This window comes from Pseudomonas citronellolis (assembly GCF_001586155.1).
Classification (GTDB): Bacteria; Pseudomonadota; Gammaproteobacteria; order Pseudomonadales; family Pseudomonadaceae; genus Pseudomonas; species Pseudomonas citronellolis.
Map to the genome: position 1 here is coordinate 113,364 of NZ_CP014158.1, position 55,102 is coordinate 168,465.

Genomic DNA, 55,102 nt, shown 5'->3' on the forward strand with positions numbered 1-55,102 from the left:
GGCTACGCCTGACGCGGGTGTCGAGCCCAGCCGCTCGACCGCGAGCCGCGCTTCCAGTGTCTGCTCGGAGAGCTCCACGCAACGGGTGAACTGCCTGTCGCTCATGCCTGGATAAGGCGAGTCGTACTGGCGCAGCACTTCCACCAGCCGGGTCACGCCGGCGATCAATACCAGCGAGGCGAACATCAGCGCGATGACCCCGGCGGCGGCAAGCACCAGGCCGAGGTTCAGTGTCTGGGTACGTTGGCGAGGGGACAGCTGGTTCCAGACATCCAGCCAGGTCGGTCTTGGCATGACATTCCTTGTCCAGGGATTTGGCACAATGCGCAGACTAGCCATTCCCTTTCAGCGTTTCCAGGAGCCTTTGCTTGTCCACCCTTGTCCCCCGTGAGCTACCTCTCACCCAAGCCCCCTGGCCCCTGCTCCTGCTCGCCGACCCCAGCCGCGAGCAGGTCGAACGCTACCTCCCGCAATCCCGCCTGCTGGCGCTGGTCGAAGGCGAGACAGTCCGCGGAGTCCTGGCGCTGACGCCGGTGAGCTGGGGTGTGCTGGAAGTCACCAACCTCGCCGTGGACGAGGCCTGGCAGGGGCGTGGGCTGGGCAAGCGCCTGCTGGCCGCGGCCATCGACGCGGCGCGGGCGGCCGGGGCGCTGCGGCTGGACATCGCCACCGGCAATTCCAGCCTGGCGCAGCTGGGGCTCTACCAGCGCATGGGCTTTCGCATCTGCGCCGTGGAGAGCGACTACTTCAGCCTCAACTACCCCGAGCCCATCGTCGAGAACGGCATCCCCTGCCGCGACCGCCTGCGCCTGAGCCTGGTGCTCTAGTCGGCCAGCGCCTGGTAGAGGGTGTCGACGTTGCTGCGGTACAGGCCCAGGTAGGTGCTGGCCGGGCCTTCGCTGGCCAGGGCGTCGGAGTGCAGGGTGCCGCCGATCTTCGCGCCGCTTTCCTCGGCGATCCGCTGCATCAGCCGCGGGTCCTTGATGTTCTCCACGAAGACCGCGCGGATGTGCTGCTCGCGGATCTGCCGGATCAGCTCGGCGACTTCCGTGGCCGAGGCCTCGCGCTCGGTGGACAGGCCCTGGGGCGCCAGCAGCTTCAGGCCGTAGGCCTGGCCGAGGTAGCCGAAGGCGTCATGGGAGGTGACCAGGGTGCGGCGGTCGGCGGGCAGGTTGCCGAGTTTGTCCTTGGCGTAGGCGAGCAACGCGTGGGCCTGCTTCAGGTAGGCCTCGGCGTTGCGCCGGTAGTCGGCGGCATTGGCCGGGTCGAGCTTCTCCAGCGCCTTGGCGATGTTGTCGACGTAGATGTCGGCGTTGGCCAGGTTGTTCCAGGCGTGCGGGTCGGGGATGGTCTGGCCGTCCTCCTCCAGGCTGCGCGGGATCACGCCGTGGCTGGCCTGGATCACCTGCGCGCGGGTCTCGGTGCTCTTCACCAGGCGGTCGAGCCAGGGTTCGAAGCCCAGGCCGTTCTCCACCACCAGCTGCGCCTGGCGCACGGCGCGGGCGTCGTCCGGGGTGGTCTCGTAGGTGTGGGCGTCGCTGTCGGGGCCGACCAGGTTGTTCAGCTGGATGTGCTCGCCGCCGACCGCGCGGGTCATGTCGGCGAGGATGCTGAAGCTGGTCACCACGCGCGGCTTCTCGGCGGCGGGCAGCGACAGGGGCAGGCAGAACGCGAACAGCAGCAAAAGGGCGCGCATGGCGGGTTTCCTTGGGTGGAGGGTCATTGGGGGATGGGCAGCAGGCCGCGGCGCAACAGGCCGTGCACCGGGCCGAACAGCACGGAGAACAGGTAGAACAGGCCGGCGAGCAGGACGATGGCCGGCCCGCTGGGCAGCGACCAGGCGTAGGACGCCGCCAGGCCCAGCCACACCGAGAGCGCGCCGATGCCCGCGGCCAGGGCCAGCAGCGCCGGCAGGCGGCGGCTCCAGAAGCGCGCGGCGGCGGCCGGCAGCATCATCAGGCCGACCATCATCAGCGCGCCCAGGGCCTGGAAGCCGATCACCAGGTTGAGCACCACCAGGCCGAGGAACAGCCCGTGGGCGAAGGGCCCGAGGCGGCTGACGCTGCGCAGGAACAGCGGGTCGAGGCTATCCAGCAGCAGGCTGCGGTAGATCAGCGCGAGCACGCCGAGGCTGAGCACGGCCACGCCGAGCATGCCCAGCAGGGTCGTGCGGTCCACCGCCAGGGCCGAGCCGAACAACAGCTCCAGCAGGTTCAGGCGCTTGCCGGCCAGGCCCAGCAGCAGCACGCCGCTGGCCAGGGAGATGGGGTAGACCGCGGCCAGGCTGGCGTCCTCGCGCAACCCGGTGTGGCGCGTCACCCAGGCCGCCAAGCCGGCCACCGCCAGGCCCGCGCCGAGGCCGCCGAGGGTCAGCGCCGGCAGCGACAGCCCGGCCAGCCAGAAGCCGATGGCGGCGCCGGGGAGGATGCCGTGGGCGATGGCATCGCCGATCAGGCTCATGCGCCGCAGGATCAGGAACACCCCCAGGGGCGCCGCGCTCGACGCCAGGACCACGCCGCCCAGCAGCGCGCGGCGCATGAAGGCGAATTCGACGAAGGGCTGCCAGAGCGCGTGCAGGACCATCACGCCACCCGCGCCAGGCAGCGGCTGGCGAGCAGCTCGCGGCTGCTGCCGTGGCGGCAACCCTCGGCGGCCACGCGCAGGCAGTCGGGGACGCGCTCGCGCACCGCGCCCAGGTCGTGGCAGACCAATAGCAGGGTGCGGCCTTCGCGGTGCCAGGCGTCGATGTGCTGCCAGAGCAGCGCCTGGCCGGCTTCGTCGAGGCAGGCGTCGGGCTCGTCGAGCAGCAACAGCGGGCTGTCCAGCAGGCTCAGGCGGGCCAGCAACGCGCGCTGCAGCTGGCCGCCGGAGAGCGCCGCCAGCGGGCGCTGCTCCAGGCCCTCCAGCTGCCAGTCGGCCAGCGCCCGGCGCAGCTTCTCGCGGCGCTCGGCGGTGCTCAGGCGGCTGTTCCAGAAGCCGGCGCCGACCAGCTCGCCGAGGCCGATGGGGAACTGCCGGTCGAGGGCCTGCTGCTGCACCAGGTAGCCGATCTCCCGCGGCCGCAGCTGGACGCGCACGCGCCCGGCCAGGGGCTTCTGCAGCCCGGCGATGACCTTCAGCAGGCTGCTCTTGCCGCAGCCGTTGGCGCCGACGATGGCGGTCAGGCTGCCGGCGCCCAGGTCCAGGTTCAGCGGCGGCGTCAGCGGCAGGCGCGGCGGGCCCCACTGCAGGGCCTGGCAATGGATCATGGGGCCTCCCTGCGCCACTGGCTGCGGGCCACGGCGTCGTGGGCGTGGAGGCTTTCGGCGTGAACCACGCTCAGCGCGAAGGCCTCCAGTTCCCCGCGTTGCGCCAGGGCGCGGTGCAGGCGGCGGGCGGCGTCTTCGCAGAACATCAGGTTCTGCCCGTTGGCCAGGGCGAAGGCCTGCTCGTCGGCGCGCTTCACCGCGGTCTGCACGGCGGTGCCCAAGGCGGCCTCGGCGCAGTCGAGCAGCTCGCGCAGCGGCAGGCCGTCCAGGCCCGCGCGCAGGTGCAGGTGCAGGTCGGCGAAGCTGCGCTGGCTGTGGGGCGTGGCGACTATGCCGGCGCTGCTGCCGAGCCAGGTGTGGACTTCCTGGTGGCTGGGCGAGCGGTCGGCGAAATCCTCGGCGAAGCGCTGCTGGATCAGCTGGCGCGCCAGGGCCGCCGAGCAGGGGCAGGTGGAGGAATAGGCCAGGCGCAGGCGCAGCTCCAGGCGCAGGCCCTGGTCGTCCAGGCGCGCGTGGACCTCGCAGGGGTACTGCTTCCAGCCGCTGAGCGGGCTGACCAGCGCCGGGCGGCTGAGCAGGGCGTCGAAGGCCAGGCGCAGGCTGGCGCGGCGCGACAGGCCGGCGTGGCTGGCGAGGAAGTCGTCGAGCACTTCGCGCAACAGCTGCGGGCCCAGCTCGGCCTGCTCCAGGCGGGCCAGGGCCAGGTACAGGCGCGACATGTAGATGCCGCGGGCGGCGGCCGCGTCCAGGCTGACGCCGGCGTCGGCCAGCGCGTTCAGGCGTTCGCCGTGCAGGCGCAGCGGCAGGGCGATGCCCTGCATGCCGACCCAGTCCAGGGCGAGGGTGTCGGACGCGGCCTGGCTGGCGACGTCGGGGAGAAAGGCGGTCATGGGAATGGCTGGCACTGTCGGATGTTATAATATAACATATTGTTTCCCCAACCTTCCTGCAAGCGCCATGAATCGACGCCGCCTGCTGCAAAGTCTGCTCGCCAGTGCCGCCTGGCTACCCGCCCTGGACGTCTTCGCCAATTCGCGCCTGCTCGGTGCGCGCACCGAGGCCACGGCCGGGGGCCTGCGCCTGGTCCTCGACCTCGACGGGCCCTTCCACTACCGCACCTTCACCCTCTCCGCGCCGGAGCGCCTGGTGGTCGACCTGGACGGCGCCAGCCTGGGCACGCCCCTGGCCTCCCCTGCCCCGTCCGGCCCGCTGCGCGGCCTGCGCAGCGGGCGCCTGGCCGACGGCGGCACGCGGCTGGTGCTGGACCTGGCCGAGCCGGTGCAATTGCAGGCCTTCGCCCTGGGGCCCCAGGCCGGCAAGGGCCATCGGCTGGTGCTCGACCTGCATCCGGCAGGGGCGCCTGCCCCGGTAGCCACGGCGAAGGCTGCCGGCAAGGGCCGCGACATCCTTGTGGTGGTGGACGCCGGCCACGGCGGCAAGGACCCCGGCGCCCTCGGTTCGCGCGGCGAGCGGGAGAAGGACGTGGCGCTGCTGATCGCGCAAAACCTGGCGCGGCGCATCGACCGCCAGAACGGCTTCAAGGCGCGCCTGGTGCGCAACGTCGACGTGTTCATCCCGCTGCGCCAGCGCGTGGAAGTGGCGCGGCGCTGCAACGCCGACATGTTCGTCTCGGTACACGCCGACGCCGCGCCCCGCCGCACGGCCTCCGGCGCCTCGGTGTTCGCCCTCTCCGAGCACGGCGCTACCTCGACCCTGGCGCGCTTCATGGCCGAGCGCGAGAACGGCGCCGACCTGATCGGCGCCGCCGGCAACCTGCCGCTGCAGGGCAAGGACCCGGCGCTGGCCAAGGTCATCCTCGACATGTCGCTGAGCTCCACCATCGCCTCCAGCCTGGACCTGGGCCACAGCGTGCTGCGTAGCCTCGGAGGCATCACCCGGCTGCACCAGGAACGCGTCGACCAGGCCGGCTTCGCCGTGCTCAAGTCGCCGGACATCCCCTCGATCCTGGTGGAGACCGGCTTCATCTCCAACGACGCCGACTGCCGCCGCCTGCATGACGCGCGGCACCAGCAGGAGCTGGCCGGAGCGATCTTCGATGGATTGCACGGCTACTTCCGCCAGCGCCCGCCGGCGGGGAGCCTGTTGGCGGCGTTGCGGGAGCAGGGCAAGGCGTAGGGCGAGGAGCGGATTCATCTGCGATTTCGCGGCGGGGCTCGCCCTATCGCGGACGGAGTCCGCTCCTACGAGGAAACTCCGTGCTTCACGACAATTGTAGGAGCGGGCCCTGCCCGCGATTCGCGCGCAGGGCGCGCTCCTACAGGGGAATGGCGTGGGTGGCGCAGCGTAGCGGATCTCATCCGCGAATCGCGCCGGAATGTGGAATACCGTGCTGCCCCGCGAACCGTAGGAGCGGACTCCGTCCGCGATTCCCCATGCGTCCGGCAGTGGCGTGGCCGGGCGCCTACCGCACCTGCTGGCTGCACCCGCTGACGCGCCCGCAGGTCAGCTTCGCCTGGCCGCCGCTGGAGCTGCTGAAGCGGCTGATGTGCGTCCAGCCGATGCCGCGGCTGGTGCCCAGCCACACCTGGCCGTCGCTGCTCACGCCGCTGAAGAAGGTGAGGCGCCCGTAGCGCGTGCCGGTCTGCGCCCAGCGCTGGCCGCTGGCGGCGTCGAAACCGCGCAGGTAGGTGTCGTGGCCCTGGGTGGCGACGCTGTAGTGGCTGCCGTCGCGGTCCATGCAGGCCAGCACGTTGGCCAGCCAGGCGCAGGCCGCCGGCGGCAGGCCGGGGAACGCCAGCGGCGGCTCCCCCGCGGCCCGCGCCAGGGGCGCCAGGAGCAGCAGGCAGAGCGTCAGGGCGGCGGCGTTCATCGGGACCTCGGGGCGGGCTGGGCGGGCCTCCATGGTACGCCGGCGGATTGTCGAATACGAAATGTTATATTATAACAATTCGATCAAGTCCTTCCGGAGACCGCCATGTCCCTGCAAGCCGAACCGGTCCTCAGCGAACGGCAACTGCTGGCGCAACCCGCCAGCGCCTACATGAACGAGGCCCAGCAGGCCTTCTTCCGCGACCTGCTGCTGCGCCAGCGCGCCGAGCTGCAGGCGCGCATCGACGGCGAATTCGACGCGCTGCGCGAGGTGGAACGGCCCGGCGACGAGGCCGACGTCGCCAGCCGCGAGGAGCAGCGCCAGTGGCAACTGCGCCTGCTGGAGCGCGAGAAGAAGCTGCTGGACAAGATCGACCAGGCCCTGGAGCGCCTGGCCCGCGGCGAGTACGGCTGGTGCGCCGAGACCGGCGAGCCCATCGGCCTGCGCCGCCTGCTGCTGCGCCCCACCGCCAGCCTCAGCGTCGAGGCCAAGGAACGCCAGGAGCGTCGCGAACTGCACCTGCGCGACGCCTGAAGAATCCATAACAGAGAGCCACCACCGTGAAGCAACGCCTACCCGTCACCGTCCTTTCCGGCTTCCTCGGCGCCGGCAAGAGCACCCTGCTCAACCAGGTGCTGAAGAACCGCGAGCACCGCCGCGTCGCAGTGATCGTCAACGACATGAGCGATATCAACATCGACGGCAGCGAGGTGCAGCGCGACGTCAGCCTCAACCGCGCCGAAGAGAAGCTGGTGGAGATGAGCAACGGCTGCATCTGCTGCACCCTGCGCGAAGACCTGCTGCAGGAAGTGGCGAAGCTGGCCGCCGAAGGCCGCTTCGACTACCTGCTGATCGAGTCCACCGGCATCTCCGAGCCGCTGCCGGTGGCCGAGACCTTCACCTTCCGCGACGAGCAGGGCCGCAGCCTGTCCGACCTGGCGCGGCTGGACACCCTGGTCACCGTGGTCGACGGCCTGAACTTCCTGCGCGACTACCAGGGCAGCGACAGCCTGGCCAGCCGCGGCGAGAGCCTGGGCGAGGAAGACCAGCGCTCCATCGCCGACCTGTTGATCGACCAGGTGGAGTTCGCCGACGTCATCCTGCTCAGCAAGGTCGACCTGATCTCCAGCGCCGAGCGCGAAGAGCTGCTGGCGATCCTCCGCGGCCTCAACCCCGACGCCGAGATCCGCCCCATGGTCATGGGCCAGGTGCCGCTGGAATGGATCCTCGACACCGGCCGCTTCGACTTCGAGCGCGCCGCCCAGGCCCCCGGCTGGCTCAAGGAACTGCGCGGCGAACACGTGCCGGAGACCGAGGAGTACGGCATCGCCTCCCGCGCCTATCGCGCGCGCCGGCCCTTCCACCCGCAGCGCTTCCACGACTTCCTTGCCACGCCCTGGAGCAACGGCCGCCTGCTGCGCTCCAAGGGCTTCTTCTGGCTGGCCAGCCGCTACCGCGAGGCCGGCAGCTGGTCCCAGGCCGGCGGCCTGATGCGCCATGGCCTGGCCGGGCGCTGGTGGCGCTTCGTGCCGAAGGAACGCTGGCCACAGGACGAGGATGGCCTGCGCCAGGTGATGCGCCACTGGAGCGCGGAGACCGGCGATTGCCGCCAGGAACTGGTGTTCATCGGCCAGGGCATCGACTTCGCCCGCCTGGAGGACGAGCTGGACGCCTGCCTGCTGGACGACGCCGAATTCGCCGCCGGGCCCCAGGCCTGGGCGCGGCTGGCCGACCCCTTCGAGTCCTGGACGGAGGACGCCTGATGCTCGCCCGGCCATTGCAGCCCATGCCGCGCCAGGTGCTCGGCGACGACCCGCAGGTGCTCGCCGAGGTGCTGCACGACGGCGTCAACCTGGCGGTCTGGCGCCGCCGCCTGTTCCCCGAGCTGGCGGCCTATGCCGAGGCCCTGGTGCAGGGCGAGGCGCTTTACGCCCGCCACGCGACCCTGGAACTGGACGAGACCGGGCGCAGCGACCAGCTGCGCGGCCTGTTCGACGAGAGCCCGGGCGCCACGCTCTTCGCCAACGACCTGGCCTGGCTGGTGGAGGCCTTCGCCTGCCTGACCGGCGCGCGCCGCGTGGGCCTGCGCCTGCGCAGCCTGGAGCGGGCCATGTGCCCGCGCTTCCACGTCGACCACGTGGCGCTGCGCCTGGTCACCAGCTATGCCGGCTGCGCCAGCGAATGGCTGGAGGAAGGCGCCCTGCCCCGCGACCGTCTCGGCGAGGCCGAGCCGGCGAGCATCCAGCGCCTGGAAGTGGGCGACGTGGGCCTGTTCAAGGGCGAGAAATGGATCGGCAACGAGGGCGCCGGCATCGTCCACCGCTCGCCCGCCCCGGCGCCGGGCACGCGGCGCCTGCTGCTGACCCTGGACTGGCTCTAGGCTGGGCGACGCATGTCGATGTGCGGGATGTCGTCTTCCAGGTACACCTCGCCCTCGGCGACGAAGCCGTAGCGGCCGTAGTAGCCCTGCAGGTGCGCCTGGGCGGAGAGGTACACCGGGCTGCCCGGCCAGCGCCGCGCCGCTTCGTCCAGGGCGCGTTGCATCAACTGGTGGCCGAGGCCGCGACCGCGCCCGGCAGCAGCGGTGATGACGCGGCCGATGACCACCTCGCCGTCGTGCGTCGCCGGGTCGAGCAGGCGCAGGTAGGCCAGCAGCTGGCCGTCCTCGTGGGCCATCAGGTGGCAGGTGTCGCCGGACAGGTCCTGGTTGTCGATGTCCTGGTAGGGGCAGTTCTGCTCCACCACGAAGACCTCGCAGCGCAGGCGCAGGAGGGCGTACAGCGTCTCCTTGCTCAGTTCGCTGTGGTGTTGGCAGCTCCAGGTGAGGTCCATGGCGTGAGGCTCCGGCGGCAGGTGGAAAAGGCCGCCCATCCTCTCACGCCCGGGCCTTTCACACAGCCACCCGCGGCCCGGTCGGCGACAGCCCGCCGAGGTGCCGACGCAGCGCCTCGATGGCTACCCGCACCTTGGCCGGCTGGGCGTCGCGCCGTGGCGTCACGGCGTAGATGCCGTAGGTGGGCAGGCGCCATTGCGGCAGCAGGCGCAGCAGCCTGCCCTCCTCCAGCGCCTCGCGCACTTCCGGCTCCGGCTGCAGCGACACGCCCAGGCCGTCGAGGGTGAACTGGCGCAGGGCGAGCATGCTGTTGGCTGCCACCCGCGGTTCCAGGCGCAGGCGGCAGCTCTCCCCGCCCGGCCCGTCGAACTGTAGCGCCTGGCCGTGGCCGCGGGTGTTCAGCGCCAGCCAGTCGACCTGCAGCAATTGCTCGGGATGGTCGATTGCCCCGCAGCGGCGCAGGTAGGCCGGGGCCGCGCAGACCAGGTTCTGCCAGTCGCCCAGGTGGCGCGCCACCTGGCTGGAATCGGCCAGGTTGCCGACGCGGATGGCCAGGTCGATGCGCTGCTCGATCAGGTCGATCTGCTCGTCGTGGAAGAACAGCTGCAGGCGCAGCTGGCGGTGGTTCTCCAGCAGCGGACGCAGCGCCTCGGTGATCAGCCGCCCGGAAAAACCCACCGGCGCCGCCAGGCGCAGTTCGCCCACCGGCGCTTCGCGCCACTCGCCCAGGCGCTGCTCGGCCTCCTCGGCGATGGCCAGCATCTGCGCGCAACTGCGGTAGAAGGCCTCGCCGGCCTCGGTCAGCGTCAGCCGGCGGGTGGTGCGGTGCAGCAGGCTCACCTGGGCCTGCGCCTCCAGCTTGCGGATCTGCTGGCTGACCGCCGAGGGGCTCATGCCCAGGGCCTCGGCGGCGGCGGCCATGGAGCCGCGGGCGACCACGGTGGCGAACACGGCCATGCCTCGGAGGTTGTCCATTATGAAGCTCCGCTTAAGAGTGAAAGGCACGATAGCCGGTTTTTCCCGGGCTTTCTCCCGCCTAGCATGCGAAGCCTCTGAAAGAAGAGGATGAACGATGCCGACTTCCCGTGCCGACGTGCCCACCCCCGATGGCGCCCGCTACCTCAAGCGCCTGTGCAACCACTTCGCCCACAAGCTGCCGGTGGAACTGAGCGAGGACAGCGGCGTGCTGAACTTCGAGTTCGGCACCTGCCGGCTCGAGGCCGACGCCGCCGCGCTGCACCTGCAGGCCGAAGCCGAGGACGCCGAGCGCTTGGCCCGCGTACAACAGGTGGTGGTCAGCCACCTCGACCGCTTCGCCTGGAAGGAAGGCCAGCTGCCGGTGAACTGGAGCTGAGCCCCCTGCCCTTTTCCCTTGCCGCCGTGGCCGCCGCGGTTCAGCGCTGGCTGCTGAGAATCTGCTGGATCAGGCCGCTGGCCAGTTCGATCAGCAGATAGTCGCCGTCCACTTCCTGCCACTGGTAGCCGTAGGCCGGCGGCGGTAGCTGGCGGCTGCGCCAGTCCTCCACGTAGTAGCGCCGCGCGCGGTATTCCGGCGGCAGGTACTGGCCGGTCTGCCAGTGCCGGCGCTCGGCCTCCTGGCGGCGCATGGCGTCTTCCCATTCGCGTTGCCGCTGTTCCTGCTGGCGGCGTTGCGCCTCTTCCCACTGACGCTGGCGCTCATCGGCCTGGCGGCGCTGCTCGTCCTGCCACTGGCGGTCGCGCTCGGCCTGCTGGCGTTGTTCTTCCTGCCAGCGCCGCTGCTGTTCCTGCTGGCGGCGCTGGGCCTCCTGGCGCTGCTGCTGCTCGGCCTGGCGGCGCTGTTCGTCGCGCTGGCGCTGGAACTCTTGTTGCTGGCGCTGCCGGTCCTCCATCTGCCGACGTTGTTGCTCGGCCATCTGCCGCTGCTGTTCCTGCTGCTGGCGTTGCTGCTCCTGCTGGCGGCGCTGCTGTTCCTCGTTCTGCCGGCGCTGCTGCTCGGCCATCTGGCGCTGTTGCTCCTGCCATTGCTGCTGTTGCTGGGCGTCGTTGGCGTTCCAGGCGAAGGCCGCGCCGGCGGGCAGCAGCAGGCCCAGGCAGAGGGCGCGGAGGGAGGCGGTGTTGGGCATGGTCGGGTCGTCGGGCAGGGCGGCGAAATGGCCGGGAAAGTCAGGAAAGTGGACAGGGAAATGCCGGGAAAAGTTCCGATCTCGGAAAAACGCGTCGCCGAATGAAAAGACGATTTGTCATCATTTGGTCGTAACTAGATCGATATTTCAATTTATAGTCGCAAATAGACCAAACTACCTTTAATGATGTATTTGATCTATTTTTGTACAAAATAAATAAGTCAATACTTTGAAATATTTTGTAACCGTGTGGCCACTTTTACCCCGGGTTATCCACAGAATCGATGCGCAAAATTTGTACATCGCGGCCTTTTACCCGGTAGGCGGCCTGGTAGGGCCAGCGTTCCAGCGGCAATTCGCGCACGCCGGGCACCTCGCTGGGCCGGCCGACGCTGCTCAGGCTGAGGTCGGCCAGCGCCTTCACCTGGCCGACCACGTCCTGGATGGCCTTCAGCGCCTTCTCCGGGCCGATCAGCACCACGTAGTGGTCGTACAGGCCGTCCAGGTCGGCGGCCGCCTTGTGCGTCCACTGCAGGCTCATGCCAGCCCCCACTTGGCTTCTATCTCGGCGTGCGGCAGCAGGTGCCCGGCGTTGGCGTCGGCCAGGCCCTCGTCGATGGCCGCCACGTGCCAGCTCTGGCGCTCCAGGTACTGCGCCAGGGCCTGGCGCAGGTGGTAGGGGCGGTCCCGGTGGGTGGCTCGGGCCAGTTGGTCCAGGGCCTTGGCCAGGGCGTCATCGGCGCGGAAGGAGATTACGGTGGTCAATTTCTGAGCAGTCCGTTTACGCTGTATACAGTGTTTACAACGATAACATAAGTATACGAATCAGGCACTTGGCGTTGGCGAGAAGGGCAGTCGGAAGGAGAGGGCGCGAATGCGGCCGGGCACTGGCGCGGAGCTGGCCGGGCGGGCGGAAAGGCCCGGCTGGCGCGGCTTGCAGGGCACTTTTGCGGTGGCGCAAGTTGGCTTGCCGCTTTCGGGATTTGCCGCCGCCGCGGGGCGGTCCAGGCTGGCGGAGCAGCCCCTTTCCCGCCAGGAGACGCCCATGCCCCATGACTTCCCGCAACCGGTGGACGCCGCCGAGGTCCCGCGCTTCGCCGGCATCCCCAGCTTCATGCGCCTGCCGATCTTCGAGGACCCGGCCCAGGTGGACATCGCCCTGGTCGGCGTGCCCTGGGACGGCGGCACCACCAACCGCGCCGGCGCCCGCCACGGCCCGCGCGAGGTACGCAACCAGTCCAGCCTGATGCGCAAGGTGCACCACGTCAGCCGCATCGCGCCCTACGACCTGGCGCGCGTCGGCGACCTGGGCGACGCCCCGGTGAACCCCATCGACCTGCTCGATTCGCTCAAGCGCATCGAGGGCTTCTACCGGCGCATCCACGCCGCCGGCGCGGTGCCGCTGTCGGTGGGCGGCGACCACCTGGTGACGCTGCCGATCTTCCGCGCCCTGGCCGCCGGGCGGCCCATCGGCATGGTCCACTTCGACGCCCATTCGGACACCAACGACCGCTACTTCGGCGACAACCCCTACACCCACGGCACGCCGTTCCGCCGCGCCATCGAGGAAGGCCTACTGGACCCGCGGCGCACCGTGCAGATCGGCATCCGCGGCTCGGTGTATTCGGCGGACGACGAGGCCTTCGCCAGGGAGTGCGGCATCCGCGTCATCCACATGGAGGAGTTCGTCGCGCTGGGCGTCGAGGCGACCCTCGCCGAGGCGCGGCGGGTGGTGGGCGAGGGGCCGACCTACGTCAGCTTCGACGTCGACGTGCTCGACCCGGCCTTCGCTCCCGGCACCGGCACCCCGGAGATCGGCGGCATGACCACGCTGCAGGCGCAGCACCTGGTCCGCGGCCTGCAGGGCCTGGACCTGATAGGCGCGGACGTGGTGGAGGTATCGCCGCCGTTCGACCTGGGCGGCGCCACGGCGCTGGTCGGCGCGACCATGATGTTCGAGCTGCTGTGCATCCTCGCCGACGCCCGGGCCCGGCGCCGCTGACCGCCGCGGGGGTTCACGGGGCGGCGCCCGCGGGGCTATAACGAAGGCCTGTGCCCGCCGCCGCGAGAACCCCCATGCTGGGCAACCTTTCCGACATCGACCTGCGCCTGCTGCGCACCTTCTGCGCCATAGCCGAGGCCGGCGGCTTCACCGCCGCCCAGGTGCGCCTGAACACCAGCCTGTCGCGCCTGAGCGTGCTGGTGCGCGACCTCGAACTGCGCCTGGGCTACTCGCTGTGCCGGCGCGGCAGCAGCGGCTTCCAGCTCACCGAGGAAGGCCAGCAGCTGTACGACGCGGCCCAGGGCCTGTTCGTCGACATCGAGCGCTTCCGCGAGCAGGTCACCGGCCTGGGCGGACGCGATCGCGAAACCCTGCACCTGGGCTGCGTCGACGGCGTGGTCGGGCAGCACTGCTGGGCGCTGCCGCTGGCCATCCGCCTGTTCCGCCAGGGCAACCCCGGCGTGCGCCTGAACCTGCACACCCAGCGCCCGGACGAGCTGGAGAACGCCGTGCTGGAAGAGCGCCTGCAACTGGCCATCGGCGCCTTCCACCATCGCCTGTCCGGGCTGCGCTACCAGTTGCTGTTCAGCGAGGAACAGAACCTCTACTGCGCCCCCGGCCACCCGTTCTTCGCCCGCGCCGACGACGAGCCGGGCCTGGAGGCGATCTGCGCCGCCGATTACGTCGGCCGCGGCTACATGGCCGAGAGCCGGCGCCCCCACGGCCTGGTGTTCAACCGCACGACCACCGCCTACAGCATGGAGGCCATCGCCAACCTGGTGTTCAGCGGCACCTTCATCGGCTACCTGCCCACGCCCTACGCCGCGGCCTGGGTCGCCGAGGGGCGGCTGCGGGCGATCCGCCCGGCGCAGCTGGCCTACCACTCGGAATTCCACTGCGTGACGCGCCAGGGCGCCGAGCCGGGCGAAGCCCTGGGCGCCTTCCTCGGCGCGCTGGAGCAGGCCCAGGCGCAACTGGGCCGGGGAGGGCTGGACTCATGAACGCACTGCACGCATTGCACGAGGACGGCTTCGTGCTGCTGCCCGGCCTGCTGGATGCAGCGCAGGTCGCGGAAGTGCGCGGGCTGATCGACGCCCTGCGGCCGATCCACTGGGACTACGAGGGCCTGGTGGACCACTACAAGTGCGTGTTCAACCGCTCGCCGCGCTGGCTGCCCTACCTCGACCCGCCGGGGCTGATCGAGGTGGCCGAGGCGGCCCTGGGCGAGGACTGCCACGTCATCGGCCAGACCGCCTGGCGCTGCCACCCCGGCTTCATCGGCGGCGACATGCACCAGGACTACCTGCCGCTGCGCCTGCCGGAAGCCTTGCTGCTGGGCGGCTTCGAGCTGCCGATGTTCATCTGCACGGCGCAGGTCTACCTCGACGACATCGACCACGAACTCTGCCCGACCTGGGTGATCCCCGGCAGCCACCGCGCCGGCCGCGCGCCGCACCCGGACGAGCGCAGCTGGCGGGGCAGGGCGGCCGAACCGGTGCTGTGCCGCGCCGGCGACTGCCTGCTGTTCCGCAGCGACCTGTGGCATTCCGGCAGCCGCAACCTGAGCCAGCGCACGCGCTACCTGTTGCAGGTGCACTACGGCCGGCGCATGGTGGCGCAGAAGTTCTCGCCCTATCTCGACTGGCGTTTCGACCCCGAAGTGCTGGCCGCCTGCACGCCCCGCCAGCGCCGCCTGCTGGGCGACCACGAGGCGGCGGAATACGACTGAGGAGCCCGGCCATGAGCCAGACCCACCAAGGGGGCTGCCATTGTGGTGCCCTGCGTTATGAGTTCACTGCGGAGCTGGACGATGTCGGCCACTGCCATTGCTCGATCTGTCGGCGTAGCAGTGGGGGCATGGTGGTGACTTGGGCGACGGTGCCGCGCAGTAGTTTCCGTTGGTTGAAGGGGACGCCGGCCTGCTATGTGTCGAGTCCGGGCAATCGTCGGTTGTTCTGTGGCAACTGTGGGGCGCAGGTGGTGTTCGAGACGGAGCGGACGCCGGAGACGTTGGATGTGACTGTTGCGACCTTCGATCACCCGGAGGTGGCGCCGCCGCAAAGGCATGTTTGGGTGAAGAGCCGGGTTGCTTGGCTGCATCTGGATGAGCAGTTGCCGGGGGAGGATGAGGAGGTTTTGTAGGAGCGAGCTAGCCGGCGGTTCTTGTGCGCTGGATCGGTTCCGTACCCTCTCCCCAGCCCTCTCCCTGAAGGGAGAGGGGGCTTGTCCGTGCCGAGAGGAGGAATGGTTTCAGCCGGTAGTCACGGTGCTAGCCGGCTGACTCCAGAACATCAGTGCCTGCCCAACGGTCCCCTCTCCCTTCAGGGAGAGGGTTAGGGAGAGGGCGCTCTTCAGGCCACACACCGAACCTCGCCGGCTGACTGCTGTTCGCGAGCAAGCTCGCTCCTACGAAAAGCATCCTCCGGACTTGTGGGCCGGGCGTAGGGCGCATAACGCCTACGGCGTTATCCGCCGTTTGACCTTGATCCCAGGCACGCTTCGAGGGCGGTCGCGGAGTGCCTGTTTCCGGGCGCTCCGGCCTTGACCACCAAGCCGGGCATGGGCCGGGTGAAGCGGCGGATAACCGCGAACGGTTATTCGCCCTACGTCGAGGGTGGGCCGGGCGTAGGGCGCATAACGCCTACGGCGTTATCCGCCGTTTGACCTTGATCCCAGGCGCGCTTCGGGTTCGGTCACGGAGCGCCTGTTTCCGGGCGCTCCGGCCTTGACCACCAAGCCGGACATGGGCCGGGTGAAGCGGCGTATAACCGCGAACGGTTATACGCCCTACGCGGCGTTTCAGAACGCCATCTGCCACTGCGCGATCAGCGCATGGTTCTGCGCCTGGCTGCCTTTCTCACCGCTGTAGGCCAGGCCGATGCTGTGGCGGGCCGACAGGCCCAGGTCGAGGCCCAGGTCCAGCAGCAGGCTGTTGCGGTCCAGCGCCGTGCCCTGGACGCTGAAGGCGCCGCCGCCGGCGAGGAAGGCCTGGCGGGTGCTGCTGTCCAGGTCGCCGTAGGTGTGGCGCCAGCCCAGGCCCAGGCGCGGGGTCAGGCTCATGCCGTTGTCCAGGCTGGCGAGCCAGGCCGTGCGCACGCCCAGGGTGCTGCTGACGTTGTGCTGGCTTTGCTCGTCCACGTGCAGGGCCGCGGCGCCGCCTTTTTCGTCGTAGGCGTCGCGCTTGTAGTACTGGTAGCCGAGGTTGGCGTAGGGCTCGGCGCTCAGGCGACCGTCGCCGAGCTGGTAGCCGGCTTCGGCGAAGGCCTGCCAGCTGTGGGCGTCGTAGTCGCCCTTGGGGCGGTCGCTGAAGCCGTCGAACTCGACGCGGCGTTTGCTTTCGCCGTCGTGGCTGCTGTAGGCCGCGCCCAGGCGCAGGGCCAGCGGGCCGTCCTGGCGCAGGGCGTAGGTGCCCAGGTGCCAGCTGTCGATGTCGCCGGAGGTGCCGCCCTGGCCGTCGAGGTCGGTGTGCGAGTAGCCGCCCAGCACGCCCAGGCGCCATTGGCCGTCCAGCGCCCAGTCGGCGCCCAGCAGGGTGCCGCCGGTGTTCTGGTCGAGGTCGCCGCTGCCGTGCTCGCCGTCCAGTTGGCCGTGGCTGCCGATGCCTTGCAGCCAGAGGCGGCCGGCGGCGTTCGGGTCGTTCAGGTTGCGTGCCTCGCTGGGTACGCCGAGGGCGGCCAGTTGCGGGGTGTCGCGCTCGTCGCTGGCCACCAGCAGGCCGCCGCCGAACTGGCGCAGCGCGCCGAGCATGGCGCCGCCCACCGCCTGGCTGCCGGCCAGGGTGGCGGCGGCCAGGTTGGCGTTGCTGGCGCCGGCCAGCTGCTCCACGGCGCGGCCGGCGTTGCCGGCGTCGCTGGTGATCAGCGCGTTGTACAGCTGGCCCATGCCCTGGCCCTGCAGGGCGCTGGCGGCGTTGCGGCCGTTGCCGCTGCTGGCCAGGTCGGCGAACTGCACGTCGTTGCGCGTCAGTTGCAGGTCCACGCTGTTGGCGCCGTAGCCGAGGCTCGGGGTGAGGAAGGCGAAGTTGCTGCTGACCTCGGCGAACCGGCCGCTGACGCCGCCGCTGGCGTTCAGCACCTGGTAGCTGCTCTGCCAGGGATAGTTGCCGGGCCCGGCCTGCAGGGCCAGGCGCGCGCCGTCCAGGGTCGCGCTGCCATCCACTTGCAGGGTGGCGTGGCTGCCGTCGGCCTCCACGCCGTAGGCCAGGGTCGAGCCGCTGCGCAGGGCCAGGTCGCCGGTCACGTGGGTGGCGCCCTGTTGCGGGTTGGCCAGCAGGGTGCCGCTGACGTCCAGGCCGCCGACGCTGCCGCTGCCGGCGTAGCTGGCGCCGCTGTCCACCAGCAGGCTGCCGGCGATGCCGCCCTGGTTGATCAGCTGGGCGCCGGCGAAGACTTCGCCGCCTTCGCTGAAGTCGCCGCTGCCGCTGAGAGTCCAGGCGCCCTGGCGCACCTCCAGGCGCTCGAAGTTGCGGCTCTGGCCGAAGCTGCCGCCGCGGGCGTCGTCGAAGCTCACCCGGTCATGGCCGTCGCCGCCGTCCACCAGGCCTTCGAAGCGGCTGCCGGCGAGCAGCGTCAGGCTGTCGTCGCCGCCGCCCAGTTCCAGGGCGATGCCGTTGCCGCCGTGGATCAGGCCGTCGTTGATCACGCTGTCGGCGAAGTCGCCGACCAGAGTCACGCCGCTGGAAGCCAGGCCCTCGATGGTGCCGTGGTTCTCCAGGGTGGTGGCACCGTAGCCGCTGCCGGCCGAGCCGTCGTCCACCAGGATGCCGCGGCTGGCGCCGCTGACCAGCGCGCCGGCGGCGTTGTAGACGCTGCCGCCGCCCATGGCGATGCCTTCGCTGCCGTTGGGCTGGCCGCCCTTGTCGACGCCGGCCGCGCCTATGCCTTCGATGATCCCGTGGTTCTCGATGTGGCCGATCAGGTCGATGTCCACGCCATCGCCGTCGCCATCGGGCACCAGGCCGTTGTAGGCGCCGGTGATGCGCCCGTAGTTGCTGACCGTGCCGTTGCCGTCGGAGCCGTAGCCCGAGCCGTTGCGGCCGATGATCACGCCGTCGGCGTAGTTGACCAGGGTGGCGCCGACGTCGGTGGTGATGCCGTGGCGGCCGCCGGAGATCAGCCCGTGGTTGTAGACGCTGCCGCCCTCGGCGTCCTGGAAGTCGATGCCGTCGTTCTTGGCGTCGGCGTCGACCATGTCGCCGCTGCTGATCTCGCCGTAGTTGGTGATGCTGGCGTTGGCGCCGGGGCGGATGCCGTCGTTGCCGTCGCCGTGGATGACGCCGGTCTCGCGGTTGATGATGGTTACCGGCACGCCGCTGCGCAGGTCGTCGAAGTCCAGCGCCTGGCCGCTGGTCGAGCGGATGCTGCCGGCGTTGTCCAGCAGCAGGCTACCGCTGTCGAAGCCGTCCTTCACCCGCACGGCGTCGTCGCTGGCGCTGATGCTGGCGCCGGCGCGGTTGTAGATCCGGTAGTCGCGGGTGGTCGCGGTGCTGCCCGAGCTTTCGATGGCGCGGCCGCTGGTGGCGGTGATCTGCCCGCTGTTGTCGACCACCACGCCGGCGCCGCTGGTGGCGTCCTTCAGGGCGACGGTCTTGTCGCTGGCGGTGATGCTGCCGCTTGCGGTGACCTGCAGGCTGGCCTCGCCGGAGAGCGTCTGCTTGCTGGTGCTGGGCGTGCTGATGACGATGGGGCCGGCGGGCGCGGCGTGGGCACCGGCGCTGAAGACGAGGGCGATGCTGAACGCCAGCGGGGAAGGCTTGAACGACATGGCGACGACCTTTTTTCTTCTGGAAGTGGCCGTCGTTTATAGCGATGCAATCTTACGTTTTTGTAACCATGCTGGCTTTTTGCCAAGGCCGGGCGCGGGGCGCCCGGCCCTGCCGTCACTGCTTGTAGTAGACGATCTGGTTGCTGGTGGCGAGCAGCTCGCCGGCCTCGCTCCACAGCTCCGCGGCCTGGTCGAAGTAGCCGTTGCGGAAGGCCTGGCCGCGGGCCTCGCCGAGCAGGTAGCCGCTGCCGACTTCGGCCAGCTGCGCGGCGTCGGTGTGGAAGTAGGTGGTGATCGACACGGTGCCGGCCGGCACCGGGGTGGCGCGGCGCAGCCAGACGCGCGGGTAGAAGATGTCGCTCATCGCCGCCAGCGCCGGGAAGTCCAGCGCCCGCGGCTGGGCGTCGCGCAGCCAGAGGCGGGTGCGGCTGTGCTCGCCGCTGCCGTCCCAGGTGCTGGGGAAGGCGCCGTCGATGGCGCGCATCTCATACTGCTGCGCCCAGGCCACGCCCTTGCCGCTGGTGTTCAGCGGCGGCGTTTGCGCCGGCGCCGTGGCCTGCGGGCGCGCCAGGTCGAGTTCGCTCCAGGTCTCGCGGCGCAGGGCGGTGACCGCGGTGCCGGTGGTGGAGACCTGCTCCACGCCGTCGCCGTCCACCTGGCTCAGCTGCAGCAGCCAGTGCTGGGTGGAGCGGTTGGTGCGGATCGGCGTGGCGCGCACGGCGAAGGCGCCGGCCTCGATGGCGGCGGCGAAGTTCACCGTCAGCGCGACGGGCGCGCCGAGCAGCCGCGGGTGGCGCAGCACGGCCTGCAGCAGGGTGGCGGCGGTGATGCCGCCGAAGGGCCCGACCATGTTCCAGTAGTCGGCGCTGGTGTGGCCGTGGAACAGGTCGGCGTCGCGGGCGTCGGCTTCCAGGGCCAGGGCGCGGTCGAAGGGGTGCAGGGCGGAGTCGGTCATGCTCGGTGCTCTCGGCGCGGGTATCCGGTCCTTTTAGGGGAGCGGCCCGGGCGCGGTCAAGCGAACCGGGCGGTCAGGGCGTGACCTCGAAGCGCAGGGTGCCGATCACCTGGCCGACCTCGGTGATCACCTGCACCTGCCAGCGCCCGGTCGGGTCGGCGGGGAAGTTCTGCTTGTGCGTCCAGGCGCGGTAGCCGGCCTCGCGGCCGCCGTGGATGTCCAGGGCGATGCGGTCGACTTCCTGGCCGTTGTGCAGCCACACGTGGAAGATGCGCTCGTCCAGGCCGCGCGGGGCGCTGATGGCGGTGTAGGCGTAGAGGCCCTGGGCGCGGATCTGCGCGGCGCCGACCTGCTCGACGCTGTCGCCGGGGGTGCGCTGGCTATTGTCGAACTGCTCGGTGACCGCCATTTCCGCCAGCCACAGGGTGGACGGCGGCACCCAGGCGCGGCCGAACCAGCCGACCACGCCGATGCACAGGGTCAGGCCGAGCAGGGCGAACCAGCGCCACCACTTGTGGATGCCCACCGACACCACCAGGCTGGGGAAGGACAGCGCCACGGCGATGCCCAGGGCCCAGCGGTAGCTTTCCGGGGTGCTCAGCTGGAGGATCAGCGGCAGCGCGGTGAGCAGCACGGCGAACAGCGTCAGGGTGTGGTAGCCGAGGAAGGTCCAGCGCCGCGGCGCCAGCCACTTGTAGTAGACCGGGTCGGTGATGGCGATCAGCCCGGCCAGCCCCAGCACGCCGGTGAACAGGGCCTGGCCGCTGTTCCAGGTGGTGGTGACGAAGAAGAACGGCAGGACGAAGAACAGGCTTTCCTGGTGGATCAGCTGGGTCGCGTAGCGCAGCAGCCCCGGCGGCACCGACCAGCCGAAGCGCTCCTTGAAGCGCTGGGTGAGCAGGTTCTCGAGCATCAGCCAGAGCCAGCTGACCAGCATGACGATGGCCATGGCGCGGGCGAAGCCGGCGCGGTGGCGGTCGACCATCATGAAGCTGAACAGCCCCGAGCAGAAGCCGAACAGGGCGACCAGCCGCGGGTAGCGTTCCAGGAGCGAGAGGGCCAGCGCGATCAGGCGCTGCACGCGGGATTTCAACACAAGCATGACGAAGGGCCGAAGCCGGACAACCGGAAGGCCGGGGATTGTAGCGCTTGTGCCGGGCGCGGGGCAGCGGCGCTGGACGGAGGGTAGGGTGGCCGGCGGCTCTTCGTAGGAGCGGACCTTGTCCGCGATAGTCGGCGGTTCCGGCGCGATTCGCGGATGAGATCCGCTACGCTGCGCCACCTGCACCGTCCCCATGTAGGAGCGCGCCCTGCGCGCGATTCGCGGGCAGGGCCCGCTCCTACAAGGGTTGGCATTCAGCCCCGTAGGATGGGTATCGCTCCGTTCAACCCATCCTACGAAGGCTTGTGTGCGGGTTCTGACGCCACCCCGCCGCTCAACTCCTCGCGGGCATAGTCGACGAACAGCCGCGCCGGCTTGGTCAGCTGCGCGCGCTTGAGCCAGGCGGCCACCAGGCCGGAGGCGCTGACGTCTTCGGCGATGTTCACCATCACCACCTTCTTGCCGTCGTAGGTGCACTCCGAATGCGGCCGGGTGACCAGCACCGAGAAGCCGAAGCCCTGGCCGACCATGCCGCGTACCATCTCGATGGAGGGCGAGCTGAAGGCGATGTTCGGCGTCAGCCCCAGTTCCTCGAAGATGCTCACGAAGTAGGTGCGGCTGGGCTGCACGTCGAGCAGGATCATCGGCTCCAGCGCCAGGTCGCGCAGCGACACCTGGGCCTGGCGGGCGAAGCGGTGGTCGGCCGGGAGCAGGGCGTAGGGCCGCTGCGCCGGCATCAGCGGCTCGGTCTCGATGGTGCCGTCGAGGTCGTGGCGGTACAGCAGGGCCAGGTCGAAGCGCCCGGAGGTCAGGCCCTGCACCAGTTCCTGCTGCTCGCCGTCGCGGATGCGGATCTCCACCCCCGGGTAGCGCTCGCGGAAGCCGGCGATCAGCCGCGGCAGGTACAGCGGCGCCACCGTCTCGAAGCAGGCCAGGTCGATCTGCCCGGCCACCACGTCGTTGTCGGCCAGGGCGTTCTGCTCGAACTCGTGGGCCATGCGCAGCAGTTCCTGGGCCTTGCGGTAGAAACGCGCGCCGCTGGGGGTGAGGGACACGCCCTGGGCGTGGTGGCGGATGAACAGCTGCACGCCGAAGCTCTCTTCCAGGCCCTTGATCGCCGTGGAGATCGACGGCTGGGCGATGTAGAGCTTGCGCGAGGCCTCGGCCACGCTGCCGCATTCCACTGTGGTCACGAAATACTTCAATTGCCGCAAGGTATAGGAAGCCACTGCAAGACCTCTATGGCGCGGCTTCGCCGGTGGCGTGCGCGCTCTCGTTGTGTCATCGGTTCATCGGAAAGCAAGGATCGGGCCCGCCGGCCTGCGCCGGGGAGCGTCGAGCCGCCTCCAGGTGCCGCACCATAACCCAGCATGGCGCACTTTGCCGGTGCGCGCCTGCCCAGCTTTTTCATATACCCCGAAGACATATTTAATATTTTTCCTCCGCCGGGGCATGCGCGACCATCAGGGGTACCACAGAACAAAACAATAATTGCTCGTGAGCAGGAGTGCCCTGGTGTATCAACTCAGCGACTGGCAGCAGCGTGCAGCCCGCCAGACCTTCATCGACGCCGCCCTGATCGAGGGCCGCCGCGTGGCCGCCTCCGACGGCGCCACCTTCGCATCCATCGACCCGGCCACCAACCGCCTGCTGGCCAACGTCGCCGCCTGTGGCGCGACCGAAGTCGACGCCGCCGTGCGCAGCGCCCGCCGTGCCTTCGAGCAGGGCCCCTGGGCGCGCATGGCGCCGCGCGAGCGCAAGGCCGTGCTGCTGAAGCTGGCCGAGCTGATGCTGGCCCACCGCGACGAGCTGGCCCTGCTGGACTCGCTGAACATGGGCAAGCCGGTGATGGACGCCTGGAACATCGACGTGCCCGGTGCCGCCGGCGTCTTCTCCTGGTACGCCGAGGCCCTGGACAAGCTCTACGACCAGGTCGCCCCGACCGCGCCCAACGCCCTGGCCACTATTACCCGCGCGCCCCTGGGCGTGATCGGCGCCGTGGTGCCGTGGAACTTCCCCCTCGACATGGCCGCCTGGAAACTGGCCCCGGCCCTGGCCGCCGGCAACTCGGTGGTGCTCAAGCCGGCCGAGCAGTCGCCGTTCTCGGCCCTGCGCCTGGCCGAGCTGGCCCTGGAGGCCGGCCTGCCCGAAGGCGTGCTGAACGTGGTGCCGGGCCTCGGCGAGCACGCCGGCAAGGCCTTGGGCCTGCACCCGGACGTGGACTGCCTGGTGTTCACCGGCTCCACCGAAGTGGGCAAGTACTTCATGCAGTATTCCGCCCAATCCAACCTCAAGCAGGTGTGGCTGGAGTGTGGCGGCAAGAGCCCGAACCTCGTGTTCGCCGATTGCCGCGACCTCGATCTTGCGGCTGAAAAAGCGGCATTCGGCATTTTCTTCAACCAGGGCGAGGTCTGCTCGGCCAACTCGCGGCTGCTGGTGGAGCGTTCCATCCACGACGAATTCGTCGAGCGCCTGATCGCCAAGGCCCGCGACTGGGCCCCGGGCGACCCGCTGGACCCGGCCAGCCGCGCCGGCGCCATCGTCGACGCCAAGCAGACCGCCGGCATCCTGCGCTTCATCGAGGAAACCCGCGGCAGCGCCGCGACCCTGGCCTGCGGCGGCCGCCAGCTGAGCTTCAATGGTTCGGGCAACTTCATCGAGCCGACCATCTTCACCAACGTCGACCCGCAGCAGCGCCTGGCTCGCGAGGAAGTCTTCGGCCCGGTGCTGGCGGTGACCGCCTTCGACAGCGAGGACGAGGCCCTGCGGCTGGCCAACGACAGCCCCTTCGGCCTGGCCGCCTCGGTGTGGAGCGACGACCTCAACCGCGCCCACCGCGTGGCCGGCCGGCTGAACGTCGGCACCGTGTCGGTGAACACCGTGGACGCCCTGGACCCGGCCATCCCCTTCGGCGGCGGCAAGCAGTCCGGCTTCGGCCGCGACCTGTCGCTGCATTCGTTCGACAAGTACACCCAGCTGAAAACCACCTGGTTCCAGCTGCGCTGAGGGCAGGCCCGGGGCCGGCGCACCGCCGGCCCGTGCTGCCCCGGCGAACCGCTCGAGACGGCCGGTGAGACTGCCCAGGTAAGTCCGTCGCCCTCGATCCCCTGCAAACCCCTCAGGCCGGCTGCCGGAGCACCGCCGAGGGAACTAGGAGAAAGTCGATGACCGACAACACCAAAGCGCAACGCGAAACCCGTGACTACCAGGCGGCCGACGCGGCCCACCACATCCACGCCTTCCTCGACCAGAAGGCGCTGAACGCCGAAGGCCCGCGGGTGATGGTGCGCGGCGAGGGCCTGTACCTGTGGGACAACGACGGCAACCGCTACCTGGACGGCATGTCCGGCCTGTGGTGCACCCAACTGGGCTACGGGCGCAAGGACCTGACCGCCGCGGCGAGCGCGCAGATGGACCAGCTGCCGTACTACAACATGTTCTTCCACACCACCCACCCGGCGGTGATCGAGCTGTCCGAGCTGCTCTTCAGCCTGGTGCCGGGCCACTACAGCCACGCCATCTACACCAACTCCGGCTCCGAATCCAACGAGGTGCTGATCCGCACCGTGCGCCGCTACTGGCAGATCCTCGGCAAGCCGCAGAAGAAGATCATGATCGGCCGCTGGAACGGCTACCACGGCTCGACCCTGGCGGCCACCGCGCTGGGCGGCATGAAGTTCATGCACGAGATGGGCGGCATGATCCCGGACATCGCCCACATCGACGAACCCTACTGGTTCGCCAACGGCGGCGACCTCACCCCCGAGGAATTCGGCCGCCGCTGCGCGCAGCAGCTGGAGGACAAGATCCTCGAACTGGGCGCCGAGAACGTCGCCGGCTTCATCGCCGAGCCGTTCCAGGGCGCCGGCGGCATGATCTTCCCGCCGGAGAGCTACTGGCCGGAAATCCAGCGCATCTGCCGCAAGTACGACGTGCTGCTGTGCGCCGACGAAGTGATCGGCGGCTTCGGCCGCACCGGCGAATGGTTCGCCCACCAGCACTTCGGCTTCGAGCCGGACACCCTGTCCATCGCCAAGGGCCTGACCAGCGGCTACATCCCCATGGGCGGCCTGGTGCTGAGCAAGCGCATCGCCGAGGTGCTGGTGGAGCAGGGCGGCGTGTTCGCCCACGGCCTGACCTACTCCGGCCACCCGGTGGCGGCGGCGGTGGCCGTGGCCAACCTCAAGGCGCTGCGCGACGAGGGCATCGTCACCCAGGTCAAGAACGACACCGGCCCCTACCTGCAGCAGTGCCTGCGCGAGGTGTTCGGCAACCACCCGCTGATCGGCGAGATCCAGGGCGCCGGCCTGGTGGCGGCGCTGCAGTTCGTGCAGGACAAGGCCACCCGCAAGCGCTTCGACAACGAGAACGACCTGGCCTGGCGCTGCCGCACCATCGGCTTCGAGGAGGGCGTGATCATCCGTTCCACCCTCGGCCGCATGATCATGGCCCCGGCCCTGGTTGCCGGCCGCGCCGAGCTGGACGAACTGGTGGACAAGACGCGCATTGCGGTGGACCGCACCGCGAAAGAGATCGGCGTGCTCTGACGCCAGTCTCGCAGGCGCTGCTTTCCGTAGGATGGCGTTGAGCGCAGCGATACCCATCGATGGGTATCGCCGCGCACATCCCCTCCTGCGAGCAGCGCCCTTCGCCACAACCGAACAACAACGCCGCGGGCCCACGCAGGCCCGCGCCGTGGAACCTTTTTGCCGCCCGTTCGGCAACTGCCCAGCAATCCAAACCAACAACGCCAACCGGCTGTGGGAGTTCGTTCCATGAAATCGTCCTTGCATTGCATCCTCGCCTGCGCGGTCCTCGCCGCCACCGGCGCCGCCCAGGCGCAGGATCTCACGGTGATCTCCTTCGGCGGCGCCACCAAGGCCGCCCAGGACCTGGCCTACTTCAAACCCTTCGATGCCAGCGGCGCCGGCAAGGTGATCGCCGGCGAGTACAACGGCGAGATGGCCAAGGTGAAGGCCATGGTCAACGTCGGCAAGGTCACCTGGGACGTGGTCGAGGTGGAAAGCCCCGAGCTGCTGCGCGGCTGCGACGAGGGCCTGTTCGAGCGCATCGACCCGGCCGCCATCGGCGACGAGTCGCAGTTCGTTCCCGGCACCTTCAGCGAGTGCGGTGTGGCCACCTACGTCTGGTCGATGGTCATGGCCTACGACAGCAAGCGCCTGGCCAAGGCGCCGACCTCCTGGGCGGACTTCTGGAACGTCAAGGACTACCCGGGCAAGCGCGGCCTGCGCAAGGGCGCCAAGTACACCCTGGAAGTGGCCCTGCTGGCCGACGGCGTGAAGCCCGAGGACCTGTACAAGGTGCTGGGCACCCCCGAGGGCGTCAGCCGCGCCTTCAAGAAGCTCGACGAGATCAAGCCCTACATCCAGTGGTGGGAAGCCGGCGCGCAACCGCCGCAGTGGCTGGCCGCCGGCGACGTGGTGATGAGCGCCGCCTACAACGGCCGCATCGCCGCCGCGCAGAAGGAAGGCGTGCCGCTGGCCATCGTCTGGCCGGGCAGCCTCTACGACCCGGAATACTGGGCGGTGGTCAAGGGCACGCCGAACAAGGCCCTGGCCGAGAAGTTCATCGCCTTCGCCAGCCAGCCGCAGACGCAGAAGGTGTTCTCCGAGAACATCCCCTACGGCCCGGTGCACAAGGGCACCCTGGAACTGCTGCCGGCCGACGTGCAGGCCGCGCTGCCCACCGCCCCGGCCAACCTGCAGGGCGCCCGCTCGGTGGACTCGGCCTTCTGGGTCGACCACGGCGAGGAACTGGAACTGCGCTTCAACGCCTGGGCGGCCCGCTGAGGCCCCCGGCCAACCCGAGTGCCCGGCGCGCCGGGCACCGCTTTGCCTTGCGAGAACCACAATGACAACGACGCAAACCCCGGCGGCGACCCTGGAGCTGAGCACCATCCAGCCCATCGCCCGGCACGAACGCCACGGCCGCGCCCGCGACCTCTTCACCATCTGGTTCGGCAGCAACATCATGCTGCTCACCGTGGTCACGGGGGCGCTGGCCGTCACCGTGTTCCAGCTGTCCTTCGTCGCCGCGCTGCTGGCGCTGGTGCTGGGCAACCTGGTCGGCGGGGTGTTCATGGCCCTGCACTCGGCCCAGGGCCCGCAGCTGGGCGTGCCGCAGATGGTGCAGACGCGCGGCCAGTTCGGCTCCTTCGGCTCGCTGCTGGTGGTGGCCCTGGTGGTGATCATGTACCTGGGCTTCTTCGCCTCCAACCTGGTGCTCGGCGGCCAGACGCTGCACGCGCGCTTCCCGGCCGTGGCCACCAACGCCGGCATCCTGCTGGTGGGCCTGGTCAGCGTCGTCGCCACCGTCTTCGGCTACCGCCTGATCCACGGCTACACCCGGCTGATGTCCTGGCTGTCCGGCGCGGTGCTGCTGGTCAGCTTCGCCTGGGTGCTGTTCATCCACGGCCTGCCGGCGGACTTCCTGCAGCGCAACGGCTTCAACCTGCCGGGCTTCCTCGGCGCGCTGTCGATCGCCGCGCTCTGGCAGCTGGCCTATGCCCCCTACGTTTCCGACTACTCGCGCTACATGCCGCAGGACACCGGCGCGCGCACCGCGTTCTGGTCCAGCTACTGGGGCTGCTGCCTGGGCTCGATCCTGCCCATGGTCCTGGGTGTGATCGTCGGCCTGTGCCTGGACGGCGGCGACGTGGTCGCCGGGCTGATTGGCATGACCGGCGGCTTCAGCGCCGTGCTGGTGGCGGTGTTCTCCATCGGCATCGCCGCCACCAACGCCATGAACCTGTACTGCGGCACGCTCTCGGCGATCACCGTCGGCCAGACGCTGATCCCGGCCTGGGCGGCCGGCGCCGGCTGGCGCGCGCTGATCGCCCTGAGCCTGTTCGGCGGCTCGCTGGCCATCGCCCTGCTCGGCCAGGACGACTTCATGGCCAACTACACCAACTTCATCCTGCTGCTGCTCTACGTGCTGGTGCCCTGGAGCGCGATCAACCTGGTCGACTACTACCTGGTCGCCCACGGCCAGTACGACGTGCTGTCGTTCTTCCGCCGCGACGGCGGCATCTACGGCACCTTCAACTGGACCGCGGTGAACTGCTACGTGCTGGGCATCCTGGTGCAGGTGCCGTTCATGTCCACCGAGCTGTACACCGGGGTGGTGGCGCGCGCCATGAACGGCGCCGACATCTCCTGGATCGTCGGCCTGGGCGTGGTCTCGCCGGTCTACTGGCTGTTCAGTCGCAAGCGCCAGCGCGCCCTGGCGGAGGCCCGCGCATGAGCCGGCGCAGCGGGTTCTTCTTCGACGAACGCTGCTTCTGGCACGCCGCCGGGCTGCACGCGCTGATCCTCCCGGTGGGCGGCTGGCTGCAGCCGCCGGCCGGCAGCGGCCACGCCGAATCGGCGGAGAGCAAACGGCGGCTGAAGAGCCTGATGGATGTCTCGGGCCTGAGCGCCAAGCTCAAGCTTTCCAGCGCGCCGCTGGCCAGCGAGGAGGACCTGCTGCGCGTCCACCCGCTGGACTACCTGCAACGCTTCAAGGCCATGAGCGACGCCGGCCACGGCGAGCTGGGCGAGGAGGCCATGGTCGGCCCCGGCACCTACGAGATCGCCCGGCAGTCCGCCGGGCTGGCCATCGCCGCGGTGGACGCGGTGCTCAGCGGCGAGCTGGACAACGCCTACGCGCTGTCGCGGCCGCCGGGCCACCATTGCCTGGCCGACCGCGGCATGGGCTTCTGCTACCTGGCCAACATCGCCGTGGCGGTGGAGGCGGCGAAGGCGCGCCACGGCATCCGGCGCGTCGCCGTGCTGGACTGGGACGTGCACCACGGCAACGGCACCCAGTCGATCTTCTATGGCCGCGACGACGTGCTGACTCTGTCGATCCACCAGGCCGACTGCTTCCCGGTGGGTTCCGGCGCCGTGGAAGAGCAGGGCGAAGGCGCCGGCCTGGGCGCCAACGTCAACGTGCCGCTGTACCCCGGCAGCGGCGACGATGCCTATCGCCACGCCATGCAGCGCATCATAGTACCGGCCCTGGAGCGCTTCCGCCCGGAGCTGATCGTGGTCGCCTGCGGCTTCGACGCCAACGGCGTGGACCCGCTGGCGCGCATGCTCGCCCACAGCGAGACCTTCCGCGCCCTCACCCGCAGCGTGCGCGAGGCCGCCGAGCGCCTGTGCGACGGGCGCCTGGTGCTGGTCCATGAGGGCGGCTACGCCGAAGCCTACGTGCCCTTCTGCGGCCACGCGGTGATCGAGGAACTGGCCGGGGCGGCCACCGAAGTGGTCGACCCCTTCCTGCCGATGCTCGAAGGCCAGCAGCCGGACGCGGATTTCCGCGCCTTCCAGCGCCAGGCCATCGAGCGCATGGCGCAGAAGCTGGGCCTGTAGGCCGGGATCAAGCCTGCGGCAGCGTGCCCGGGCGCAGGTAAGCCAGCACGTGCGCGACGTAGTCGGCCTTGCCCAGTTCGACGCCCAGGCTGCGCAGGATGGCGTAGGCGGTGATGCAGTGGAAATAGAACTGCGGGAACGACCAGTCGCGGGCGTACTGCTGGCTGTCCATGTCGAAGATGATGCCGTTGGGCAGGTCGAGCGCGATCGGAGCCTCGGGCCGGCCATCGAGCGCGTCGCCGGGCAGGTCGGCGAGCGCTGCCAGCGCTTCGGCGATGCAGGCCCGGGCCTCGGCCAGGGTGCCCGGCCGCTCGTTCGACGCCCAGCCGTCGTTGCGCACCTGCAGCCACGCCTGCGGAACGGCCAGGCCACGTAGGCGGTAGGTCGGCTCCAGTGCCTGGAAGCAGGCGAAGCGCACCTGCGCGGCCAGCGGGTACATGTCCGGCGCCAGGCGTTGCGCCATCAGTTCGTCGACGTCGTTGCCGGCAGCGCTTTCATGGGCGGCGGCCTTGTCGAGCCATTGCGACAGGTTCGTGAGCATGTGGGTGAACGAGGGAACGAGCAGGCTGGTCAGCGACATGGCGGGCTCCGGGAAAGGGGAGCCGTCAGCTTAGTCCGGGCGCGCCGGCCGTGCTGCGCCATGAAGTCCCTGTCGTACTTGGCCTGCTGTGGATATCGCGGACGGAGTCCGCTCCTATACCTCCAGGGAAGCACGGCTTTTCGTAGGATGGGTTGAGCGAAGCGATACCCATCACCACGGCAGCATGGGTATCGCTTCGCTCAACCCATCCTACGGGACTCCTACCTACGGGGGCACGGCTCGCTCCTACGAAGAGCATGCGGCGCGGAGTCCTTTGTCTCCGGCTAACTCCAGCCTTCCCGCACACGCCGAACGGTCCCCTCTCCCTCCGGGAGAGGGTTAGGGTGAGGGGCCGTTGAGGCACGGGGCGTCATGTTTGCCGTAGGAGCGGGCCCTGCCCGCGATTCGCGCGCAGGGCGCGCTCCTACAGGGGAATGCGGCGCAAAAAAAGAGGGAGCCCGAAGGCTCCCCTGGAGAGAAACCGCGGCGGGGGACGCCGCGGTCGGAGCGCTGGCCGCGGCTCAGGCGGCGCGGAACAGGTTGTGCGGGTCGATGACGAATTTCTTCGGCACGCCGGCATCGAACTCGCCGTAGCCCTTGGGCGCTTCGTCCAGGGTGATGACTTCCACCCCGACGATGTCGGCGATCTTGATGCGGTCCCACATGATCGCCTGCATCAGCTGGCGGTTGTACTTCATCACCGGGGTCTGGCCGGTGTGGAAGCTGTGCGACTTGGCCCAGCCCAGGCCGAAGCGGATGCTCAGGCTGCCGTGCTTGGCGGCGTCGTCCACCGCGCCCGGGTCCTCGGTGACGTACAGGCCCGGGATGCCGATCTGGCCGGCCACCCGGGTGATGCCCATCAGCGAGTTGAGCACGGTGGCCGGGGCCTCGTGCTGCGAACCGGAATGGCCGTGGCCGCGGGCCTCGAAGCCCACCGCGTCGACCGCGCAGTCCACTTCCGGCTCGCCCAGCAGGTCGGCGATCTGCTCGTGCAGCGGGGTGTCCTTGGACAGGTCGGCGATCTCGAAGCCCTGGGCCTTGGCGTGGGCCAGGCGGGTCGGGTTGACGTCGCCGATGATCACCACCGCGGCGCCCAGCAGGCGGGCAGAAGCCGCAGCCGCCAGGCCGACGGGACCTGCGCCGGCGATGTACACGCTGCTGCCCGGGCCGACGCCGGCGGTGACCGCGCCGTGGTAGCCGGTGGGCAGGATGTCGGACAGGCAGGTCAGGTCGCGGATTTTCTCCATGGCCTTCTCGCGGTCCGGCAGCTTCAGCAGGTTGAAGTCGGCGTAGGGCACCAGCACGTATTCGGCCTGGCCGCCGACCCAGCCGCCCATGTCGACGTAGCCGTAGGCGCCGCCGGCGCGGGCCGGGTTGACCGTCAGGCAGACGCCGGTGTGCTGTTCCTTGCAGGTGCGGCAGTGGCCGCAGGCGACGTTGAAGGGCACCGAGACCAGGTCGCCGATCTTCATGGTTTCCACGCCGCGGCCGATCTCCACCACCTCGCCGGTGATCTCGTGGCCCAGCACCAGGCCGGTGGGCGCGGTGGTGCGGCCGCGCACCATGTGCTGGTCGGAGCCGCAGATGTTGGTGGAGACCACCCGCAGGATCACCCCGTGGTCGATCTGCTTGCCTTGCGGGTCCTGCATCTTGGGATAGGGGATGTTCTGAACCTCGACCTTACCTGGGCCGAGATAAACCACACCACGATTGCCAGACATACGCATTCCTCTTTTTTGTCGTTGTGGGTACAAATGCGCGGCGCGGCGGCCACGCGGCTTTGCACTGGGAATTCGAGCTGGAAGCTCAAAGCGCGAAGCTTGAAGCCAGGCCGCATGCTTCCAGCTTCAGACTTCCCGCTTCCAACTGCTCTTTTTAGAGAACCACCGTCCGATTCGCGTTGAGGAACACCCTCCGCTCGATGTGGTAGCCCACCGCTCGCGCCAGGGTCAGGCACTCGACGTCGCGGCCCTTGGCGATCAGGTCCTCGGGGTAGTGTGCGTGGTCCACGGCCTCGACGCCCTGGGCGATGATCGGGCCCTCGTCGAGGTCGTTGTTGATGTAGTGGGCGGTGGCGCCGACCAGCTTGACGCCCTTCTGGTACGCCTGGTGGTAGGGCTTGGCGCCCTTGAAGCCGGGCAGCAGCGAGTGGTGGATGTTGATCGCCCAGCCGTCCAGCCTGCGGCACAGCTCGGGGGAGAGCACCTGCATGTAGCGGGCGAGGATCACCAGTTCCGCGCCGCTTTGCTCGATCACCTGCCACACCTTGGCTTCCTGGGCGGCCTTGTCCTGCGGGTCGAGGGCGAAGTGGTGGTAAGGGATGCCGTGCCAGCGCGCCAGGGGCTCCAGGTCCGGATGGTTGGAGACCACCGCCGCCACGTCCATCGGCAGCTGGCCGATGCGCTGGCGGTAGAGCAGGTCGTTCAGGCAGTGGTCGGCCTTGGAGACCATGATCACCACCTTGCTGCGGTAGCCCGGCGGGGTCAGTTCGGTCTTCATCTGGAAGGGCTCGACGCGCTCGGCCAGGCTGGTGCGGAAGGCCGCCTCGTCGAAGCCGGCCGGGGCGCGGAACTCCACGCGGATGAAGAAGCGCTGGGCCAGGCGGTCGTCGAAGGAGTGGTGCTCGGTGACGTAGCACTGCTGTTCGAACAGGTGGCGCGTCACCACGTCGACGGTGCCGAGCAGGCTCGGGCTGTCGGCGGTGAGGATCCAGGTATCGGGGGTGCGGCTCATGGCGTGGCTCCGGTGGCGACGCGGGAGGGCGGGCCGGGTGGCCCGCCCGCCGGGATCAGGCGGCGATCTGCAGGCCGTACTCGGCGCTGGCGTCCTGCAGCCACAGCCAGAAGTAGTCGGCGAAGCTGCGGCGCACCACCAGTTCCCAGGTGTCCTCGCCGGTGTGGCGGATCACGCACTGGGACTTGGCGAAGATGCTGCCCACCGCCTTGCCCACCGGGAAGTTGCTCGGGTGCACGTCGTAGCTGGTGGACTTCATCAGCAGTTCGCGCACCTTGGGCCCGGTGAGTTCCAACAGGGTCTGCCCGCCGCTGACGTTGACCACCGAGTAGTGCAGGTCTTCGCCGAGGGTTTCGCGCAGTTTCTTCTCAACAGTGAATTCCTCGCCGCCGGGGACGATCAGCAGCCACTCGTCCGGGCCCAGCCACTGCAGCGAGACCTCGCCCTTGGCTACCAGGCCCAGGGCCACCGGCAGCTCCAGGCCCAGGGCCTTGTGCACGCCTTCGGCGAAGGCTGCTTCATGGGGATTGCCGCGCAGGGTCAGGTGGCCCAGCAGCTTTTTCTCGCGCAGGGTGATGCCGGCGTTGGCGACGCTGCGGCCGGCGAGCTTGTCCAGCTCGGCGTGGTGCAGCGGGGTCTCGACTTTCACCCCGGCTTCGGGGCATTGCTGGTAGAGGTTTGCCTTGCTCATTCGTATTCACCTTGGGGCGCCGTGCGCCCTGGAATCCTCTCACCCTCCCCCCGTCGGAGGAGGGCTTGGCCTTCGCTTGCGGCTTGTCGCTTACCGCTTGCAGCTGCTCTTAATCCACATTCTGCCGTTCGCCTTTCGGGTCGTAGAACACCGAGCTGCAGATTTCCGCCTCGATCACCCGGCCGTCGACCAGGGGCGCGTAGACCTTCTCGCCCATGCGCTTGAGGCCGCCCTTGACCACCGCCAGGGCGAAGCCGTAGCCGAGGGTGCTGCTCATGTAGCTGGAGGTGACGTGGCCGACCATGTTCATCGGGATCGACTGCTGGGTGGTGAACACCAGCTGGGCGCCTTCGGGCAGCACGTCCATGGGGTTGGTAGGTTTCAGCCCGACCAGCTGCTTGCGGTCTTCGCGCAGGCAGTCGGCGCGGTTCATGCCGCGCCAGCCGATCCACGAGAAGGGCTTGCTGCGGCCCACGGCCCACCCCATGTTGAGGTCGTCCGGGGTCACCGAGGCGTCGGTGTCCTGGCCGACGATGATGAAGCCCTTCTCGGCGCGCAGCACGTGCATGGTCTCGGTGCCGTACGGGGTCAGGTCGTACTTCTTGCCGGCCTCGACTATGGCTTCCAGCACGCCCATGGCGTAGTTGGCCTGGATGTTCACCTCGTAGGAGAGCTCGCCGGTGAAGGAGATGCGGAACACCCGCGCCGGCACGCCGGCCACCTTGCCTTCCTTCCAGGTCATGAAGGGGAAGGCGTCCTTGTCCAGGTCGATGTCGGTGACCTCGGCCAGCAGCTTGCGGCTGTTGGGGCCGGACAGAGTCAGGGTGGCCCAGTGGTCGGTGACCGAGGTGAAGTACACCTTCAGCTCCGGCCATTCGGTCTGGTGGTACAGCTCCAGCCACTCCAGCACGCGGGCGGCGCCGCCGGTGGTGGTGGTCATGACGAAGTGGTTGTCCGCCAGGCACGCGGTCACGCCGTCGTCGAAGACCATGCCGTCTTCCTTGCACATCAGGCCGTAGCGGGCCTTGCCCACGTCCAGCTTGGTCCAGGCGTTGGTGTAGACGCGGTTGAGGAACTCGCGGGCGTCCGGGCCCTGGATGTCGATCTTGCCCAGGGTGGAGGCGTCCAGCAGGCCCACCGACTCGCGCACCGCGCGGCATTCGCGGGCCACGGCGGCGTGCATGTCCTCGCCGGCTTTGGGGAAGTACCAGGGGCGCTTCCACTGGCCGACGTCCTCGAACTCGGCGCCGTTCTTCACGTGCCAGGCGTGCAGGGCGGTGAAGCGCACCGGCTCGAACAGGTGGCCGCAGTGGCGGCCGGCCACGGCGCCGAAGGTCACCGGGGTGTAGTTCGGGCGGAACATGGTGGTGCCGGTCTCGGCGATGCTCTTGCCCTGGGCGCGGGCGGCGATGGCCAGGCCGTTGATGTTGCCCAGCTTGCCCTGGTCGGTGCCGAAGCCCAGCGCGGTGTAGCGCTTGACGTGCTCGATGGACTCGAAGCCCTCGCGGCAGGCCAGCTCGATGGCCGCGGCGGTGACGTCGTTCTGCGGGTCGACGAACTGCTTGGGCGCGCGGGAAGTGGGCTTCTCGTGGGGCACCTGGAACAGCGCCACGGTCGGCTCCTCGACCCGCTCGGAAGCCTTCGGCAGCTCGCCTGCGACGGCCTTGAAGCCGGCGTCCTCGGCGGCCTGGGTGCCGGCGTTGTAGCCGTCCTGCAGGTTGTCGGCGAGGCGGAACACGCCGTTCACGGCGCCTGCGCAGATGCGCTTCTGCAGGCCTTCGCCGGGGACGAAGGCGAGGATGTCCTCGCGCCACTCGGGCTTGCCGCCCAGGTGCGAGGCCAGGTGCACCACCGGGCTGTAGCCGCCGGAGCTGGCGATCAGGTCGCAGTCCAGCCAGTCGCCGGGGGCGGTGACCTTCAGGCGGATGGGGTCGATGGCGGCGATTTTCGCGCCGCTCACGCGCTTGCCGCCGCGGGCTTCGATCACCGCACTGCCGGTGATGACGCGCATGCCGCGCTTGCGGGCTTCTTCCACCCACTCGCCGCGAGGGTTGGCGCGGGCGTCGGCGATGGCCACCACTTCCAGGCCGGCTTCCTGCCAGTCCAGGGCGACGCGGTAGGCGTAGTCGTTGTTGGTGGACAGCACCAGCTTCTTGCCCGGCGCCACGCCGTAGCGGCGCACGTAGGTGGAGACCGCGCCGGCCAGCATGTTGCCCGGCAGGTCGTTGTTGGCGTACACCAGCGGCCGCTCGTGGGCGCCGGCGGCCAGCACCACGCGCTTGGCGCGCACCCGGTGCACGCGGTGGCGCACCTGGCCCAGCGGCGCGGTCTCACCCAGGTGGTCGGTGAGACGCTCGTGGATGGTGAGGAAGTTGTGGTCGTGGTAGCCGTTCACCGTGGCGCGCGGCAGCAGCACGACTTCCGGCAGCGACTTCAGCTCGGCCAGCACCTGCGCCACCCATTCGGCGGCGGGCTTGCCGTCGAGGGTCTCGCGGGTGTCCAGCAGGCTGCCGCCGAACTCTTCCTGCTCGTCGGCCAGGATCACCCGGGCGCCGGTGCGCGCGGCGGCCAGGGCAGCGGCCAGGCCCGCGGGGCCGGCGCCGACCACCAGCACGTCGCAGTGGCGGTTCATCCAGTCGTAGCTGTCCGGGTCGACCTCGGTGGGCGCGCGGCCAAGGCCCGCGGCCTTGCGGATGTACTTCTCGTACGTCAGCCACATGGACTGCGGGTACATGAAGGTCTTGTAGTAGAAGCCGGGGGGCATCATCTTGCCGCCGACCTTGCCGAACACGCCCATCAGGTCGTTCTGCACGTTCGGCCAGCCGTTGGTGCTGCTGGCCACCAGGCCCGGGTACAGGGCCTGCTGGGTGGCGCGCACGTTGGGCACCTGGGTGGCCTCGCGCGAGCCGATCTGCAGGATGGCGTTGGGCTCCTCGGCGCCGGCCGCGACTATGCCGCGGGCGCGGGAGTACTTGAAGCTGCGGCCGACCACGTCGACGCCGTTGGCCAGCAGGGCGGCGGCCAGGCTGTCGCCGGCGAAGCCCTGGTATTGCTGGCCGTTGAAGGTGAAGGTCAGCGGCTTGCTGCGGTCGATGCGACCGCCACGGGAAAGGCGATTGATCTGGCTCATGTTCAGGCCTTCGCGACTGCGGGCTGGGCGGCGGGTTTCTTCTCGGCGCTGGTCACGCTGGGTTTCTCGCCGATCTTGTAGGTTTCGAGGATCTCGTAGGTCACGGTGTGGCGGGTGGCGTTGAAGTACTGCCGGCAGCCGGCGGCGTGCACCCACAGCTCGTGGTGGATGCCGCGCGGGTTGTCGCGGAAGAACATGTAGTCGCCCCACTCCTCGTCGGTGCAGGCGCCGGGGTCCAGCGGGCGCGGGATGTGCGCCTGGCCCTTGGCGTGGAATTCCTCTTCGGAGCGCAGCTCGCCGCAGTGGGGGCAGAAGATGTGAAGCATGGTCTAAACCTCCGGGGTTGCCTTCCGTGGGAGGCGGGGCGCCGGCTCTTCGCCGAACCACCCTCTCCCGCCCTTCGGGCACCCTCTCCCGCAAGCGGGAGAGGGGAATCAGTTGTCGCCCTGCGGGCGAATGTTCAATGTGCGACAGCCGCAGCACCGTGCTCGTCGATGAGCGCGCCACTGTGGAAACGTTCGATGGAGAAGGGTGCGGCCAGCGGATGCGGCTCGCCGGTCGCCAGGGTGGCGGCGAAGACGTTGCCCGAGCCCGGGGTGGCCTTGAAGCCGCCGGTGCCCCAGCCGCAGTTGAAGAACAGGTTCTTCACCGGCGTCTTGCCGATGATCGGGCAGGCGTCCGGGGTGGTGTCGACGATGCCGCCCCACTGGCGGTTCATGCGCACGCGGGAGAGCACCGGGAACATCTCGACGATGGCCTGCAGGGTGTGCTCGATCACCGGGTAGGAGCCGCGCTGGCCGTAGCCGTTGTAGCCGTCGATGCCGGCGCCGATGACCAGGTCGCCCTTGTCCGACTGGCTGATGTAGCCGTGCACGGCGTTGGACATGATGACGCTGTCGATGATCGGCTTCAGCGGCTCGGAAACCAGGGCCTGCAGCGGGTGCGATTCGATCGGCAGGCGGAAGCCGGCGAGCTTGGCCATGTGCCCGGAGTTGCCCGCGGTGACCACGCCGACGCGCTTGGCGCCGATGAAGCCGCGGTTGGTCTCGACGCCGATCACCGCGCCGTCCTGCTTGCGGAAGCCGATGACCTCGGTCTGCTGGATCAGGTCCACGCCCAGGGCGTCGGCGGCGCGGGCGAAGCCCCAGGCCACCGCGTCGTGGCGGGCCACGCCGCCGCGGCGTTGCACGGTGGAGCCCATGATCGGGTAGCGGGCGCTCTTGGTGCAGTTCAGGTAGGGGATTTCCTCGGCCACCTGCTGGGCGTTCAGCAGCTCGCCGTCCACGCCGTTGAGGCGGTTGGCGCTGACGCGGCGCTCGCCGTCGCGCATGTCCTGCAGGGTGTGGCAGAGGTTGTAGACGCCGCGCTGGGAGAACATGACGTTGTAGTTGAGGTCCTGGGACAGGCCTTCCCACAGCTTCATGGCGTGCTCGTAGAGCTGCGCCGACTCGTCCCACAGGTAGTTGGAGCGGACGATGGTGGTGTTGCGCGCGGTGTTGCCGCCGCCCAGCCAGCCCTTCTCCACCACCGCGATGTTGCGGATGCCGTGTTCCTTGGCCAGGTAGTAGGCCGTGGCCAGGCCATGGCCGCCGCCGCCGACGATGACCACGTCGTACACCGGCTTGGGCGTGGGCGTGCGCCACATGCGCTGCCAGTTCTCGTGGTGGCTCAGTGAGTGCTTTAACAGGCCGAAGCCGGAGTAGCGTTGCATGTGGGTGCTCCTGAAAATCTCGTGTCGCGGCGTTCTACCTGTAGGAGCGGGCCCTGCCCGCGATGCTTTCGGCCATTCGCGGGCAGGGCCCGCTCCTACGGAGCAAGGGCCGCGGGAATCTCAACGATAGACCGGGAAGTCGGCGCACAGGCCGGCGACCTGGGTGGCCACCTTGGCCTCGACGTCGGCGTCGCCCAGGTGGTCGAGCACGTCGCAGATCCAGCCGGCCAGTTCGCGGCTCTGTTCTTCCTTCAGGCCCCGGCTGGTGATGGCCGGGGTGCCGACGCGGATGCCCGAGGTGACGAACGGGCTCTGCGGGTCGTTGGGCACGGCGTTCTTGTTCACCGTGATGCCCACGCGGCCGAGGGCGGCGTCGGCTTCCTTGCCGGTCAGGCCCTGCTTGACCAGGCTGATCAGCATCAGGTGGTTGTCGGTGCCGCCGGAGACCACGTCGTAGCCGCGGTCGATGAAGACTTCGGCCATGGCCTTGGCGTTCTTGATCACCTGGGCCTGGTAGTCCTTGAACTCCGGCTCCAGCGCTTCCTTGAAGCACACCGCCTTGGCGGCGATCACGTGCATCAGCGGGCCGCCCTGGGCGCCGGGGAATACCGCGGAGTTGAGCTTCTTCTCGATCTCCTCGTTGCTGCGAGCCAGGATCAGGCCGCCGCGCGGGCCGCGCAGGGTCTTGTGGGTGGTGGTGGTGACCACGTCGGCGTAGGGCAGCGGGTTGGGGTACAGGCCGGCGGCCACCAGGCCGGCGACGTGGGCCATGTCGACGAACAGCAGCGCCCCGACCTTGTCGGCGATGGCGCGGAAGCGCGGGAAGTCGAGTGTCTTGGAGTAGGCGGAGAAGCCGGCGACGATCATCTTCGGCTTGTGTTCCACGGCCAGGCGCTCGACCTCGTCGTAGTCGATCAGCCCGGTGGCGGTGTCCAGGCCGTACTGCACGGCGTTGTACAGCTTGCCGGAGGAGGAGACCTTGGCGCCGTGGGTCAGGTGGCCGCCGTGGGCCAGGCTCATGCCCAGGATGGTGTCGCCGGCGTTGAGCAGCGCCAGGTACACCGCCGAGTTGGCCGAGGAGCCGGAGTGCGGCTGGACGTTGGCGTAGTCGGCGCCGAACAGCTGCTTGGCGCGGTCGATGGCCAGCTGCTCGACCTTGTCGACGTGCTCGCAGCCGCCGTAGTAGCGCTTGCCCGGGTAGCCTTCGGCGTACTTGTTGGTCAGCCCGCTGCCCTGGGCCTGCATAACGCGCTTGCTGGTGTAGTTCTCCGAGGCGATCAGCTCCAGGTGGTCTTCCTGGCGTTCTTCCTCGGCGGCCATGGCGGCGAAGAGTTCGTCGTCGTAGCCCTGGATCTGGTCATGCTTGCTGAACATCGCGGTCTCCGTGCGACAGGCGCGTCGCTTGTGGGTGGAGGCTGCCCTGACCGCCCGCGCCGGGAGCCTGGCAGGGCTCGGCGCGAAGGGATCGGTATTAGCCAGTTGCAATCGATTGTGCGCAATAGCCAGCCCCCCCATTTGCCTGTTTGCGACGTCAAAATGCCCAAACCTACCCGCGCGCTGCACCGCCCGTCCCTGCTTCGTCTGCGCCGGGCCCGCGACGGCCGCGAAGGCGTCGGCGCGACATCGCCAAGGGTGTAAGCTGGAGGCCGCCAGCGCCCCCGGCGCATGTCGCAGAAGAACAAGAAAAGCAGGCTGTCCTGACTGCCGTCGCCCCGCCCCGCGGAAAACGCCGTGCCAGCCAGCGCAGTGGAGGTTTCGATGATGCTCAGTGCTGTCCCGACCAACGGTCGCGAACACCAACCCGACGCCGTTGCGGCCACCGCCACCAGGACCTTCGGCTTCCTGCTGGTGCCCAACTTCACCACCATCGGCTTCGCCTCGGCGGTGGAAACCCTGCGCATGGCCAACCTGGCGGCGCACCGGCCGCTGTACCGCACCCTGCAGATAGCCGCGGACCTGGAGCCGGTGCGCGCCAGCAACGGCATGCGCGTAGTGCCGGACCATGGCATCGACGAGGTGCCGCGCCTGGACGCGCTCTTCGTGGTCGGCTCCAACCCCATCCCGGCCAAGTGCGACCGGCGCCTGCTCGACTGGCTGCGCAAGCTGGCCCGCCAGGGCGTGCCGCTGGGCGGCATCTGCACCGGCAGCCACCTGCTGGCCAGCGCCGGGCTGCTCAAGGACTACCGCTGCACCATCCACTGGGAAGACATCGAGCAGCTCAAGGAGCGCTTCCCCGGCATCGTCATCTCCAACCAGCTGTTCGAGCTGGACCGCGACCGCTACACCTGCTCCGGCGGCACCGCGGCCATGGACATGACCCTGCAGCTGATCGCCCGCGAGCCGGGCGGCGTGGAGATCGCCACCCGCGCCGCCGAGCTGCTGCTGTGCGACCGCATGCGCGGCTCCCGCGAGCAGCAGCGCATCCCCCTGCGGCAGAAGCTGGGCAGCGCCCAGCCCAAGCTGAGCCAGATCGTGGCGATCATGGAGGCCAACCTGGAGGAGCCGCTGGAGCTGGACGAACTGGCGCAGCTCAACGAGGTGTCGGTGCGCCAGCTGGAACGCCTGTTCCACAAGTACCTGCAGCGCACCCCCAGCCAGTACTACCTGGAACTGCGCCTGAACCGCGCCCGCGACCTGCTGTTGCGCAGCGAGGCGCAGATCCGCGAAATCGCCCTGTCCTGCGGCTTCACCTCGCCGGCACACTTCTCCAAGTGCTACAGCCGCTTCTTCGGCTGCTCGCCGCGCGGCCAGCGCAAGCAGAGCCCGCTGGGGGCCTGAAACGCGAAAAGCCGTGCCCGGGGGCACGGCTTTTCGTTACGGATGGCGCGGCTGCCTCAATCCTCCATCGGCCGGTGCGCCGTCTCCCGCACGCAGAGCATCGCCAGCAGCGCCACCGCCGCCGCGGCCACCAGCATCCAGGCCGGCGCCAGCTTGTTGCCGGTGAGGCTGATCAGCCAGGTGGCGATGAACGGCGCGGTGCCGCCGAACAGCGCGTTGGCGGTGTTGAAGCTGAAGGCGAAGCCGGTGTAGCGCACGCGGGTGGGGAAGATTTCCGCGAGGAAGCAGGGCAGGGTGCCGTCGTTCATCGCCAGCATCAGGCCGAAGCCGATCTGGATCAGCAGGATGAAGGCGAAGCCCTGGTCGCCCAGCAGGCGGAACAGCGGCACGGTGAGCGCCAGGAACAGCAGCGAGGCGGCCACCAGCATGGTCTTGCGGCCGAAGCGGTCGGACAGCTTGCCCATCAGGAAGATGAAGCCGATGTAGGTGGCCAGCGACACGGTGGAGGCGAGGAAGGAATCGCTCTCGCTCATGCCCATCTCGGCGGACAGGTAGGTCGGCATGTAGCTGAGGATCAGGTAGAAGGCCACCGCGTTCAGGCAGGTGGCGCCCACGGCCACCAGCAGGTGCTTGCGGTGGGTGCCGAACAGCTCGCGGATCGGCGCGCGGTGCTGGCCCTGCTTCTGCTCCATGGCCGCTTCCATCTCGCGGAACTTCGGGGTGTCGGCCAGGTGCAGGCGGATGTAGCGGCCGATCAGGCCCAGGGGCGCGGCCAGCAGGAAGGGCAGGCGCCAGCCCCATTCGTGCAGCTGGGCGCTGTCCAGGTGCGCGTACAGCTGGGCGGCGAACAGCGAGCCCACCAGCAGCCCGGCGGCGGTGCTGGCCGGCACCAGGCAGGTGTAGAAGCCGCGCTTGCCTTCCGGGGCGTACTCGGCGAGGAAGGCCGAGGCGCCAGCGTATTCGCCCGAGGCGGAGAAACCCTGCACCAGGCGGATGGCCAGCAGCAGCCCCGGCGCCGCCAGGCCGGCCTGGGCATAGCCGGGCAGCAGGGCGATGCAGAAGGTCGAGCCGGACATGATCAGGATCGACAGCGACAGCGCGTTGCGCCGGCCGAAGCGGTCGCCGATGTGGCCCCAGACGATGCCGCCGATGGGCCGCACGATGAACGACAGGGCGAACACCGCGAAGGTGGCCAGCAGGCCGGAGACCTTGTCGGTCTGCGGGAAGAACACCACGGCGATGACCGCCGCCAGGTAGCCGTAGGCGGCGTAGTCGAACCACTCGACGAAGTTGCCCATGAAGGCCGCGCTGGCGGCCCGGCGCAGGACGCGGCGTTCCTCGGAGACGGGGGCGTTCATGGCGCTTCGGCCGTAGGCCAGGGGTTGCTGGGAGAGGCTCATTGTGCGCCTCCCGCCGGTTGGGCGCAGTGTTGCGCGGGGGTGTCGGGAGCGCCGCTGGCGCCATGCGTGAAGGTGACCATTGCCCATACCTCTGTTGTTATCGAAATGGAAGTTCGGCAGCGGGTAAGTCGTGGCTGGCGCGGATACGCCCGGCGCAGCCTCTTGTTCTTATCGGTCGTGGCACCGCCCCGGGGGCGGTGGTGCTCGTTCTGCAAGCGAAGAAGCCGCGTGCTGTGCGCACGCGGCTCCCGGGGTCATTTACGGATGATGTTGCGCTGCGGCCCGTAGGGGAACCGGGTGATGTTCTCGGCGCCCTGTTCGGTGACGATCAGGATGTCGTGCTCGCGGTAGCCGCCGGCGCCCGGCAGGCCCTCGGGGAGCATGATCATCGGCTCCATGGAGACCACCATGCCCGGCTCCAGCACCGTGTCGATGTCCTCGCGCAGCTCAAGGCCGGCCTCGCGCCCGTAGTAGTGGCTGAGGGTGCCGAAGGAGTGGCCGTAGCCGAAGGTGCGGTATTGCAGCAGGTCGTGTTCCAGGTAGATCTCGTTCAGCTCGCGGGCGATGTCGCAGCAGCGCGCGCCGGGCCTGATCAGCTTCAGGCCGGCCTCGTGGACCTTGACGTTGACCTCCCACAGGCGCAGGTGCTCGTCGGAGCAGTGGTCGAGGAACAGGGTGCGTTCCAGCGCGGTGTAGTAGCCGGCGATCATCGGGAAGCAATTCAGGCTGAGGATGTCGCCCTTGTTCACCTTGCGCGAGGTCACCGGGTTGTGCGCGCCGTCGGTGTTGATGCCGGACTGGAACCAGGTCCAGGTGTCCATCAGCTCGCCGTCGGGGAAGCGCTTGGCGATCTCGCGGATCATGGCCTGGGTGGCGTGCAGGGCCACTTCGTATTCCGGTACCTGGTCGTGCAGCGCCTCGACCACCGCGGCGCCGCCAATGTCGGCCACCTGGGCGCCGTGGCGGATGATGGCGTGCTCTTCGGCGGACTTGATCATGCGCATGCGCATGCAGGCGGCGGCCACGTCCACCAGCTCGGCCTCGGGATAGCGGGCGGCGAGCTTGTCGCGGTTCTGCAGGTTCAGGTGGTCGAACTCCACGCCGATGCGCCGGGCCTTGGGCAGGGCCTGCTGGATGGCGGCGAAGTAGTTGTCGCGCTGCCAGTCGGTGTAGACGATGTTGTCGGTGCCCTGGGTGCGGCGCCAGGGCTGGCCGCCGTCGATGTTGGCGCTGATGCTGACCGCGGCGTCCTGGGTGACCACCAGGGCGTAGGGGCGGCCGAAGGAGCAGTAGAGGAAGTCGGAGTAGTAGTTGATGTTGTGGTAGGAGGTGAAGACCGCGGCATCGATGCCCGCCTCGGCCAGGTGGGCGCGCAGTCTGGCCTGGCGGTTGGCGTATTCCTGCCCGGAGAAGGTCGGACGGACCTTCTGGCCGTTGCGGATGCGGATCGTCTGGGGCATTTGCATGGCGTTCTTCCTCGCTGCTTCTTGTCGGTCGACGCGCCTTTCTGGCCCGTCGTTGGAAGGCATTGCAGCAGAAGGCCGGGGCGCTCTTTTGCACGAATCCGACCCGAACTTGGACGTATCCGCTCGGCCCGCGCCGGGGCGCTCTTCGTAGGATGGGTTGAGCTTGCGAAACCCATCGCCATGGCCTGATGGGTATCGCTTCGCTCAACCCATCCTACGGCGGCGTTTCTCGGTGTCGTGGGCGCAAAAAAAGAGGCCCGCAACGTGCTGCCGACACGTGCGGGCCTGTGGTGCAACCGGGGAAAAGGCTAGTGCAGCGCCGCCTGGCGCCGCTCCTGGGTCGGCGGGCGGCCGAAGTGCTCGCGGTAGCAGCGGGTGAAATGCTGCTGGCAGGGGAAGCCGCAGGCCCGCGCCACCTCGGCCAGCGGCCGGGCGCTGCCGCGCAGCAGCTGGCGGGCGTGGGCCAGGCGCAGGCGCTGGTAGTAGCGCGCCGGCGTGCATTGCAGGTAGCGCTGGAACAGGCGCTCCACCTGGCGCCGCGACAGGCCCAGGGTGGCCGCCAGCTGCGGCATGCCCAGGGGCCGCGTGAGGTGCGCGCGCATCAGCGCGATGGCGCGCTGCAGGCCGGCGTGGGGCGGCGTGGAGGCCTGGAGGGTGCCCAGGTTGCGTTCGTCGTCGAGGATGGTGCGCACGGCCTGGGCCAGCGCCGGGCCCTGGCTGCGGCCGATCAGTTGCAGCAGGGCGCTGGCGCAGTCGCCCTCGCCGCTCGCCGGGCGGCAGCCTTCCGGGCCGCAGAGCAGCAGCAGGTCGGCCGGCGGGCGCTGGGCGAGGCTGGCGTCGCAGTTCACGCACAGGCCGCTGCTGGCCCTGGCGGGGCCGCCGTCCAGGCTCAGCAGGGCCCACACGGCGCAGCTGGCGCCGGCGAGCAGGTTGGCCTGGCGCAGCGGCTCCAGGGCCAGCGCCAGGGCGAACAGGTCGAAGCCGTCCTGCAGCAGGAAGTTCACGTGGGCCGGGGCGGTGTCGTGCATGGCGCTCTCCTCAGCACTCGATGATGCTGACGGCCAGGCCGCCGCGGGAGGTTTCCTTGTACTTGTCGTGCATGTCGGCGCCGGTGTCGCGCATGGTGCGGATCGCCTGGTCGAGGCTGATGAAATGCTGGCCGTCACCGCGCAGGGCCATCTGCGCGGCGTTGATGGCCTTCACCGCGGCGATGGCGTTGCGCTCGATGCAGGGCACCTGGACCAGGCCGCCGACCGGGTCGCAGGTCAGGCCCAGGTTGTGCTCCAGGCCGATCTCGGCGGCGTTCTCGACCTGCTCGGGGCTGGCGCCGAGCACTTCGGCCAGGCCGGCGGCGGCCATGGCGCAGGCCGAGCCGACCTCGCCCTGGCAACCGACTTCGGCGCCGGAGATGGAGGCGTTCTTCTTGCACAGGATGCCCACCGCGGCGGCGGCGAGGAAGAAGTCCACCACGTCCTGCTCGCTGGCATCGGGGTTGAAGCGCATGTAGTAGTGCAGCACCGCCGGGACGATGCCGGCCGCGCCGTTGGTGGGCGCGGTGACCATGCGCCCGCCGGCGGCGTTCTCCTCGTTCACCGCCAGGGCGTAGAGGTTGACCCACTCCATGGCGCTGAGGGTGGAGCCGATGACGTTGGGCTTGCCGATCTCCAGCAGGTTGCGGTGCAGGCGGGCGGCGCGGCGCTGCACGTTGAGGCCGCCGGGGAGGATGCCCTCGGCCTTGAGGCCGTTGTTCACGCAGTCCTGCATGGCGCGCCAGATGCGCATCAGGCCGTCGCGGGTGTCGGTGTCGCTGCGCCACATGCGCTCGTTGGCCAGCATCAGCTGGGACACGCGCAGGTTGTGGCGGCGGCACAGCTGCAGTAGCTCGGCGGCGCTGTTGAAGTCGTAGGGCAGGCGGGTGGCGTCCTGGTCGAGGGAGCCGGTGGCGGCCTGCTCGGCATCGACGACGAAGCCGCCGCCGATGGAGTAATAGGTGTCGGCATACAGCTCGGCATCGCCCTCGTAGGCGACCAGGCTCATGGCATTGGGGTGGTAGGGCAGGTTCTCCTCCAGCAGGCGCATGTCGCGGACCCAGTCGAAGGCAATGCGCCGCTCGCCGGCCAGGATCAGTTCGCCGCTGCCGAGCAGTTCGGCCATGCGCGGGGCGATCTGGCTGGGCTCGATGCGGTCGGGCCACTCGCCCATCAGGCCCATGATCACGGCGCGGTCGGTGCCGTGGCCGACGCCGGTGGCGGAGAGCGAACCGTAGAGCTTCACTTCGACGCGGTCGACGCGGGGCAGCAACTGGCGCTCGCGTAGGGCGCCGACGAACAGGGCGGCGGCGCGCATGGGGCCAACGGTATGCGAGCTGGAAGGGCCGATACCGATCTTGAACAGGTCGAACACACTGATGGCCATGCCGGGGGCTCCTCGAATGGCGATGCCGCTGCCGCCGATTCTCGGCTGCCTGGCCGGGGAAAAGATGTCCGCTCCCGACCTGAAAATGCACCTGGCTGCCACCGGGCCACTGCTGCGCGCCGCGCCGCCCGCGGCTAGAATGCCGCCACTGTCAAACCCGAGGACGCCATGAAACGCTCCCTGATCCTGCTCAGCGCCCTGATGCTCGGCGCGACCCTCCACGGCTGCGGCGGTGGCGACGACAAGGCCAAGGCCGAGAAGGCCGCGGCCGCCGCGGTGCCGGCCGACAGCTGCACCGGCCACCCGCTGGAAAAGGCCCTGCCGCCGAGCAAGGAAATGTACGGCTACCCGTTCATCTCCCGCGAATGCGGCTACAACGACGCCAAGCTGGTGTACGGCACCGCCGACGGCAGCCGCCACCTGGAGATCAGCCTGATCGACACCGGCATGCCGGCGCCGGCCCAGGATGCCAATAGCGAGCAGGCCATCGCCTACCGTGGTGCGCAGGACAAGCTGCGCGACATGACGCATTCCAGCCTGACGCTGCTGAACAAGACTCGCGAGACTGCGATCAAGAATGGCACCGCCGACAAGTTCGGTGGCGAGGACTACCTGCCGGTGATCGACACCTCCCGCATGGGGGATCCCCTGGGCATAGTCGCGCCGGCCAAGGGCGAGGCGGGTGAGTCCAGCCTGACCGGGCTGATCAAGGGGCGCTATGTGCTGACACTGAGCAGCCCGGACAAGCCCAATGGCGGCAGCACCCAGTCCATGCGGCAGTTGTTCGTGCCTATCGTCGAGCAGATGAAGTTGACGGCGTTGCCCTGATCGACTGCCTGGGCTCCCGGCCACGCCGGAGGCCCAGGTGGCACGAATGGCCCCATTCGCGAGCCGTCGTAGGATGGCGTTGAGCGAAGCGATACCCATCACCGCAACCGCATGGGTTTCGCCAAGGCTCAACCCATCCTACGAAAAGCACCCCGGCGTAGCCGGCAAGACTGTTGCTCCTACAAAAGCTGCGATTTCGCTACGCTGCCTGTGGATGACTTTTATCTTCCCGAGGCAGCTTTCGATGTTCGACATTTCCCAGCAATTCGCCAGCGACAACTATTCCGGCATCTGCCCGGAAGCCTGGGCCGCCATGGCCGAGGCCAACCGCGGCCATGAGCGGGCCTACGGCGACGACCAGTGGACGGCGCGCGCCTCCGACCACTTCCGCGAGCTGTTCGAGACCGATTGCGAGGTGTTCTTCGCCTTCAACGGCACCGCCGCCAACTCCCTGGCCCTGGCCGCCCTGTGCCAGAGCTACCACAGCGTGATCTGCGCCGAGACCGCCCACGTCGAGACCGACGAGTGCGGCGCCCCGGAGTTCTTCTCCAACGGCTCCAAGCTGCTGCTGGCGCGTACCGACGAGCAGGGCAAGCTGACCCCCGCTGCTATTCGCGAAATCGCCCTGAAGCGCCAGGACATCCACTATCCCAAGCCACGGGTAGTGACCCTCACCCAGGCCACCGAGGTCGGTACCGTCTACCGCCCGGACGAACTGGGCGCGCTGAGCGCCACCTGCCGCGAGCTGGGCCTGCACCTGCACATGGACGGCGCGCGCTTCTCCAATGCCTGCGCCTTCCTCGGCGCCACCCCGGCGGAGCTGACCTGGAAGGCCGGCGTCGAGGTGCTGTGCTTCGGCGGCACCAAGAACGGCATGGCGGTGGGCGAGGCCATCCTGTTCTTCGACCGCGAACTGGCCGAAGGCTTCGACTACCGCTGCAAGCAGGCCGGCCAGCTGGCCTCGAAGATGCGCTTCCTCGCCGCGCCCTGGGTCGGCGTGCTGCAGGACGACGCCTGGCTGCACTACGCCAACCACGCCAACCAGTGCGCGCGCCTGCTGGCGCAGCGGGTGGCCGACGTGCCGGGCGTGCAGCTGATGTTCCCGGTGGAGGCCAACGGGGTGTTCCTGCAGATGTCCGAGCCGGCCCTGGAAGCCCTGCGCCAGCGCGGCTGGCGCTTCTACACCTTCATCGGCGCCGGCGGCGCGCGCTTCATGTGCTCCTGGGACACCGAGCTGGAGCGTGTCGAGGCCCTGGCGCAGGACATTCGCCAGGTAATGGGCGCCGTCGCCTGAGTTGTCCACCGAATCTGTCGAAAACCCTGTGCGCAGCCTGTGGCCGGGCTGTGCGCAGGAGGCTGGCATATCGTGTGCGGACCATGGCGGCGGAGCATTCGTCACCGTAGCCCTGGGTCTGGCCATACTGGCTGAACATCGTGGTATCCGTGCGGCGCACATTTGCGACACGCCTGTCGCTGACGAAACGGCGTACTTGCGAATCGGATGCACCTGGCATTGGCGAGGGGAGCTATTTGACAAGGTACATGGGTTCCCAATGATGGAGTCCTGCCATGTCCAAGCCTGCTGCCCGCCAGACCGACATCGATGCCTGCCCGTTACCAGGGCATGGCTCCAATCCCACTGTCACGGGCTCACCCGACGTACTGATCAATGGCCTGCCGGCGCTGCGCGTTGGCGACAGCAGTGCCTGCGGCGACGTGGTTGTCGAGGGGATGACCAGCATCCTGGTCAATGGCCGACCGCTCGCCTTCCAGGGAAGCACTACCACCCATGGCGGCGTGATCATTTCCGGATCTGGCGATGTGCTCATTGGTAACCAGCACACGCCGGCGCCTTTCGTGCCGCCGGCGCCCATGCCCAATACCTTTCAGGACAGGTTTCAGCTGGTCTGTTCGCAGACCGGTGAACCGCTGCCCCATTACCCCTACGTCATTCGTCGTGCCAATGGCGCAATGGAGAAGGGCGTATCCGATGACCAAGGATTCACCCACCTGGTCAGATGCGTGGGCGAAGCGGAGAAGGTCCAGATTCTCGCGGGAGGTGACGCATGAGCGGCGAGGCCGATGCCGCTCTTAAAGCGCCCGGGGTCGCCGATACACGAGAACTGACCCCGGCGGCAGACCAGGCGGTGAAAAAGATTCCGGTGGTCGTGAAAACGGCGGTGGTGTTTTTTATCGGTGGTGCGGCGGACAGGGAGTCCTATTACTTCCAGGGGCCGAACGACAACGTCGATGAGGCCAAGAAGATACTGGATGCCGATTTTGAAATGCAGAAGCAGGCAGGCGCGTACGCCTCCTATCATGTGGGCTACAGCGACGTGCGAGGCGGCAGGGACATCAGAAAGTACGTGCTGAGCAGGATTGTCTCCAAGGCCATGCCCGTCTACCTGGTGGGGCATAGTCTGGGTGGCTGGAACGGCGCACACCTTTCGCAGATTCTCAGCGACAAGGGCTACAAGGTGAAGGCGCTGATAACGCTCGACCCGGTCGGGGAGGGTTCCATTGTCTGGGTGGGTTCGGACATCTACATGAACAAGCCAACGCCGCAGGCCGAATTCTGGATCAATGTTCGCGCCAATGCCGAGAGTCCGGACGCGTCGGACCGCGTTGCCGAATTCGGTGAGCGCTGGATTCCCCAGGGTGCCAACATCAGTGTTGTAGCGAACATCCACCACGCCAATGCCGGCCGGATGTTCACGGTCATGATGCCGCAGGGCTTCTCGCCCTATGACTATCTCAGGCGCTCCATCCAGGGGTACCTGGCGAAATGAACAAGGTGCGGGTGTTCGCTTCGCTGCTTATCGTCTCGCTCTGTTCGGCCTGCATGAGAGACCATCACCAGCCGATCGCCAACCTGGCCTACCTTCGTTCGCAACCGGTGGAAGGTCGTATCAGCTTCCATCTTTACTTCGCCTCCGATCTGGATCTCGACGAGGTCTATTCCCATCTGGAGGGGAGCGGCAAGATCGGGCAGCGGCTTTACTGCTCCCTCGAGCGTGAGCCGCAGTTCAGCATGGGCCATGTGATCCCGGCGTTCGGCGAGGGTACCGTCGAACGCATTGGCCAGGGCGGCGGCCGTTATCTCTATCTCTCCAGCCTGCACTTCGCGGAAACCAGTGACGAGGGCCGGTCGGATCGATTCATTGACCAGCGGCGTTTCAAGGAGATTCTTGCCGGGCGTAGGAACGTCCCATGCAAGGTGGTGATGACTGCCTACGGCTACAAGGCCTATTTCTCCAACATCCTCCTGCTGCCTGCAGATGACCTGCTGCCCATGCTGCCGGAGCAATGACGAGCCCGCGGGGCGACGCAGTGCCTCCCTTTGGCGCCTCCATACCTGCATCGGCGCCTGCGGCGTGTTCCTGGGACACCGAGCTGGAGCGTGTCGAGGCCCTGGCGCAGGACATTCGCCAGGTGATGGGCGCCGCTACCTGAGTTGTCCACCGAATCTGTCGAAAACCCTGTGCGCAGCCTGTGGCCGGGCTGTGCGCAGGCGGCTGGCGGGCGCATGGCTGCTGGGCCGGGCCAGGGCGCTCGGGGTTTGTCCGGCGGGCTGGATTCTGCCCCCGGAATCTGTTGGCCTTGCTGTGGATAAAGTGTGAATGAATACCTTCGCGCCAGGCCTGGCGTGGCCTGCGCGCGGCTGTACGTTTTTTGTCCTGATTTTTCCTGCATGCCTTGATTTTCAAGCACTTGCCTTGGTCCATCGCTAGCCGGCGAGTTGCCCACAATGGCTGTGGAGCGAGGCGCGGGAAAGCTGTGGAAAAGCTGTCGGTGAATGGCTGCGCGAGCGAAACGGCGAGGGCTGCCGGGTATTGCTGGTTTTTTCGCCAATGGCCCTGTTCGAGGGCGCTGCGGAAAAAACCGGCGGCCAATCGTCGCGGACTGTCCACGGCTTCTGTTGAACGGCTTGTGACAAAGCTGTGGATAAACTGCTGCTGGACAGGCGTCCCGGGGCTTGCGCAGGACTGCCCAAAAAATCGTCAGCGTTGCGCTGAAGGGCCCGTGGCGCAAGGCCTTCCGGCATCCTTGGAGCGTTCCCGAACTGTCCACAATGGCTGTGGAGGCGACCTTCAGCAAGCTGTGGAAAAGCTGTGGTGAAACGACTGTGATAGGCATGCCCGCTGGCCTCGTGGCGGCTGGCTGTTTTTTGCCCAGAGAGTCCCGAGGTGCTACCTATACTTCCCGTTACCCTGCCTGGGAGGTGCCCCATGTCGAACTACTCGGTCGAACAGATCCGCACGGTCGCCCTGGTCGGCCATGGCGACAGCGGCAAGACCCTGCTCGCCGAAGCCCTGCTGCAGCGCAGCGGCGCCATTCCCGCGATGGGTTCGCTGGAGCGCGGCGACACCCTGTGCGACGCCGACCCGCTGGAGCGCGACTACCACCATTCGCTGTCCGCCGCCCTGGCGCACTTCGAGCACGAGGGCGCGCACGTCCAGCTCATCGATACCCCCGGCCTGCCCGACTTCATCGGCCACGCGCTGCCGGCCCTGGCGGCGGTGGACGCCGCGCTGGTGGTGGTCAATGCGCAGAACGGCATCGAGCTGAACACCCACCGCATGATGGACTGGGCCGCCGAGCGCGGGCTGTGCCGGATGCTGGTGGTGAACAAGATCGACGCCGAGCGCGTCGACCTGCCGACGCTGCTGGCCGACCTGCGCGAAGCCTTCGGCAAGGAAGTGCTGCCGCTGAACCTGCCGGCCGGCGGTGCGACGCGGGTGGCCGACTGCTTCTTCGCGCCCGCCGGCGAGGCGGACTTCTCCTCGGTGGAGGAGGCGCACCAGGCGCTGGTCGACCAGGTCGTGGAGGTCGACGAGGAGCTGATGGCGCGCTACCTGGAGCAGGGCTCGATTCAGCCGGAGGAACTGCACGAACCCTTCGAGCGGGCCCTGCGCGAAGGCCACCTGATTCCCCTGTGCTTCGTCTCGGCGCGCACCGGCGCCGGCGTCGACGAGCTGCTGGCGGCGCTGGCGCGGCTGGCGCCCAACCCCGCCGAAGGCAACCCGCCGCTATTCGAGCGGCTGGACGAGCAGAGCGGCGCCAGGCCCTTTCGCTCGCAGCCGGACCCCGAGGCCCACGTGCTGGCCCATGTGTTCAAGGTGGTGATCGACCCCTTCGTCGGCCGCCTGGCGGTGTTCCGCGTGCACCAGGGCACCGTGCGCCGCGACATGCAGCTGTTCGCCGGGGACGGCCGCAAGCCGTTCAAGGTCGGCCACCTGCTGCGCCTGCAGGGCAAGCGCCACGAGGAGGTGCCGCAACTGATCCCCGGCGACTTCGGTGCGCTGACCAAGGTCGAGGAGCTGGAGTTCGACGTGGTCCTGCACGACTCCCACGACGAGGACCACATCCGCCTGGCGCCGCTGGACTTCCCCACGCCCATGCAGGGCCTGGCCATCGAGGCCGGCCGCCGCGGCGACGAACAGCGCCTGGCCGAAGTGATGCAGCGCCTGCTGGCCGAGGACCCCTGCGTGCGCCTGGACTACAACGCCTCCACCCAGGAAACCGTGCTGCGCGGCATGGGCGAACTGCACCTGCGCTACCTGCTGGAGCGCCTGACCGGCAGCTACAAGCTGGAAGTGAACACCCGAGCGCCCAGCGTGCCCTACCGCGAGACGGCGACGCGCCCGGCCGAGGGCCATTGCCGGCACAAGAAGCAGACCGGCGGCGCCGGCCAGTTCGGCGAGGTGTTCCTGCGCGTGGAGCCGCTGCCGCGCGGGGCCGGTTTCGAGTTCGTCGACGCCATCAAGGGCGGGGTGATCCCGGGGCAGTTCATCCCCTCGGTGGAGAAGGGCGTGCGCGCGGCGCTGGCCGCCGGGCCCCTGGCCGGCTTCCCGGTGGAGGATGTGAAGGTCACGGTGTTCGACGGCAAGAGCCACTCGGTGGACTCCAAGGACATCGCCTTCCAGGCCGCCGGGCGCAAGGCCATGCTCGACGCCCTGCGCAACGCCGGGGGGCTGGTGCTGGAGCCGGTGGTGAACATCGCGGTGACGGCGCCGGAGGCGCGCCTGGGCGACATCACCGCCGACCTCACCGGCCGCCGCGGCCAGGTGCTGGGCACCGAGCCGCTGTCGGCCCGCGCCACCCTGGTGCGCGGCCAGGTGCCGCTGGCGGAGCTGGAGGGCTACGCCAACCGGCTGAAGGCGATCACCGCCGGGCAGGGCTTCTTCACCCTGGAGGCCAGCCACTACAACCCCGTGCCGCAGGACGTGCAGCAGCGCCTGGCCAGTGGGTACAAGGCGGTGCAGGAAGAAGACTGAGGAGGCCGGGTCCTGGCTGCGCCGGAGCGCTCTTACGAGAAGCCGTGTCCGCCCGGCGTGGCAGGAGCAACTGTCTTGCGCCGAGGTGCTCTTCGTAGGATGGATTGAGCTTGTGAAACCCATGCGGTTGCGCTGATGGGTATCGCTTCGCTCAACGCCATCCTACGAAAAGCCGTGCTTCCTGGAATCGTAGGAGATTTATCCGCGATGCCCTGTGCGTGGGCTCGGCCTATCGCTCCAGGCGCATCAATTCAGATGCAGTTCCACCCCGAAGCGCCGCGACAGGCACGGCCACTGCTTCCAGGCGGTGACCGTCTGCGGGTCGCTCAGGCGGGCGCGGTAGGCTTGCGCCGCCGGGCTGGCGAAGACGCTGTCGTCGAGCATCGAGTCCACCGCGTGGTGCACGGCCTCGTCCAGCTGGTTGGCGAAGGGCTCGCCGATCAGCTGGTGCGCCACCAGGTTGGCCACGGTGGTGTCCAGCGGGATCAGCGGCTGGCCGAAGTGGGCGATGTAGCGGTCGTTCACTTCCTCCACCAGGCGGTGCGCCAGGTAGGCCTCGTCGAGCAGCGCGTCCAGGCCGTCGTGGCCGGCCAGCAGGTCCGGCGGGGTCAGGAAGAAGTGCTCGGCGACCTTCAGCACCGGCTTGATCCTTTCCTCTATGCCGGCGTTGCGCGCCACGCTGGTGGCGGCTTCGAGGAACTCGGGGACCTGCTCGATATAGGCATGGACGAAGCGGGTGAGCACCTGGACGGCATCGTCGCCGCTCAGGTTGATGCTCGGGTGCAGGCCCGCCATCTGGCTGTGGATGAGCCGCGCCAGGTGCCCGTTGCGCGCCTCGAGCCGGTGGGCCTGCTGAATCAGTTCGCGCAGTGCTGCGATATTCATGACAACTCCAAGACAACTCGATTTGGAAAGTGAAGAAAGACCTTAGCCGGGCGGGTCGGCGAGCTAAGACGCGATCGTCATAATCACGCAACCTTTATGAGGTTCGGGCATATCAAGCCGCCACCATGGTAGCGCAAAGCCGCAGGCGGCGTGGGTTTGAGAGCACCTTTCGCAATTGCGGAGGAGTTTTTTGCGCTGCGTTGTTATGTCGCAACCCCTGGCTATACTCCGATTCGACACACCTGAACCTGATGAACCCGGCCTGCCTTGCACGTGCCGAGGCTCGGCGGTCAAAGTTTGCTGTCTTGGCGGTCGCTCCCTTGGCCGCTGGCGTTTGCCGGCGGGATAAGAACAACGATAAGGGGAACCCGAATGCTGCGACATCCGCGTACCTGGATGGGCTTGCTGTCGCTCCTCGTGTTTACTCCGGCGCACGCCGCCTGGACGGTGAACATGACCCCGGGGGCGACCGAGGTCAGCCGTAACGTGTTCGACCTGCACATGACCATTTTCTGGATCTGTGTGGTCATCGGCATCATCGTCTTCGGTGCCATGTTCTGGTCGATGATCGTCCACCGCCGTTCCACCGGCCAGCAGCCGGCGCATTTCCACGAGAGTACCGCAGTGGAAATCCTCTGGACCGTGGTGCCGTTCCTGATTCTGGTGGTGATGGCCATTCCCGCCACGCGCACCCTGATCCACATGTACGACACCTCCGAGCCGGAGCTGGACGTGCAGATCACCGGCTACCAGTGGAAGTGGCAGTACAAGTACCTGGGCCAGGACGTGGAGTTCTTCAGCAACCTGGCCACCAGCCAGGAGCAGATCCACAACAGGGATCCCAAGGACGAGCACTACCTGCTGGAAGTGGACAACCCGCTGGTGCTGCCGGCCGGGGTCAAGGTGCGCTTCCTGGTGACTTCCAGCGACGTCATCCACTCCTGGTGGGTGCCGGCCTTCGCGGTCAAGCGCGACGCCATCCCCGGCTTCGTCAACG

At 68.8% G+C, this 55,102-nt stretch carries 51 protein-coding genes and 1 pseudogene (2 of these 52 only partly in view); 24 read left to right on the plus strand and 28 right to left on the minus strand.

Translation table 11 applies throughout. From position 1 onward, the window contains the following. Window positions 1-294 carry the 5' portion of a hypothetical protein gene (locus PcP3B5_RS00495; RefSeq protein WP_061560300.1) on the minus strand. The gene continues 156 nt to the left of window position 1, outside the view, so only the first 294 of its 450 coding nucleotides appear in the window; the start codon lies at window positions 292-294; the stop codon falls past the left edge of the window. A 74-nt stretch (window positions 295-368) separates the two neighbouring features. Here PcP3B5_RS00495 and PcP3B5_RS00500 point away from each other — a divergent pair, with 74 nt between their 5' ends. Further along, window positions 369-827, plus strand: coding sequence for a GNAT family N-acetyltransferase (locus PcP3B5_RS00500; protein WP_043270037.1), 459 nt, complete (start codon window positions 369-371; stop codon window positions 825-827). Here the strand turns inward: PcP3B5_RS00500 and PcP3B5_RS00505 are convergent. Genes PcP3B5_RS00505 through folE2 form a run of 4 tightly spaced genes read right to left on the minus strand, consistent with a single transcriptional unit; the run spans window position 824 to window position 4,138 of the window. Beyond that, complete coding sequence (locus tag PcP3B5_RS00505) at window positions 824-1,696, minus strand: metal ABC transporter substrate-binding protein (protein WP_043270035.1); 873 nt, start codon at window positions 1,694-1,696, stop codon at window positions 824-826. The genes PcP3B5_RS00500 and PcP3B5_RS00505 overlap by 4 nt on opposite strands. A gap of 23 nt (window positions 1,697-1,719) precedes the next feature. Further along, window positions 1,720-2,583, minus strand: a complete 864-nt coding sequence (locus tag PcP3B5_RS00510; RefSeq protein WP_009614616.1) for a metal ABC transporter permease — start codon at window positions 2,581-2,583, stop codon at window positions 1,720-1,722. Further along, window positions 2,583-3,248 carry a metal ABC transporter ATP-binding protein gene (locus PcP3B5_RS00515; RefSeq protein WP_043270033.1) on the minus strand — a complete coding sequence of 222 codons (666 nt, stop codon included), beginning with the start codon at window positions 3,246-3,248 and terminating at the stop codon, window positions 2,583-2,585. Before PcP3B5_RS00515 ends, PcP3B5_RS00510 begins: the two co-directional genes overlap by 1 nt. Beyond that, a complete protein-coding gene (gene folE2, locus PcP3B5_RS00520; RefSeq protein ID WP_061560301.1) occupies window positions 3,245-4,138 on the minus strand; it encodes a GTP cyclohydrolase FolE2 in 894 nt (297 codons plus the stop codon). Before folE2 ends, PcP3B5_RS00515 begins: the two co-directional genes overlap by 4 nt. Window positions 4,139-4,205: 67 nt before the next feature. Between folE2 and PcP3B5_RS00525 the strand changes: the two genes are divergently transcribed. Next, window positions 4,206-5,384 (plus strand): N-acetylmuramoyl-L-alanine amidase, encoded by a 1,179-nt coding sequence (locus PcP3B5_RS00525; RefSeq protein ID WP_061560302.1) that lies wholly within the window; start codon window positions 4,206-4,208, stop codon window positions 5,382-5,384. A 286-nt stretch (window positions 5,385-5,670) separates the two neighbouring features. Here the strand turns inward: PcP3B5_RS00525 and PcP3B5_RS00530 are convergent, their stop codons facing one another. Beyond that, on the minus strand, window positions 5,671-6,078 hold the full coding sequence (locus PcP3B5_RS00530) for a hypothetical protein (RefSeq protein ID WP_061560303.1): 408 nt from the start codon (window positions 6,076-6,078) through the stop codon (window positions 5,671-5,673). A gap of 105 nt (window positions 6,079-6,183) precedes the next feature. Here PcP3B5_RS00530 and dksA point away from each other — a divergent pair, with 105 nt between their 5' ends. From dksA to PcP3B5_RS00545, 3 genes are read left to right on the plus strand one after another with little or no spacing between them, the layout of a single operon-like run. Next, window positions 6,184-6,612 (plus strand): RNA polymerase-binding protein DksA, encoded by a 429-nt coding sequence (gene dksA, locus PcP3B5_RS00535; protein ID WP_058487889.1) that lies wholly within the window; start codon window positions 6,184-6,186, stop codon window positions 6,610-6,612. A gap of 26 nt (window positions 6,613-6,638) precedes the next feature. Beyond that, complete coding sequence (zigA, locus tag PcP3B5_RS00540) at window positions 6,639-7,841, plus strand: zinc metallochaperone GTPase ZigA (RefSeq protein ID WP_061560304.1); 1,203 nt, start codon at window positions 6,639-6,641, stop codon at window positions 7,839-7,841. Further along, a complete protein-coding gene (locus tag PcP3B5_RS00545; RefSeq protein WP_043270022.1) occupies window positions 7,841-8,458 on the plus strand; it encodes a DUF1826 domain-containing protein in 618 nt (205 codons plus the stop codon). The genes zigA and PcP3B5_RS00545 overlap by 1 nt, the downstream gene beginning before the upstream one ends. On the opposite strand, the gene PcP3B5_RS00550 is transcribed toward PcP3B5_RS00545, so the two are convergent. Then, complete coding sequence (locus tag PcP3B5_RS00550; protein ID WP_043270020.1) at window positions 8,455-8,910, minus strand: GNAT family N-acetyltransferase; 456 nt, start codon at window positions 8,908-8,910, stop codon at window positions 8,455-8,457. The genes PcP3B5_RS00545 and PcP3B5_RS00550 overlap by 4 nt on opposite strands. Before the next feature lie 58 nt (window positions 8,911-8,968). Next, entirely contained in the window at window positions 8,969-9,886 is a 918-nt protein-coding gene (locus PcP3B5_RS00555; RefSeq protein ID WP_043270018.1) for a LysR family transcriptional regulator, read from the minus strand. Between the two features lie 97 nt (window positions 9,887-9,983). On the opposite strand from PcP3B5_RS00555, the gene PcP3B5_RS00560 reads away from it, so the two are divergent. Next, complete coding sequence (locus PcP3B5_RS00560) at window positions 9,984-10,265, plus strand: DUF2218 domain-containing protein (RefSeq protein WP_009614626.1); 282 nt, start codon at window positions 9,984-9,986, stop codon at window positions 10,263-10,265. Between the two features lie 40 nt (window positions 10,266-10,305). Here the strand turns inward: PcP3B5_RS00560 and PcP3B5_RS00565 are convergent, their stop codons facing one another. The 3 genes from PcP3B5_RS00565 to PcP3B5_RS00575 form a co-directional block, all read right to left on the minus strand. Next, window positions 10,306-11,016, minus strand: a complete 711-nt coding sequence (locus PcP3B5_RS00565; protein WP_043270015.1) for an RcnB family protein — start codon at window positions 11,014-11,016, stop codon at window positions 10,306-10,308. Between the two features lie 259 nt (window positions 11,017-11,275). Further along, window positions 11,276-11,557, minus strand: a complete 282-nt coding sequence (locus PcP3B5_RS00570; protein ID WP_009614629.1) for a type II toxin-antitoxin system RelE/ParE family toxin — start codon at window positions 11,555-11,557, stop codon at window positions 11,276-11,278. Beyond that, complete coding sequence (locus PcP3B5_RS00575) at window positions 11,554-11,781, minus strand: CopG family ribbon-helix-helix protein (protein WP_009614631.1); 228 nt, start codon at window positions 11,779-11,781, stop codon at window positions 11,554-11,556. Before PcP3B5_RS00575 ends, PcP3B5_RS00570 begins: the two co-directional genes overlap by 4 nt. Before the next feature lie 280 nt (window positions 11,782-12,061). Here PcP3B5_RS00575 and speB point away from each other — a divergent pair, with 280 nt between their 5' ends. The 4 genes from speB to PcP3B5_RS00595 all read left to right on the plus strand — a co-directional run bounded on the left by speB (window position 12,062) and on the right by PcP3B5_RS00595 (window position 15,160). Continuing rightward, the gene (gene speB / locus PcP3B5_RS00580; protein WP_043270013.1) at window positions 12,062-13,018 is read left to right on the plus strand and encodes an agmatinase; all 957 of its coding nucleotides are present in this window, start codon (window positions 12,062-12,064) and stop codon (window positions 13,016-13,018) included. A 74-nt stretch (window positions 13,019-13,092) separates the two neighbouring features. Further along, window positions 13,093-14,019 carry a LysR family transcriptional regulator gene (locus PcP3B5_RS00585; RefSeq protein WP_043270011.1) on the plus strand — a complete coding sequence of 309 codons (927 nt, stop codon included), beginning with the start codon at window positions 13,093-13,095 and terminating at the stop codon, window positions 14,017-14,019. Continuing rightward, window positions 14,016-14,747, plus strand: a complete 732-nt coding sequence (locus tag PcP3B5_RS00590) for a phytanoyl-CoA dioxygenase family protein (RefSeq protein ID WP_043270009.1) — start codon at window positions 14,016-14,018, stop codon at window positions 14,745-14,747. Before PcP3B5_RS00585 ends, PcP3B5_RS00590 begins: the two co-directional genes overlap by 4 nt. Before the next feature lie 11 nt (window positions 14,748-14,758). After that, window positions 14,759-15,160 carry a GFA family protein gene (locus PcP3B5_RS00595; protein ID WP_009614637.1) on the plus strand — a complete coding sequence of 134 codons (402 nt, stop codon included), beginning with the start codon at window positions 14,759-14,761 and terminating at the stop codon, window positions 15,158-15,160. A 657-nt stretch (window positions 15,161-15,817) separates the two neighbouring features. On the opposite strand, the gene PcP3B5_RS00600 is transcribed toward PcP3B5_RS00595, so the two are convergent. From PcP3B5_RS00600 to PcP3B5_RS00615, 4 genes are all read right to left on the minus strand, one after another. Beyond that, complete coding sequence (locus PcP3B5_RS00600) at window positions 15,818-18,781, minus strand: autotransporter outer membrane beta-barrel domain-containing protein (protein WP_061560305.1); 2,964 nt, start codon at window positions 18,779-18,781, stop codon at window positions 15,818-15,820. 115 nt (window positions 18,782-18,896) lie between these two features. Further along, a complete protein-coding gene (locus PcP3B5_RS00605) occupies window positions 18,897-19,736 on the minus strand; it encodes an acyl-CoA thioesterase (RefSeq protein WP_058487876.1) in 840 nt (279 codons plus the stop codon). Between the two features lie 73 nt (window positions 19,737-19,809). Beyond that, complete coding sequence (locus tag PcP3B5_RS00610) at window positions 19,810-20,838, minus strand: DUF5924 family protein (protein WP_058487875.1); 1,029 nt, start codon at window positions 20,836-20,838, stop codon at window positions 19,810-19,812. A 293-nt stretch (window positions 20,839-21,131) separates the two neighbouring features. Next, on the minus strand, window positions 21,132-22,067 hold the full coding sequence (locus PcP3B5_RS00615; RefSeq protein WP_009614641.1) for a LysR family transcriptional regulator: 936 nt from the start codon (window positions 22,065-22,067) through the stop codon (window positions 21,132-21,134). A 286-nt stretch (window positions 22,068-22,353) separates the two neighbouring features. On the opposite strand from PcP3B5_RS00615, the gene PcP3B5_RS00620 reads away from it, so the two are divergent. From PcP3B5_RS00620 to PcP3B5_RS00640, 6 genes and pseudogenes are all read left to right on the plus strand, one after another. Beyond that, on the plus strand, window positions 22,354-23,844 hold the full coding sequence (locus tag PcP3B5_RS00620) for an aldehyde dehydrogenase (protein WP_061560306.1): 1,491 nt from the start codon (window positions 22,354-22,356) through the stop codon (window positions 23,842-23,844). Between the two features lie 45 nt (window positions 23,845-23,889). Continuing rightward, window positions 23,890-23,963: pseudogene (locus PcP3B5_RS32475) on the plus strand (hypothetical protein); the annotation flags it as partial. 39 nt (window positions 23,964-24,002) lie between these two features. Continuing rightward, entirely contained in the window at window positions 24,003-25,385 is a 1,383-nt protein-coding gene (locus PcP3B5_RS00625; RefSeq protein WP_009614644.1) for an aspartate aminotransferase family protein, read from the plus strand. Window positions 25,386-25,613: 228 nt separating this feature from the next. Next, window positions 25,614-26,648 (plus strand): ABC transporter substrate-binding protein, encoded by a 1,035-nt coding sequence (locus PcP3B5_RS00630; protein ID WP_061560307.1) that lies wholly within the window; start codon window positions 25,614-25,616, stop codon window positions 26,646-26,648. Window positions 26,649-26,709: 61 nt separating this feature from the next. Continuing rightward, entirely contained in the window at window positions 26,710-28,101 is a 1,392-nt protein-coding gene (locus PcP3B5_RS00635; protein ID WP_043269990.1) for a purine-cytosine permease family protein, read from the plus strand. Further along, on the plus strand, window positions 28,098-29,210 hold the full coding sequence (locus PcP3B5_RS00640; protein WP_061560308.1) for a class II histone deacetylase: 1,113 nt from the start codon (window positions 28,098-28,100) through the stop codon (window positions 29,208-29,210). The genes PcP3B5_RS00635 and PcP3B5_RS00640 overlap by 4 nt, the downstream gene beginning before the upstream one ends. Window positions 29,211-29,217: 7 nt before the next feature. Here PcP3B5_RS00640 and PcP3B5_RS00645 read toward each other — a convergent pair whose 3' ends face one another. The 8 genes from PcP3B5_RS00645 to glyA form a co-directional block, all read right to left on the minus strand. Next, window positions 29,218-29,790: a DUF1993 domain-containing protein gene (locus tag PcP3B5_RS00645; RefSeq protein ID WP_061560309.1), complete on the minus strand. Its 573-nt coding sequence runs from the start codon at window positions 29,788-29,790 to the stop codon at window positions 29,218-29,220. 521 nt (window positions 29,791-30,311) lie between these two features. Further along, window positions 30,312-31,511 carry a formaldehyde dehydrogenase, glutathione-independent gene (gene fdhA / locus PcP3B5_RS00650; RefSeq protein WP_061560310.1) on the minus strand — a complete coding sequence of 400 codons (1,200 nt, stop codon included), beginning with the start codon at window positions 31,509-31,511 and terminating at the stop codon, window positions 30,312-30,314. A gap of 154 nt (window positions 31,512-31,665) precedes the next feature. After that, window positions 31,666-32,523, minus strand: a complete 858-nt coding sequence (gene purU / locus PcP3B5_RS00655; RefSeq protein WP_061560311.1) for a formyltetrahydrofolate deformylase — start codon at window positions 32,521-32,523, stop codon at window positions 31,666-31,668. A gap of 55 nt (window positions 32,524-32,578) precedes the next feature. Further along, window positions 32,579-33,214, minus strand: a complete 636-nt coding sequence (locus tag PcP3B5_RS00660; RefSeq protein ID WP_043312473.1) for a sarcosine oxidase subunit gamma — start codon at window positions 33,212-33,214, stop codon at window positions 32,579-32,581. A 109-nt stretch (window positions 33,215-33,323) separates the two neighbouring features. Then, on the minus strand, window positions 33,324-36,344 hold the full coding sequence (locus PcP3B5_RS00665; protein ID WP_061560312.1) for a sarcosine oxidase subunit alpha: 3,021 nt from the start codon (window positions 36,342-36,344) through the stop codon (window positions 33,324-33,326). 2 nt (window positions 36,345-36,346) lie between these two features. Continuing rightward, on the minus strand, window positions 36,347-36,670 hold the full coding sequence (locus PcP3B5_RS00670; RefSeq protein ID WP_009614657.1) for a sarcosine oxidase subunit delta: 324 nt from the start codon (window positions 36,668-36,670) through the stop codon (window positions 36,347-36,349). A gap of 134 nt (window positions 36,671-36,804) precedes the next feature. Then, a complete protein-coding gene (locus PcP3B5_RS00675) occupies window positions 36,805-38,055 on the minus strand; it encodes a sarcosine oxidase subunit beta (RefSeq protein WP_009614658.1) in 1,251 nt (416 codons plus the stop codon). Between the two features lie 120 nt (window positions 38,056-38,175). Then, window positions 38,176-39,429: a serine hydroxymethyltransferase gene (gene glyA, locus PcP3B5_RS00680; RefSeq protein WP_043269972.1), complete on the minus strand. Its 1,254-nt coding sequence runs from the start codon at window positions 39,427-39,429 to the stop codon at window positions 38,176-38,178. A gap of 387 nt (window positions 39,430-39,816) precedes the next feature. Between glyA and PcP3B5_RS00685 the strand changes: the two genes are divergently transcribed. After that, window positions 39,817-40,833, plus strand: coding sequence for a GlxA family transcriptional regulator (locus tag PcP3B5_RS00685; RefSeq protein ID WP_009614660.1), 1,017 nt, complete (start codon window positions 39,817-39,819; stop codon window positions 40,831-40,833). Window positions 40,834-40,889: 56 nt separating this feature from the next. Here the strand turns inward: PcP3B5_RS00685 and PcP3B5_RS00690 are convergent, their stop codons facing one another. The 4 genes from PcP3B5_RS00690 to PcP3B5_RS00705 form a co-directional block, all read right to left on the minus strand. Further along, window positions 40,890-42,191: an MFS transporter gene (locus PcP3B5_RS00690; protein ID WP_203228554.1), complete on the minus strand. Its 1,302-nt coding sequence runs from the start codon at window positions 42,189-42,191 to the stop codon at window positions 40,890-40,892. 296 nt (window positions 42,192-42,487) lie between these two features. After that, the gene (locus PcP3B5_RS00695) at window positions 42,488-43,699 is read right to left on the minus strand and encodes a M24 family metallopeptidase (protein WP_058487867.1); all 1,212 of its coding nucleotides are present in this window, start codon (window positions 43,697-43,699) and stop codon (window positions 42,488-42,490) included. A gap of 308 nt (window positions 43,700-44,007) precedes the next feature. Then, entirely contained in the window at window positions 44,008-44,727 is a 720-nt protein-coding gene (locus tag PcP3B5_RS00700) for a GlxA family transcriptional regulator (protein ID WP_061560314.1), read from the minus strand. 10 nt (window positions 44,728-44,737) lie between these two features. Next, window positions 44,738-46,114, minus strand: coding sequence for an L-serine ammonia-lyase (locus PcP3B5_RS00705; RefSeq protein ID WP_061560315.1), 1,377 nt, complete (start codon window positions 46,112-46,114; stop codon window positions 44,738-44,740). A 168-nt stretch (window positions 46,115-46,282) separates the two neighbouring features. Here PcP3B5_RS00705 and PcP3B5_RS00710 point away from each other — a divergent pair, with 168 nt between their 5' ends. The 6 genes from PcP3B5_RS00710 to fusA all read left to right on the plus strand — a co-directional run bounded on the left by PcP3B5_RS00710 (window position 46,283) and on the right by fusA (window position 53,220). Continuing rightward, window positions 46,283-46,942, plus strand: coding sequence for a hypothetical protein (locus PcP3B5_RS00710; protein ID WP_061560316.1), 660 nt, complete (start codon window positions 46,283-46,285; stop codon window positions 46,940-46,942). Window positions 46,943-47,186: 244 nt separating this feature from the next. Then, window positions 47,187-48,236 carry a threonine aldolase family protein gene (locus PcP3B5_RS00715; RefSeq protein ID WP_009614677.1) on the plus strand — a complete coding sequence of 350 codons (1,050 nt, stop codon included), beginning with the start codon at window positions 47,187-47,189 and terminating at the stop codon, window positions 48,234-48,236. 275 nt (window positions 48,237-48,511) lie between these two features. Then, entirely contained in the window at window positions 48,512-49,012 is a 501-nt protein-coding gene (locus PcP3B5_RS00720; protein WP_061560317.1) for a PAAR domain-containing protein, read from the plus strand. Then, the gene (locus PcP3B5_RS00725; RefSeq protein ID WP_061560318.1) at window positions 49,009-49,731 is read left to right on the plus strand and encodes an alpha/beta hydrolase; all 723 of its coding nucleotides are present in this window, start codon (window positions 49,009-49,011) and stop codon (window positions 49,729-49,731) included. The genes PcP3B5_RS00720 and PcP3B5_RS00725 overlap by 4 nt, the downstream gene beginning before the upstream one ends. Continuing rightward, the gene (locus tag PcP3B5_RS00730; RefSeq protein WP_043269966.1) at window positions 49,728-50,252 is read left to right on the plus strand and encodes a hypothetical protein; all 525 of its coding nucleotides are present in this window, start codon (window positions 49,728-49,730) and stop codon (window positions 50,250-50,252) included. The genes PcP3B5_RS00725 and PcP3B5_RS00730 overlap by 4 nt, the downstream gene beginning before the upstream one ends. Before the next feature lie 919 nt (window positions 50,253-51,171). Continuing rightward, window positions 51,172-53,220, plus strand: a complete 2,049-nt coding sequence (gene fusA / locus PcP3B5_RS00735; RefSeq protein ID WP_061560319.1) for an elongation factor G — start codon at window positions 51,172-51,174, stop codon at window positions 53,218-53,220. A gap of 246 nt (window positions 53,221-53,466) precedes the next feature. On the opposite strand, the gene PcP3B5_RS00740 is transcribed toward fusA, so the two are convergent. Further along, entirely contained in the window at window positions 53,467-54,105 is a 639-nt protein-coding gene (locus tag PcP3B5_RS00740; protein ID WP_009614683.1) for a hypothetical protein, read from the minus strand. 372 nt (window positions 54,106-54,477) lie between these two features. Between PcP3B5_RS00740 and coxB the strand changes: the two genes are divergently transcribed. Then, window positions 54,478-55,102: the 5' portion of a cytochrome c oxidase subunit II gene (coxB, locus tag PcP3B5_RS00745; protein ID WP_061560320.1), read on the plus strand. 500 nt of this gene lie beyond the right edge of the window; only the first 625 of its 1,125 coding nucleotides appear in the window; the start codon lies at window positions 54,478-54,480; its stop codon lies beyond the right edge, outside the window.

Excerpts from the sequence above, each read along its gene's own strand:
- PcP3B5_RS00505 (WP_043270035.1), bottom strand. The coding sequence starts at position 1,696 with ATGCGCGCCCTTTTGCTGCTGTTCGCGTTCTGCCTGCCCCTGTCGCTG.
- PcP3B5_RS00510 (WP_009614616.1), bottom strand. The coding sequence starts at position 2,583 with ATGGTCCTGCACGCGCTCTGGCAGCCCTTCGTCGAATTCGCCTTCATG.
- PcP3B5_RS00515 (WP_043270033.1), bottom strand. The coding sequence starts at position 3,248 with ATGATCCATTGCCAGGCCCTGCAGTGGGGCCCGCCGCGCCTGCCGCTG.
- folE2 (WP_061560301.1), bottom strand. The coding sequence starts at position 4,138 with ATGACCGCCTTTCTCCCCGACGTCGCCAGCCAGGCCGCGTCCGACACC.
- PcP3B5_RS00525 (WP_061560302.1), top strand. The coding sequence starts at position 4,206 with ATGAATCGACGCCGCCTGCTGCAAAGTCTGCTCGCCAGTGCCGCCTGG.
- PcP3B5_RS00530 (WP_061560303.1), bottom strand. The coding sequence starts at position 6,078 with ATGAACGCCGCCGCCCTGACGCTCTGCCTGCTGCTCCTGGCGCCCCTG.
- dksA (WP_058487889.1), top strand. The coding sequence starts at position 6,184 with ATGTCCCTGCAAGCCGAACCGGTCCTCAGCGAACGGCAACTGCTGGCG.
- PcP3B5_RS00545 (WP_043270022.1), top strand. The coding sequence starts at position 7,841 with ATGCTCGCCCGGCCATTGCAGCCCATGCCGCGCCAGGTGCTCGGCGAC.
- PcP3B5_RS00550 (WP_043270020.1), bottom strand. The coding sequence starts at position 8,910 with ATGGACCTCACCTGGAGCTGCCAACACCACAGCGAACTGAGCAAGGAG.
- PcP3B5_RS00555 (WP_043270018.1), bottom strand. The coding sequence starts at position 9,886 with ATGGACAACCTCCGAGGCATGGCCGTGTTCGCCACCGTGGTCGCCCGC.
- PcP3B5_RS00560 (WP_009614626.1), top strand. The coding sequence starts at position 9,984 with ATGCCGACTTCCCGTGCCGACGTGCCCACCCCCGATGGCGCCCGCTAC.
- PcP3B5_RS00565 (WP_043270015.1), bottom strand. The coding sequence starts at position 11,016 with ATGCCCAACACCGCCTCCCTCCGCGCCCTCTGCCTGGGCCTGCTGCTG.
- PcP3B5_RS00570 (WP_009614629.1), bottom strand. The coding sequence starts at position 11,557 with ATGAGCCTGCAGTGGACGCACAAGGCGGCCGCCGACCTGGACGGCCTG.
- speB (WP_043270013.1), top strand. The coding sequence starts at position 12,062 with ATGCCCCATGACTTCCCGCAACCGGTGGACGCCGCCGAGGTCCCGCGC.
- PcP3B5_RS00585 (WP_043270011.1), top strand. The coding sequence starts at position 13,093 with ATGCTGGGCAACCTTTCCGACATCGACCTGCGCCTGCTGCGCACCTTC.
- PcP3B5_RS00590 (WP_043270009.1), top strand. The coding sequence starts at position 14,016 with ATGAACGCACTGCACGCATTGCACGAGGACGGCTTCGTGCTGCTGCCC.
- PcP3B5_RS00595 (WP_009614637.1), top strand. The coding sequence starts at position 14,759 with ATGAGCCAGACCCACCAAGGGGGCTGCCATTGTGGTGCCCTGCGTTAT.
- PcP3B5_RS00600 (WP_061560305.1), bottom strand. The coding sequence starts at position 18,781 with ATGTCGTTCAAGCCTTCCCCGCTGGCGTTCAGCATCGCCCTCGTCTTC.
- PcP3B5_RS00605 (WP_058487876.1), bottom strand. The coding sequence starts at position 19,736 with ATGACCGACTCCGCCCTGCACCCCTTCGACCGCGCCCTGGCCCTGGAA.
- PcP3B5_RS00610 (WP_058487875.1), bottom strand. The coding sequence starts at position 20,838 with ATGCTTGTGTTGAAATCCCGCGTGCAGCGCCTGATCGCGCTGGCCCTC.
- PcP3B5_RS00625 (WP_009614644.1), top strand. The coding sequence starts at position 24,003 with ATGACCGACAACACCAAAGCGCAACGCGAAACCCGTGACTACCAGGCG.
- PcP3B5_RS00630 (WP_061560307.1), top strand. The coding sequence starts at position 25,614 with ATGAAATCGTCCTTGCATTGCATCCTCGCCTGCGCGGTCCTCGCCGCC.
- PcP3B5_RS00635 (WP_043269990.1), top strand. The coding sequence starts at position 26,710 with ATGACAACGACGCAAACCCCGGCGGCGACCCTGGAGCTGAGCACCATC.
- PcP3B5_RS00640 (WP_061560308.1), top strand. The coding sequence starts at position 28,098 with ATGAGCCGGCGCAGCGGGTTCTTCTTCGACGAACGCTGCTTCTGGCAC.
- PcP3B5_RS00645 (WP_061560309.1), bottom strand. The coding sequence starts at position 29,790 with ATGTCGCTGACCAGCCTGCTCGTTCCCTCGTTCACCCACATGCTCACG.
- fdhA (WP_061560310.1), bottom strand. The coding sequence starts at position 31,511 with ATGTCTGGCAATCGTGGTGTGGTTTATCTCGGCCCAGGTAAGGTCGAG.
- purU (WP_061560311.1), bottom strand. The coding sequence starts at position 32,523 with ATGAGCCGCACCCCCGATACCTGGATCCTCACCGCCGACAGCCCGAGC.
- PcP3B5_RS00660 (WP_043312473.1), bottom strand. The coding sequence starts at position 33,214 with ATGAGCAAGGCAAACCTCTACCAGCAATGCCCCGAAGCCGGGGTGAAA.
- PcP3B5_RS00665 (WP_061560312.1), bottom strand. The coding sequence starts at position 36,344 with ATGAGCCAGATCAATCGCCTTTCCCGTGGCGGTCGCATCGACCGCAGC.
- PcP3B5_RS00670 (WP_009614657.1), bottom strand. The coding sequence starts at position 36,670 with ATGCTTCACATCTTCTGCCCCCACTGCGGCGAGCTGCGCTCCGAAGAG.
- PcP3B5_RS00675 (WP_009614658.1), bottom strand. The coding sequence starts at position 38,055 with ATGCAACGCTACTCCGGCTTCGGCCTGTTAAAGCACTCACTGAGCCAC.
- glyA (WP_043269972.1), bottom strand. The coding sequence starts at position 39,429 with ATGTTCAGCAAGCATGACCAGATCCAGGGCTACGACGACGAACTCTTC.
- PcP3B5_RS00685 (WP_009614660.1), top strand. The coding sequence starts at position 39,817 with ATGCTCAGTGCTGTCCCGACCAACGGTCGCGAACACCAACCCGACGCC.
- PcP3B5_RS00690 (WP_203228554.1), bottom strand. The coding sequence starts at position 42,191 with ATGAACGCCCCCGTCTCCGAGGAACGCCGCGTCCTGCGCCGGGCCGCC.
- PcP3B5_RS00695 (WP_058487867.1), bottom strand. The coding sequence starts at position 43,699 with ATGCAAATGCCCCAGACGATCCGCATCCGCAACGGCCAGAAGGTCCGT.
- PcP3B5_RS00700 (WP_061560314.1), bottom strand. The coding sequence starts at position 44,727 with ATGCACGACACCGCCCCGGCCCACGTGAACTTCCTGCTGCAGGACGGC.
- PcP3B5_RS00705 (WP_061560315.1), bottom strand. The coding sequence starts at position 46,114 with ATGGCCATCAGTGTGTTCGACCTGTTCAAGATCGGTATCGGCCCTTCC.
- PcP3B5_RS00710 (WP_061560316.1), top strand. The coding sequence starts at position 46,283 with ATGAAACGCTCCCTGATCCTGCTCAGCGCCCTGATGCTCGGCGCGACC.
- PcP3B5_RS00715 (WP_009614677.1), top strand. The coding sequence starts at position 47,187 with ATGTTCGACATTTCCCAGCAATTCGCCAGCGACAACTATTCCGGCATC.
- PcP3B5_RS00720 (WP_061560317.1), top strand. The coding sequence starts at position 48,512 with ATGTCCAAGCCTGCTGCCCGCCAGACCGACATCGATGCCTGCCCGTTA.
- PcP3B5_RS00725 (WP_061560318.1), top strand. The coding sequence starts at position 49,009 with ATGAGCGGCGAGGCCGATGCCGCTCTTAAAGCGCCCGGGGTCGCCGAT.
- PcP3B5_RS00730 (WP_043269966.1), top strand. The coding sequence starts at position 49,728 with ATGAACAAGGTGCGGGTGTTCGCTTCGCTGCTTATCGTCTCGCTCTGT.
- fusA (WP_061560319.1), top strand. The coding sequence starts at position 51,172 with ATGTCGAACTACTCGGTCGAACAGATCCGCACGGTCGCCCTGGTCGGC.
- PcP3B5_RS00740 (WP_009614683.1), bottom strand. The coding sequence starts at position 54,105 with ATGAATATCGCAGCACTGCGCGAACTGATTCAGCAGGCCCACCGGCTC.